Below are 57,371 nucleotides of genomic sequence, written 5' to 3'. Positions count from 1 at the left end.
AGGGCGACTCCGACGATTCCGCCGCCGATGATCCCGGTCGTGCCCATCAGCGCATCCCGACCGTCGTCTTCACATGCTTGCAGAGAGCGTTCACGCGAGCTGGTTGTTCCACATCGACAGCGCCGATCCGATCGCCATGTGCATGTCGAGGTACTGATACGTGCCGAGCCGGCCGCCGAAGAGCACGTCCTTCTCGCCCTTGGCGAGCTCGCGATAGGCGAGCAGCCCATCTCGATCCTGCGGGGTGTTCACGGGGTAATACGGCTCGTCGCCGCGATCGGCGAAGCGCGAGAACTCGCGCATGATGACGGTCTTGTCCGTCGGGTAGCGGTCGGCGCGCTCGGGGTGGAAGTGACGGAACTCGTGGATGCGCGTGTACGGCACGTCTGCGTCGGCGTAGTTCATCACCGACGTCCCCTGGAAGTCGCCGACCGGAAGCACTTCCTGCTCCAGGTCGATCGTGCGCCACGACAGAGCGCCCTCGGCATAGTCGAAGTAGCGGTCGACGGGTCCCGTGTAGACGACCTGGACCTGACCGACGGTCGCCGTCTTGTTGAGCGGCTGGGAGTCGTCGAAGTAGTCGGTGTCGAGCTTGACCTCGATGTTCGGGTGGTCCGCTATCCGCTCGAGCCACGCGGTGTAGCCGTCGGTCGGCAGACCCTCCCACGTGTCGTTGAAGTAGCGGTTGTCGTAGGTGTAGCGCACGGGCAGACGGCTGATGACCTCGGCGGGCAGCTCCTTCGGGTCGGTCTGCCACTGCTTGCCCGTGTAGTCGCGGATGAACGCCTCGTACAGCGGGCGTCCGATGAGGCCGATGCCCTTCTCCTCGAGGTTCGCGGCATCCTTCGCATCGAATTCGCCGGCCTGCTCGTGCACGAGCGCCCGCGCCTGATCGGGCGTGTACGCGGACTGGAAGAACTGGTTGATCGTGCCCAGATTGATCGGCAGCGGGAACACGACGCCCTTGTGGTTCGTGTACACGCGGTGCACGTAGTCCGTGAACGTCGTGAAGCGGTTGACGTACTCCCACACCGTGGGGTTCGACGTGTGGAAGAGGTGCGCTCCGTACTTGTGCACTTCGATGCCGGTTTCGGGCTCGTCTTCGCTGTACGCGTTGCCGCCGATGTGCGGGCGGCGGTCGATGACGGTGACCTTGCGGCCCGAGGCCGCTGCGCGTTCGGCGATGGTGAGACCGAAGAAGCCGGAGCCGACGATGAGAAGATCCATTTGGCTGCTTTCTGGGGACGGACGCCGCGAACACGGCAATGCGGCAGGGAGCGCCCGCCGCTCATGGAATTGTACCGGGGCGCGGTGCCCGGTCCCCTGAGCGCTGAGCGTGGGGCGGTTGCTCAGGGATCGATTCGATACGATTGCTGACTGTTGTCTTGAAGAGAGCAGAACACGATGAGCGGGGCATGGAGCGTCGCGGTGCCACCGTTCCTGGTAGCTGCCGCCGTATTCATCGTCCCCGGACTCGCCGTCATCCTCGCCGGATGGGGCTGGCGCCGGATCGGCCTGCTCTTCGTGGCGCCAGCGGTCTCGACGGCGATCCTCGCGGTGGCCGCGATCGCGGCACCTGTCATCGGGCTCGGCTGGTCGCTCATCCCGGTTCTGGGCCTCACCGCTGTCGCGGCCGCGGTCGCCTATCTGCTGCGCAGATGGGTGGGACGCGAGGGCCTCTCCCGACCGCCGCTTCGCGTGGTGCTCGCGGCGGGCGGCGGGTTCGTCGCAGCCGCGGTGATCATGTGGCTTCAGCTCACGTACGTCTTCGTCTCGCCTGACAGCATCTCCCAGACGTTCGACGCGATCATTCACCTGAACACCGTGCGGTTCGCGGTCGACACGTCGAACGCGTCGGCGTTCCACATCGGCGCGACCTCCGACATCCCGTTCTACCCCAACGCGTGGCACAGCGTCGCGGCGCTGACGGCGCAACTCACGGGGGTCTCGGTCCCGGTCGCGGTCAATGCCGCCAACCTCGCGATCGGTGCGATCGCCTGGCCCGCCTCATGCATAGCGCTCGCGTCCGCCCTGTTCGGCGACCGCGCCACGGCCCTGCTCAGCTCCGCCGCACTGTCGACGGGATTCGGGGCCTTCCCCATCCTGCTGTTCTCGTTCGGCGTCCTGTACCCGAACACGATCGCCTACGCGATCCTGCCCGCCGGGATCGCCGCCCTGTGGTGGCTCTGGCTCGCCCGCGGCGCCGCAGGCAGGACGCGGGCCGCCGTGCTTCTCATCGTGGTCTGCGCGGGCATCGGGCTGGGGCATCCGAACGCCTTCCTCGCCCTGTTCGCGTTCGGTGCGTTCATGCTCCTGTGGGAGCTCGGACGCGACGCGCTGCGCCGGCGCACCCGGCGAGCGTGGGTCGTCAACGGGTCCATCGCGGCAGCGATCCTGATCGCGGGGGCCGTCTTGTGGCGGTTCTCGCGCACGGGCTACGACATGTCCCGCTGGGGCCCGTGGCAGAGCACGGCGCAGTCGGTCGGCGAGGCGCTCCTGCTCTCGCCGCACTCCTACCCGCTCACTCTCGTCGTCTCCGCGCTCGTCGTGGTGGGACTGGTCACCGTGGTGCGGCGTCCGCGGTATGTCATCTTCGCGATCCCCTTCGCGGTCGCGGCGCTCATGTTCGTGCTCGTGTCGGGAACCGGCGTCGGGAACATCCTGCGCGAGATGGTCACCAACCCCTGGTACAACGACTCGTACCGGCTGGCAGCGCTACTCCCGATCGCGGGGATCCCGGTCGCGACGCTCGGCGCGCTCACGATCGTCGACGGTGCGACGGCGATCATCCGACGCCGAGGCATCCCCCGTTCGGTGGTGGTCGCCGCGAGCGCCGTGGCCGTCGTCCTCGTGTTCAGCGTGGGGATCGGCCCGAACGTCACCCGGACCGCTTCAGACGCCCGGGGGGCGTACACCCTCAGCGACGGCTCGGCGCTCCTGACCTCGGACGAGGCGAAGCTGCTCGGGCGCCTCGATGACACGACCCCGCCCGACGCTGTGATCGCGGGCAATCCGTGGACGGGAGCATCGCTGGCGTATGCGATCGCCGGACGCCAGGTCGTCGAGAAGCACGTGTTCGGCGCCCGCGACGACGACGAGGTCTACCTCGACGCCCACTTGAAAGAGATCGACGCCGACCCGCGCGTGTGCGAGGCGGTCCGCCGCATCGGGATCACGCACGTCCTCGACTTCGGCAGCCAGAACGTCTTCAACAGCCCCGGCTCGGGGCTCGACCGGGTGGGCCTCGACGATCTCCCGGCTTCGGACCACCTCATCCTCGTCGACTCCGAGGGCACCGCTCGACTGTTCCGGATCGAGGGATGCTGACCGCGCCGCGGGCGGAGTCGATCGCCGTCGCGTACGACTGCCTGTTCCCGTACACGACCGGCGGCGGCGAGCGCCAGTATCGCGCCTTCGCGGAAGAGCTCGTTAAGAACGGCCGCCGCGTCGACTACCTCACCGCCCGGCAGTGGACGGGCGCAGAGCCCGAGGCCGCTCCCTTCGACATCGTCAGTGTCTCCGGCCCGCTCGACCTCTACGATGCGGCGGGAGTGCGCCGCAGCGCGGCCGCGCTGACCTACGCGTGGGGACTCTTCCGCACGCTCATCCGGCGTCGGCGCAGCTATGACGCGATCATCGTCAGCGGCCTGCCGGTCCTCAACGTCTTCGCCGCTCGCGCGGCGCTGCTCGGCTCGCCGACCCGCGTCGTCGTCGACTACCTCGAGGTCTGGGGACGCGCACAATGGCGCGAGTACGCGGGTGGGCTCATGGGCACCGTCGCGTGGGTGCTCCAGCGTCTGGCGGTGGCCCTCACCCCCGCCGCCACCTGCCACTCGCAGCTGACCGCGGGCCGACTGAGGTCGGAAGGCCTTCGCGGCGAGCTCCTGGTGAGCCCCGGCCTCATCCACTCCGTGACGGATCCCGGTCCCTCCCCCGCGACCAGGCCGCCCTTTGCGCTCTACGCGGGCCGGCACATCCCCGACAAGCGGGTCGAGGTGCTCCCCGCGGCGATCGAGCGCGCCCGCACCGAGATCCCCGACCTCGAGCTCGTCATCCTCGGCGAGGGTCCGAGCACGCCCGCGGTCAAAGCCGCGGCGGACGACAGGGAATGGATCTGGATGCCCGGATTCGTGTCGCAGGCGCAGCTCGACGAGCTGATGGGCGGCGCGGCCTGCCTGGTCAACCCGTCTCGGCGCGAGGGTTACGGGCTCGTGGTGGTGGAGGCATCCGCGCACGGCACTCCCGTCGTGCTCGCAGCCGACGAGGGCAACGCCGCCACGGAGCTGGTGGATCCCGACATCAACGGTTTCATCGCGGACACCGCCGAGCCCGACGTGCTCGGCGAGGCGATCGTCGCCGCCGTGCGCGGCGGCGACGGCCTTCGCGCCCGCACGCGAGCCTGGTACGAAGACGCTGTGCGCACCCGCACAATTGATCAGACGGTGAAGAGGATCCTTGCGTTCCTCGATGGTGAGTCACGCCCGAACGCCGGTCTCGCCCCCGACGACCGAGAGGAACGACACGCGTGAGCAACGCGGCTGACACCGACACGATCGAACTCACGATCCTCATGCCCTGCCTCAACGAGGCCGAGACACTCGCGACGTGCGTCGAGAAGGCCCAGGGCTTCCTCGCGCGCACCGGCATCGACGGCGAGGTGCTCGTCTCCGACAACGGAAGCACCGACGGGTCGCAGGCGATCGCCGAAGGCCTCGGCGCACGCGTCTCGCCGGCGAGCCGCCGCGGATACGGCGCAGCACTCATCAACGGCATCGACACCGCGCGCGGCCGCTACATCATCATGGGCGACGCCGACGACAGCTACGACTTCACGAACCTCGAGCCGTTCGTCGAGCGCCTGCGCGGCGGAGCAGACCTGGTGATGGGCAACCGGTTCAAGGGCGGCATCGCCCCCGGCGCCATGCCGCCACTGCACAAGTACCTGGGCAACCCCGTCCTCTCGGGGATCGGCCAGCTCTTCTTCCGCCCCAACATCGGCGACTTCCACTGCGGGCTCCGCGGATTCAACCGGGCTCGCGTGCAGGAGCTCGACCTGCAGACGACGGGCATGGAGTTCGCCTCCGAGATGGTCGTGAAGTCCTCGCTGGCGCGGTATCGCATCGAAGAGGTGCCCACGACGCTGAAGAAGGACGGCCGGTCGCGCCCGCCGCACCTGCGCAGCTGGCACGACGGATGGCGGCACCTGCGCTTCCTCCTGCTGTTCGCACCGCGGTGGCTGTTCGTCTATCCGGGGCTCGTGGCGTTCTTCCTGGGCGCCATCGCCGTCGCGGTGCTCGCCTTCGGCGGCGGCGTGCAGGTGGCGGGATTCGGCTTCGGCGTGACGACCATGGTGTACGCGAGCGCCCTGTGCGTCCTGGGCTATCAGGCGCTGCTCTTCTTCTGGCTCACGAAGCTGTACGCGACGCAGGAGGGCTTCCTGCCCGCCAGTCCGCGGTACCGATCGATCGTCGCCAGGTGGAGCGCCGAGCGAGGTCTGCTGATCGGTCTCGCACTGTTCGTCCTGGGGGTCATCATCGGGATCGTTCAGGTCGTGCGGTGGGGCAGCCTCGACTTCGGCGCGCAGGACGCCGTCACCGCCGTGCGCATCGCCGTCCCGAGCGCACTGGGCATCATCCTGGGCTTCCAGACGATCATGATGAGCTTCTTCTCGGGCGTGCTGACGACGCCGCGCCGCGAGAGCAGGCCCGAGGCGCTCATCGAGAGCTGACGCGTGACGCAACGCATCCTGGTCGATCTCCTCGGCTACACCGGCACCCGGGGCGGAACCGAGACCTACGCCCGCGAGATCCTGGCGCGCCTGCCCGAGGCGCTGCCGCACGTCGACTTCGTCGGTCTCACCGGCTCCGCTGGCGCCGCGGACGTCGGCGGCTTCTTCCCGGGCGAGCTCAGGGTCATCCCCTGGGTCGGCGACGACAAGTACTCGTGGGCCGCGTCCGAGGTCGCACGGGCCGAGGCCGTCGCCCGACGCTCGGGTGCTGCGGCGATGTGGACGCCGGCCAATTTCGGCCCTATCCGGCGAGGCGTGGCCCGTGCGGTCACGATCCACGACGTCATCTACGACGAGGTGCCGGGCGGCCCGGCCGACCGCGCCGCGCGTGCGGTCACGGCGTGGCTGATGCGGCGTTCGGCGCTCTCCGCGGACGCCGTGATCACGGTCTCGCAGGCCGCGGCCGATGCGATCGCCCGCCACATCGGCATCCCTCGGGACGAGCTCCACGTGATCCCCAACGGAAGCACGCCGCCCCCGTCCGATCGGCCCGACCCGAGCGCCCTCGACGGCCTCGCGATCGATCAGGCGCGCCCGCTCGTGCTCAGCACCGGCAATCGGATGCCGCACAAGAACTTCGAGGGGCTCCTGAGGGCGATCGCCACCCTGCCTCGAGGTTCGCGACCCTTCACCGTGATCACGGGCGGCCGGGACGACGACCCGCTTGCTTCGACGGTCTCCCGCCTCGGGCTGGAGTCCGATGTCCTCCTGACGGGCTGGATCGATGCGCCCGTGCTCGAAGCGCTGTACCAGCGCGCAGCCGTCTACGCGTGCCCGTCGACGGCCGAGGGCTTCGGACTGCCCGTCGTCGACGCGCTGCGGCGCGGCTGCGCCGTCGTCGCGAACGACATCCCGGTTCTCCGCGAAGTGGGCGGCGATGCCGTGCGCTACGCCGACGCGACCGACCCCGCTGCCTTCGGTGCGACGATCGCCGCGATGCTCGCGGATCCGCATCGCTCGGCAGGTGCGGACGAGGGGCGAGCCTGGGCCGAGCGGTTCACGTGGGATGCGACGGCCGGGGGCGTAGCCGACGTGCTCGCCGGACTTCTCGGCAGGACGAGCCGCGCATGAAGGTGCTCCTGACGCGCTTCCTCGGGTTCGGGGCTGTGCCGCTCATCTCGGCGGTGGTGCCGTTCCTCGTGCTGCCCGTGGCCGCCCGCGTGGACGGGCCCGCGGGCTGGGCCGCGATCGGCACGGGCCAGGCGATCGGCAGCTTCGTCGCGATGGTCGGCAGCTACGGATGGAACACCAATGGCGGGGCGCGCGTGAGCGAGGCACCGTCCCCCGAGCACCAGCGCGCCGTCTACGCACAGAGTCTCTGGTGCCGGCTGATCGCCTTCGCCGTCGCGGGGTCGATCGGAGCGGTCCTGTCCGCGCTGCTGGTCGGAGGCGCGTTCGCGCCCGTCGCCGCACTCGCCGCGCTCGCCACCGGTGCGACCGGACTGACGGTCACCTGGTACTCGGTCGGCACAGGCTCGGCACGTCTGGCCCTCTGGTACGAGGCGGTGCCCTTCGCGACCCTGACCCTGCTCAGCATCCTGGTGATGCTCTGGACCGGCTCGGTCGCCGCCTACCCCATCGCGATGCTGCTCGGCGTCTTCATCGGGCTCGTCATGCTCAACGTCCACCTCTACCGCTCGCCGTGGCCGCCGTTCAGCGGCGCGGACGTCCGCGCCGCCTTCCGCGGGAATCTCGCGCTCGCGGCTGCCGACGGCATCGGCGGCAGCTACACGACGGCGCCCGTCCCGGTCGCCCAGGGGCTGCTCGGCACCCAGGCGGCGGCCGAGCTCACGTCGGCCGACAAGGTCTACCGCATCGGCCTCACCGCGATCGTCGTGCTCGGCAACAGCCTGCAGAAGTGGGTGCTCGAGCGGCCGTTCTCCGACGGCCGGATGCGCAGGCACGCCGTCGCGCTCGCTCTTCACGCCCTCGTCGGCGCGATCGGCTTCGCCGTCCTGACGTTCCTCGGCGTCCCGCTGACCGAGTTCCTGCTCGGCGCCGCGGTGACGCCCGCGCAGGAGGTGTTCCCGGCCTACGGGGTGGCGTACTTCCTCATCTCGCTGTCGACGCCCCTCATCAGGAACGTGCTGGTGCCCGCGGGACGGGACCGTGTCGTCCTCGGCGCGATCCTGGCGTCCGCCGCCATCGGCCTTCCCGCGATGATCATCGGCGGTCTGCAAGGCGGCGTGCTCGGGATCGTGATCGGTCTCGCCCTCAGCGAAGTCGTCGTGTTCAGCGTCGTCGGCTTCTTCGCCGTGCGTGTGCTGCGCGCCGAGGCCCGCGCGCTGCGCTGACCCCTCAGCGGCGGCCGCGGCGCCGTGCGATCGGCCGGAGCGAGGACCCGACCAGCTGCACCACGGCGTTGCGTGCGGGAACGCGACGCGACAGCGCCGATCCGCCGAGGTGGCGCGCCATCCTCCACCAGGAGCTCCGCCGGCCGTAGAGCGACGCCAGTCGGCGCGCGGCGGGGTCGTCGGGCAGCCGCTCCGCAAGCGTGTCGGTCATCGTCGCGGCCCAACCGGCACTCGCGTCGAACGCGACGGCCGCGAGGGCGCCGACGGATGCCGAGCCGTAGGAGGATCGGGCGCGGTCACTGATGCGTCGCCAGGAGGCGGCGGGGCGCAGGCGGTCGTCCTCGCTCTCGCCGAGCACGTTGCCACCGTGCTGGACATAGTCCTGGACGATGTCCGGGATGACGATCGCTCCGCCCGCGACCGCCGCGCAGAGCGCCAGCCAATGGTCGTGGACCTGCGCGGGCGAGTCGCTGTGGGGGAAGGGGAGTGCAAGGTCGAGCAGGTCCCGGCGCAGGACCGACATGCCTCCCGTGAACTGGTTGAACGCGGGGAGGTCGTCCGGCGCCACATTCCGCCGGTCCGTGTTCGGATTCAGGACCGTCTCATCGGGGTAGCGCACGACTCGCGCCTGGCCCGCGACCATGGACGCCGCCTCCAGGTGAGGGAGCATCCTCTCGAGCTTGTCCGCATGCCAGAAGTCGTCCTGATCGCTCAGCGCGACCCACGCCGCTTCCGGCGGCACTGCGCGCAGGGCGCGTTCGAAGTTCCGGTAGAAGCCCAGCCGGTCGTCGGCGCCGACCACCGAGAACCGCTGGTCGCCGTCGGTGAGTCGGGCGACGAGCGCGCGCACCTCGCCCTGCCCGCCGTCCGCGCAGATCACGACCCGGAAGTCCTGCACGGTCTGCGACTGGATCGACCGCAGCTGCCGCTCGAAGAGGGCGGGGTCCGGCTTGTAGGCGGCCAGGGCGATCCAGCCGGTCGTGGTCGCGCGTCGGGGTTCGGTGTCGGTTTTCATCGGTGTCTGCCCGGCGGAACAGGAGCGGCCGGCCCGGTCGATCCTACCGGCGGGGCCTGAACCGCCCGTCTGTAGACTCGTCGGGTTGTCCTCACAGCCAGGAGAGATGTGCCAGCATCAGCGAACGAGTCGCCCCGCATCGACATCGTCGTCCCTGTGTACGGCGGCTGGCACGTCGTCGAACAGTGCCTGGCGTCACTCGAGACCCAGACGGTCCCCGTGCGCGTGACGGTCGTCGACGATCTCTCGCCGGATGACACACTGTCGCGCGTCCGCGCGCGATTCGGCGATCTGCAGATCATCGCCAATGAGGTCAACCGCGGCTTCGCGGCATCCTGCAATGTCGGAATCCGCGCGGGGACGGCCGAATACGTCCTCCTCCTGAACAGCGATGTCGTCGCGCGCCCCGAACTGGCGGCGACGATCCTCGAGGCGTTCGACGCGGCGGCGGACCCGCGGACCGGCAGCGCCTCGCCGATCCTGCTCGACGCGGACGGAACGGTCGACTCGTTCGGCATCACGGCCGATGTCACCGCGGCCGGCTTCGTGCGATTCCACGGCACCTCGGTGGAGCGCGTGTCCGGTGGGCCCGACCTGCTCGGCCCCTACGGCGCGGCCGCGGCGTACCGCCGCGCGGCTCTCGACGATGTCGGCCTCCTGGACGAGAACATCTTCATGTACGGCGAGGAGCTCGATCTCGCACTTCGCCTGCGCGGAGCGGGATGGCGCGCCCTCGAGGTGCCGCATGTCGTGGGAACCCACATCGGCGGCGCCTCCACGGGTGTCGAATCGGACCGACAGCGCTATCTCTCCGGCTTCGGGCGAGGGTACGTCATGCGCGTCTACGGAATCCTCCGCGGCCGGCACGCCGTCCGGGCGATCTTCTCCGAGGCGATCGTCAGCGTCGTCCGCCTCGTCGCGCGACGAGACTCCGCTTCCCTCAGGGGCCGGCGGGACGGCTGGCGGAAGGGTCGCGGCGTGCCGCGGCGCGCAGTGCCGCATCCCGGCGTCGACGACTCGATCGGATTCCGGCGGTCGATGGCCATGCGCCAGCCGGGCTACTGGGGCGAGCAGTGACCGCGGGCGGAGTGATCACGTCATGAAAGGATTGCGACTGTGAAGGGAATCATCCTCGCGGGCGGTTCGGGGACCCGGCTGCACCCGATCACGCTCGGCGTCTCGAAGCAGCTCATCCCCGTCTACGACAAGCCGATGGTGTACTACCCGCTGTCGACGCTGATGCTCGCCGGCATCCGTGACATCCTCGTCATCACGACACCGCACGACGCGCCGTTCTTCCAGCGGCTCCTCGGCGACGGATCGCAGTTCGGCATCGAGCTCACCTTCGCCCAGCAGCCGTCGCCCGACGGCCTCGCGCAGGCCTTCACGATCGGCGCGGATTTCATCGGCGACGACAAGGTCGGCCTCGTGCTGGGCGACAACCTGCTCTACGGGCCGGGCCTGGGCACGCAGCTCAAGCGATACCAGAGCGTCGACGGCGGCGCCGTGTTCGCGTACTGGGTCGCGGAGCCCTCGGCCTACGGCGTCGTCGAGTTCGACGCCGAGGGTCACGCGATCTCCCTCGAGGAGAAGCCGCCACAGCCGAAGAGCAACTACGCAGTGCCAGGCCTGTACTTCTACGACAACGACGTCGTGGAGATCGCGCGCGGGCTCGCGCCGTCGGCTCGCGGCGAGTACGAGATCACCGACGTCAACCGGGCCTACCTCGACCGCGGAAAGCTGCAGGTCGAGGTGCTTCCGCGCGGCACGGCATGGCTCGACACCGGGACGTTCGACCAGATGACCGACGCCGCCGACTACGTCCGGACGATGGAGCGCCGAACGGGGCTGCGCATCGGCGTGCCGGAGGAGGTCGGCTGGCGACAGGGCTTCCTCGACGACGAATCGCTTCGGGCCCGGGCGGAGACGCTCGTGAAATCCGGATACGGCACCTACCTGCTCTCGATCCTGGAAAGGGGCCGAGGATGACTCGCCTGCTGGTCACCGGAGGCGCGGGCTTCATCGGATCCAACTTCGTGCACCACGTCGTCGAGAACACCGATCACCACGTCACCGTTCTCGACGCACTCACCTATGCGGGCAACCGCGCGTCCCTCGAAGGCCTGCCCGAGAGCCGGGTGACGTTCGTCAAGGGCGACATCACCGATTCCGCACTCGTCGACCGCCTCTTCGGCGAGACGGACGCCGTGGTCCACTATGCGGCCGAGTCGCACAACGACAACTCGCTTCACGATCCCCGCCCGTTCCTCGACACGAACATCGTCGGCACCTACACGCTGCTCGAAGCCGCCCGGAAGCACGATCGACGCTTCCACCACATCTCGACGGACGAGGTGTACGGAGATCTCGAACTGGACGATCCCGGACGGTTCACCGAGCAGACGCCCTACAACCCGTCGTCGCCCTACTCCTCCACCAAGGCGGGAAGCGACCTCCTGGTGCGGGCCTGGGTCCGATCGTTCGGCGTGCGGGCCACGATCTCCAACTGCTCGAACAACTACGGTCCGTATCAGCACGTCGAGAAGTTCATCCCGAGGCAGATCACGAACGTCATCCGCGGCATCCGGCCCAAGCTGTACGGCAAGGGCGAGAACGTCCGCGACTGGATCCACGCCGACGACCATTCGTCCGCCGTCCTGACGATCCTCGACAAGGGCGAGATCGGCGAGACGTATCTCATCGGTGCCGACGGCGAACGCAACAACAAGGACGTCGTGGAACTGATCCTCCTGCTGATGGGTCAGCCGAGCGACGCGTACGACCATGTGACCGATCGGGCGGGCCACGACCTTCGGTACGCGATCGATTCGACGAAGCTGCGCACCGAGCTCGGGTGGGCCCCGAAGTACGGCGACTTCGAAGCCGGCCTCGCCGCCACCATCCAGTGGTACCGCGACAGCGAATCGTGGTGGGCCGGCGCGAAGGACGGGGTCGAGGCGTTCTACGCGAGCAAGGGACAGTGATGGCAGAGTTCGGCAAACCGCTGTCCGTCCACGAGACGTCGATCCCCGGTCTCCTCCTCTTCGATCTGCCCGTGCACGGCGACAATCGCGGCTGGTTCAAGGAGAACTGGCAGCGCGAGAAGATGACCTCGCTCGGCCTTCCCGACTTCGGTCCCGTCCAGAACAACATCTCGTTCAACGACGCCGCCGGGACGACCCGGGGAATCCACGCCGAGCCCTGGGACAAGTGGGTGTCGGTCGCCACCGGCCGGATCTTCGGCGCATGGGTCGACCTGAGGGAAGGTCCCAGCTTCGGCGCGACCTTCACGACCGAGATCGACGCGTCGCGCGCGATCTTCGTCCCGCGCGGCGTGGGCAATGCCTATCAGACCCTTGAGCCCGACACGGCGTACACCTACCTCGTGAACGACCACTGGTCACCCGACGCGGCGTACACGTTCCTCAATCTGGCCGACGAGAGCGTCGCCATCGACTGGCCCATCCCGCTCGAGGACGCCGAGCTCTCCGGGAAGGATGCCGCGCATCCGCGGCTCGCGGATGTCCAGCCGATCGCCCCGAAGAGGGTCCTCGTCGTCGGCGCAGGGGGACAGCTCGGTCGCGCTCTGCGGCACGAGTACGCGGACGCCGGACGGGTGGAGTTCGCGACCCGCGACGATCTCGACATCACGGCGCCCGGCCTCGAGAAGGCACGCCGGTGGCGCGACTACGACACGATCATCAACGCCTCGGCGTTCACGGCCGTCGACAAGGCCGAGACTCTCGAAGGACGAGCGGACGCCTGGGCGGCGAACGTCACCGGCCTGACCGAGCTCGCGCGCATCGCGGCGAGGAACGGCATCGTCCTGGTCCACGTCTCGAGCGACTACGTCTTCGACGGATCGCTCGCGCGCCCCTACCGCGAGAGCGATCCGCTGTCGCCCCTCGGCGTCTACGGGCAGACGAAGGCGGCGGGCGATGCCGTGGTCGCGACGGTGCAACGCCACTACATCCTGCGGACGTCGTGGGTGATCGGCGACGGCGCCAACTTCGTCCGCACGATGGCTGGGCTCGCAGACCGCGGAGTCGACCCCCGGGTCGTCGACGACCAGTACGGACGTCTGACCTTCACGTCGGACCTCGCTCGCGGCATCCGGCACCTCCTGGACAGGGAGGAGGCGTACGGCACCTACAACCTCACCTCGTCGGGGCACGTGATGTCGTGGGCGGACATCGCACGAGAGGTGTTCGAACTGACCGGCCACGATGCCGATCGAGTCACCCCCGTGACGACGACCGACTACTTCGCCTCGGCCTCGGGACCCGTCGCGCCACGACCCCGCAACAGCGCGCTCGATCTCTCGCGTATCGAGGACACCGGCTTCCGGCCGTCGGACGGCCGAGAGGCTCTCGGGCGGTATCTGCGCGACAGGTGACGCCGTTCCCGGCGACGCGGCGCGGAGGGACCGCTGCCGCGACGTAGGATCTTCCCTCGGATGAGCGATACACGTCGCTCGCCCAGGGATGACCGACCGAGTGTGTCGCCACGGTGTCGTGGCACGCCTCACACCTACGACCTTCGCCGGCTGCCGCGCCGGGTTCGACTCACAAAGGCCACATCATGCTCGAAGCCGCAGGCACGCCGGTTGCGCGGGAAGCCGCCACGGCGAGTTCCGCGCCGGTCCTCGATCTCCCGTCCCCCACCCGCCCGAGAGGGCGGCTCTCGTTCCCGCGCAGACTCCCGTTCCCCACGACGCGCGACGTGGCTCTGCTCGTCGGCGTGGTCGCGGTCATCTCGCTCCTGGTCAAGCTCTCCTGGCCCAGATTCACCTTCTGGGGCGACAACGCGGAGTCGTTCTTCCCCCTCTGGCACATGTACGGCGAGAGCATCCGAGCCGGTTCCCCCGCCCTGTTCCAAGCGGACGGCTGGACGGGCGGGAACGTCATCGGAGAGGCCGCTTACGGGCTCTTCAACCCCGTGGTCATCGTGAACTCGGTGCTCGTCTCCCTCACCGACAGGCTCTCCCTGGCCTCCTTCCTGGTCATGACGGAGTTCCTGTGCCTCTTCGGGATCGGCGTGTACCTCCTCGCCCGCTCGTACGGCGCCCGGCGGGCTGCGGCTTTCGTCGTCGGCGTCATCATGCCGTTCGCCGGCTACACGCTCTACTACGAGGCCGGGAACTGGGCTTCGGGACTGATGTCGGCGGTGTGGGTCACGTGGTTCTGGTGGGGAGCCCATGAACTCGCGGCCGGCCGTCGAGGCCCGCTCGCGGCGATCGTCACGGGTGTGCTCGCCGTCACCGTCGGCAGCCCCTATGCCGTGCTCGGCATCCTCGTCGTCCTCTTCGGGCTCGCCGTCGAATCCGTGGCCAAGCGGCGCTGGGGCGCGCTCGGCTGGCTCGTCGGCATGGGCGCCGCGGTCGGGCTCGCGGTGGTCGCCGTGTACATCCCGCTCCTGGCCGCGCTTCCGGACACGGTGCGAAACGGCGGAGGAGCCTTCGGCAACCAGAACTACCTCACGCCCGGCATGGGAGACCTCCTCGGGATGAGCAGCCCGAGCTTCCTCCCTCGGATGAATGCCTGGTACACGCGCTGGGATGCGGTCCCCTCGACCTATCTCAGCTGGCTGATCCTGCCCATCCTTCCCTGGATCCGATGGAAGTCGGCCCTCGTGGGCAACCAGCTGCTGAGCGTCTTCGTCGGCGGATCCGTCTTCCTGCTGCTGAGCCTGGGACCGCAGAGCGTCTGGCTCTTCCAGTGGCCCATCCGTCTCATCGAGTACACCTACGTGGCGGGACTCGTCGTCTTCGCTGTGCTGATCACCGCCGGGCTCGCTCGCGATCATGTGAGACAGCGATCGATCATCACCGCGACCGTCGTGGCTGCGACGTTCTTCGTCGCGTGGGCGTCGAAGCCCGAGCTGTGGGGCTGGCACCTGCTGTTCACCGCGATCACCGGTGCGGGCGTGGCGTGCGCGGTGATCTTCGCGCGCCGCCACTCGACGCGCGCCATCGCCGCTGTCGTGGTCCTCGGTACGGCGCTCGTGGCGCCGCTCCAGACGCAGCTGTTCGCCTGGGACCGTCAGGAGATCGCCCCGGAGCTCGACCAGCAGATTCCCGCCAACCTCTCGGTGCTGCGTGACAAGGGCGTCGGTTTCGAGGGGACAGTGCTGCAGATCGCCGCACTCGACCGATTGGTCGGGACCTCCGCCGTGCCCGACGGCGACCTCAGTTTCGGCAACAACCGAGCGGCCGCCGGGTTCACCACGGTGAACCGGTACACGGGCATCGGATTCCTCGACTTCGCGCTCGCCACGGGAACGGACTATCGAGGCTCCGCCCCGACGGCGGACCCGATCGAGCGCTTCTTCGCACCCCTCGACGGCTACGACGCGCCGCTCATCCAGGCGATGGGCGTCGACACCCTCGTCGTGAGCACGATCCTGCCCGACTTCGCCGAACTGTCTCGACTGACCGATGGATGGCGGGTCATTGAGGAGTCCCCGCAACGCGTCGTGCTCCGGGCGCCCTGGGCCCTCACGACCCTGACGCCGAGCGCCTCGATCCAGGTGGCCGATCCCGTCGAGGACGGTGCGCGGTTCTCGTTCGACGTCACCGCGGGCAGCGGCTCGGTCCTGCTTCCGAGGCTCGCGTGGCGGGGCTATCACGCGACCGCCGACGGCGACCCCATCGAGGTGCGCAAGGGCCCGGCAGGGCTCCTCGAGGTCGTCGTCCCCGCGGGCGCCTCGCATGTCCAGGTCGACTACGAGATTCCCGGCATCCGAGCCGTCATCGGGCTCGCACTCCTCCTTCTCACTGCAACCGTCCTGCTCCAGCTCATCTGGTGGAGACGACGGAGAGCCCGCAGGGCCGCCGAAACGGGGCCGGAGGAACAGGCTGGTAGGCTCGATCCGGCACTCGCCGACCTCTCCCACGTCCCATCCGGGACGACAGCTGTGCACGAAAGGCCCTGATGGCTCACGCAACACCCCTGCTGAGTCTGATCGTTCCCGCGTACAACGAGGTCGAGTCCGCGGGGGACATCGCAGGCTTCTACCGTGACATCCGCGCCGCGCATCCCGCGATGGGATTCGAGCTCCTCGTCATCGACGACGGCTCCACCGACGGTACGCGGGAAGCTCTGCTCGAAACGCTGAAGGGCGTGGGTCCGGCTCGGATCGTGAGCCTCTCGAGGAACTTCGGCTCCCACGCCGGCATCAGCGCGGGGTTCGCGCACGCCCGCGGGGACGCGGCCCTGACTCTCAGCGCTGATCGCCAGGAGCCGCTCGAGGCGATCGCCGACTTCATCGCCGAGTGGCAGGACGGCGCGGACATCGTCTGGGGCCTCCGCTCCTCGCGCGCCGTCCGGAAGGGCATGGGCGAGACCTTCGCCCGCGTCTTCTCACGGATCTACGGCGCGAACTCCGATGTGCCCGACTACCCCACCGAGGGCCCGTCGCAGATCCTCGTGTCGCGTGCCGTGATCGACGCCCTCGTCGCGATGCCCGAGCTGAACCGCAACGTGCTGGCGATGGCGTCATGGGTGGGCTTCGACCAGAGGAAGATCTTCTTCGAGCAGCTTCCGCGTCCGCACGGCGTGAGCAAGTGGACGACGAAGCGCAAGATGAAGCTCGTCGTGGACTCCTTCGTGGAGTTCTCGCACGCGCCCATCGAGTGGGTCGCGTGGGGCGGGCTCATCCTCGGCGGCCTCGGCGGACTGTCGCTTCTCGCAGCCATCGTCCTCGCCTTCTTCCAGCCCCTCGGCGCGGTCGCCGCCCTCCTCAGCGGAGTGATGCTCGTCGTCGGAGGCATGATCCTCGTCGGCATCGGAGTCCTCGGCGAGTATGTGTGGCGTGCCGGCGACGACGCCCGCCGCCGGCCGGTTTTCATCGTTCGCTCGGTGACCGAGGTCGACGCGGCAGAGCCCGTCGACTCACGATCATCGGTCTCGACCACAGGAGGATCATGACCACGTCCGTCGCCCTCGGCGCACCCACGGTCGGCCAGGAAGAGCTCGACGCGATCCGCGAGGTGTTCGAGTCCGGCTGGCTCTCGGGCGCCGGTCCTTCGTGCCTCGCCTTCGAACGCGAGTTCGCCGCCGTCGTCGGCGTGGACAACGTCCTGTCGACGAGCAACTGCGGCTCGGCCCTGCACCTGGCCCAGCTCGCGCTGGGCGTCAAGCCCGGCGACGAGGTGATCGTCGGCGACTACACCTTCCCCGCGACGGGTCACTCGGTGCTGTGGAGCGGAGCGACCCCCGTGTTCGTGGACGTGCGCCCCGACACCTGGTCGATCGACACGGCCCTCATCGAGGCCGCCATCACACCCCGGACCGTCGGCATCATCGCCGTCGACCCCTTCGGCCAGCCCGCCGATTACGACGAGATCAACGCGATCGCACGGAAGCACGGGCTCTGGGTGATCGAGGATGCCGCCTGCGCGACCGGCGCCACGTACAAGGGACGACCTGTCGGCTCGCTCGCGGACATGACGGCCTACAGCTTCCACGGCCGGAAGGGCATCACCTCCGGCGAGGGCGGCGCTCTGGCCAGCGCCGATGCCGAGCGCATCGCGCACGCCCGCAAGCTGCACACTTACGGAATCGCACCCGCGATCTCCCGCGAGGGCGCCGCCGACCTCCCTGTGCCGTCCTTCGACGAGCTCGGCTACAACTACCGGCTCTCGGATGTGCAGGCGGCGATCATGCGCGTGCAGCTGAAGCGCCTCCCCGACCTGCTGGCGGCGCGCGATCGGATCGCAGCCTCCTACGCCGCCCACCTCGGCGACCTCGAAGAGGTGCAACTGCCGACGGCGTTGGCGGATCGGACGCACCCCTGGCAGTCGTACGTCGTCACGGTCGCGCCGGAGCTCGACCGCGGATCCGTCGCCATGGCGCTGCGCGCCGCCGGTGTCGGATGCAACTTCGGGACGTACGCGAGCCACCTCCAGCCCCTCTACGGGCCGCAGCCGGACCTTCCCGTGTCCGCAGACATCTTCGCGCGTCACATCGCGATCCCCATGCACGCCAACCTCACAGAAGACGACGTCGCGTTCGTCGCTGACCATCTCCGCAAGATCGTCACCGACCCCGCACATCGTCGCTGACCCGCACAAAGGAGATATCCATGGCCCCGAGCCGTACAGCTTTCGTCACCGGCGGCGCCGGATTCATCGGTCTGCACGTCGTCGAGCAGCTGCTCGAGCGTGACTGGAACGTCCGGATCTTCGACAACATGTGGCGAGGAGACCGCGATCGCGCCAACGAGCTGACGAAGACGGGCAAGGTCGAGGTCGTCGACCAGGACATCCGCTCCGGCGCCGCCGTGGCCGCGGCCATGAAGGGCAGCAGCCACGTGATCCACCTGGCTGCCGACTCGATCAACAAGAGCGTGGCGGACACCTACAGCTCGCTCGACGTCAACATGGTGGGATCGCACAACGTCTTCGCCACGGCCGTGGATCAGGGCATCGAGCGCGTCGTCTACGCGTCGAGCGCATCCGTCTACGGCGACCCGAAGAAGCTCCCGATGCACGAGGACGACGAGCTCAGCCCTCTGACGCCGTACTGCATCGGCAAGCGGACGGGCGAGGACCTGCTGCGCTACTACGAGCGCAAGGCCGGGCTCTCCTGGATCGCCCTCCGCTTCTTCAACGTCTACGGCCCCGGCCAGAAGACCACGGCGTACTACACGAGCGTCATCAACCACTTCGTGAACCGCCTCCGCCGCGGTGAGCCGCCCGTGATCGACGGTGCCGGCGAGCAGTCCATGGACTTCATCCACGTCAAGGACATCGCGCGCGCCGTCGTCCTGGCGACGGAGGCCGAGAAGGGTGGCGCCGCCATCAACGTCGGCACGGGCATCGACACCAGCGTCGCCCGCCTGGCGCGCATCCTCATCGATGCGATCGGCGCCGACGTCGAGCCGCAGTTCAACCCGCGCGAGGTGCTCGTGAGCCGGCGGGCCGCCGACACGACGCGCGCCAAGGAGATGATCGGCTTCGAGTACTCGATCCCCGTCGACGAGGGCATGGCGGACCTGATCCGCTACGAGGCCGCACGCGCGGAGGTCTGACATGTCCGGCGGATTGCCGCCCAATCCCTACAACGAGCACGCCTGGATCGTCGGTGAGCCGACGATCGGGACGGGCACGTGGATCGGCGCGTTCACCGTCATCGACGGTTCCGGTGGACTGACGATCGGCGAAGGCTGCGATGTCTCGGCCGGCGCCCAGATCTACACGCATTCGACGGCGAAGCGGTGCGTCTCGGGCCGCTCGTACGCGACGATCGACCGCGCCCCTGTCACGATCGGCGACCGCGTCTTCATCGGCGCGGGAGCCATCGTGAACATGGGTGTGACCATCGGCGACGAAGCCGTCATCGGCGCGGGCGCCGTCGTCACGGATGACGTCGCCCCGCGCACCGTCGTGGCGGGCGTTCCGGCGCGCGTCATCGCGACGGTCTCGCTCGATGGTGCCGTTCCGGAGTTCCTGCCCGCGAAATGAGTGCGGACCGGGGTCGGCTCAGCCGTCCTGCTGACCCCGGCGCTGCAGTGCGTTGTCCACGATGCGATGGGCGGGAAGGATGCTCTCGCGCTCGGCCGCGGAGTCGACGTCACCGTTGATCATGTCGATGAAGTGGTCGAGCTGAGAGGCGAGCGGCTCCCGACCGGTGATCTCGGGAACTTCCATCTCGGTGATCTGCCGGTACCCCGCGCCGCCCGGGCGGTCCTCCTGGATCTCACTGCGCCGGAAGACGGTCACGCCGCGACGGAGCAGATCGATCTCGATCATCTCGTGGAGCGACTGCACGGTCATGGAACGGATCTTGCGCTGACCCACACGGCTCGCCGATGCGGAAGCCACCGTGCCCGACGCGAATCCGAGACTGACCTCGATGACGTCTTCCGCACCGGGAACCGATGAGGGGTGGAACTGACCCACCTCGACGTTCACCGACACCGGGTCCTCGGCGCCGAGGATGAGCGTGATGAGGTCGACGTCGTGGACGAGGAGGTCCCACGCGACCCCGGTCTTGATGCGGGGCGCGTACGGGGAGTGGCGCTCGGCACGGATGTACACCGGATCCTCGATCATGCCGCGGCCGACCATGATCGCCGGGTTGAACCGCTCGAGGAACCCGCACATGAGCGGCACGTCCGCGGCCGCCGAGAGGGCGATGATCTCCTCCGACTGAGCCAACGACGGGCACACCGGCTTCTCCACGAGAAGAGGCTTGCCCTCACGGATGATCTCGGTGGCGAGCGTGTAGTGATGCTCCGTCGAAGCCGCGACGACGACCGCGTCGACATCGCTCAAGCTCCCGAGCTCCGGCCGCCACGCGGCGTCGAATCGATCGGCGAGCTCGCGACCGGCGCCCTCGAAGGGATCGACCACGACCGCGAGGTCGGCGCGCGCGCTCTCGGCGATGACGCGGGCGTGATTGCGGCCCATGGAGCCGGCGCCCACGAGCGCCACCCGAGGCCGACTCATCGCGCTTCCACCGCTTCGCGCACGGCCGAGGCGATCACATCGAGATCCGCTTCCGTCACGCCCGCGTGAACAGGAAGCGAGAGGCACCTCGACGCCACGAGCGCAGCATTGGGGGTCTCCTCGATGACGACACGCGGGTCCTTGCGGTACACGCCGTAGTCGTGGACGAGTCGGGGATAGTAGATTCCCGACCCGACGCCCGCCGCGGTGAGCCGATCGACGAACGCAGCCCTGTCGGTGCCGTCGGGCAGGAGAACCGTGAACTGATGCCAGACGTGCTCCCGGCCGGGCAGCTCCTGCGGGAGCACCAGACCATCGACCTCGCCCAGTCGTTCGATCAGCCCCGCGGCATTGCGACGTCGCGCCGCGAGCTGGTCCGCATACGTGGCGAGCTGCGGAAGGACGACCGCCGCCGCGAGATCGGTCAAGCGGTAGTTGTGGCCCGCCATCACGTACTCGTACCTCGCGCGCATGCCCTGGTTGCGGAGGATGCGGAGCTTGTCCGCCAACTCGCCGTCGTTCGTCGTGATCATGCCGCCCTCACCCGTCGTGAGGTTCTTGGTGGCGTAGAACGAGAAGCCGGCGAGGCCGAATCCACCCACCGGGGCACCGCCGTATGTGGCTCCGTGAGCCTGCGCGGCGTCCTCCACGATGGAGAGTCCACGTGAGGCTGCGATCTGCGCGATCGGAGCCATGTCGGCGGCCTGGCCGTACAGGTGGACCGGCATCACGACGCGGGTGCGGTCCGTCAGCCGGGCCGAGATGGACTCGGGGTCGATGCAGTAGTCGTCGAGCCGGATGTCGGCGAACCGCACCGTCGCCCCCGCCTCGAGGATCGCGTTCAGCGTGGCGGCGAAGGTGAAGGGCGTGGTGACGACCTCGTCGCCCTCCTCCAGGTCGAGCACCTCCAGCGAGGCGACGAGAGCCGTCGTCCCGTTGTTGACCGCGACGGCGTGCTCGACCTGCTGCAGCGTGGCGAACTCTCGCTCGAACTCCGCCACGACCGGGCCCTGGGCGATGATCCCCGACCGGATGACCTCGAGTACGCGTTCGGCGACGTCGTCCCCGAGTCGGACCGTCGAAATGGGAATCAAGATTGCTCCTTCGCCTCGCCAATTCTCTGCACAGCGACTATCGATCCTATCGCTGAGCACGGAACGGCCATCACGCCGCGTGCCCCGCCGACGTCGCGACACGCCTGCGTGGATTAGAGTTGGTGGGGCCTTCGGGCCGGAGACACCTCATGGCAAAGAAATCCGACGCATTGATCCACCCCACCGCCATCATCGGCGACGATGTCGTCGTCGCCCCGGATGTCTCGATCGGCCCGTACGCGGTGGTTCTGGGACCGACTGTGATCGACTCGGGTGCGAGCATCGGCGCGGGGGCCCTCCTCGGCGGACCACCTGAGATCTCGACGCTCCCGCAGCATCGCGGCTGGGCGGGCGAGCAGGGCTACTGCGGACTGCGGATCGGCCGAGGGGTCGTCATCCGCGAGCGCGCCGTCATCCATCAGGGGAGCATCCGGGAGACCGTCGTCGGCGACGGCACGTGGATCCTGAACTCGGCGTATCTCGCCCACGACGTCCAGATCGGCTCCGAGGCGACGATCTCAGCCGGGGTGTCCGTCGGAGGCCACGTCTCGATCGGCGACCGGGTGAACATCGGGATGAACGCGACCATCCACCAGCGGCGCGTCGTGGGAGCCGGAGCCATGATCGGGATGTCGACTCCGCTCACGCGTGACGTCCCTCCGTTCTCGAAGGTCTACGGCGCTCCCCCCAGACTCCACGGGGCGAATCAGGTGAGCATGCGCCGGATGGGCCTGTCGGAAGCAGCGTCGGAGGCGGTCTCCGCGGCGTACCGCAGCAGCCCAGACGCCGTCGCAGAACTTCTCGACGGGCCGTATGGCGCAGAGCTCAGCCCTTACTTCGCGTGGTGGAGCGCCCGCGCGGAGCTCCCCATCGCCTTTCCCGCCAGCATTGCGACGGCTCATGAGCTCGCCTGAGGAGCCGCAGACGCCGCCGCAGGAGAATGCCCGGGCGCGGAGCCGGAAGACGCTCGTCATCAACATCTTCCGCTGGATCCTGATCGCGCTGGTCATCGCCGCGACGGTCTGGCAGCTCGTGGTGAACTGGGACCAGGTGACCCGCACCGTGACGGCGATGCAGCCGCTGCGAGTGCTCGTGGCCTTCGTCGCCGTGCTGGCCGGCCTGTGGACCTCCACGCTCAGCTGGATGGTCCTGGTCGATGAGCTCGGGGTGCCGATCGGCGCCCGTCGCGGCGGCGAGGTGTTCCTCGTGGGTGCGCTCGGCAAGTACCTGCCGGGCTCGATCTGGGCGTACGTCCTCCAGATCGAGCTGGGTCACAGATCGGGACTGGCCCGCGCCCGCGTCTTCACGGCATCCGTGTTCAATCTCGCCGTGATCCTCGTCGCCGCGCTCCTCGCGGCATCGCTGAGCGTGCCGATCCTCGTGGCCGACAATCCCGAACTGTCGTGGCTGCCGTGGCTCTACGTCGTCCTCCCGTTCGCGCTCGTGGCCCTTCATCCCAAGATCCTCACGGCGATCACGAACTTCGGGTTCCGCATCCTGCGACGGCCCCTGCCCGACCACCCCATCCGTCTGCGCACCGTCGCGAAGTCGCTGGGGTTCGCGCTGTTGACCTACATCTTCTACGGTGTCCAGCTCTGGATGCTCGCCGACACCTGGCAGGGACTCACACTCAGCCCGCTCCTCCTGTGCATCGGGACCATGGCGCTCGCGATGGTCGTGGGTCTCGTCGCATTCCTGCTCCCCTCCGGCATCGGCGCGCGGGAATTCATCATCGTCACGGCCCTTGCTCCCGTCGTCGGGGTGGGCGCCGCGACCGCCTATGCCGCTGTGAGCCGCCTGATGTTCATCCTCGGCGACATGGTGGCCGCAGGCACATCCGCGCTCGTCGCCGCCTGGGCTCGGCGGAAGCTCGGCGCGTACCACGGCGACCCCGGCCTCGGTCCCTGAGCCGACGAGCTGACCGTCTGCGCGCGGACGGCGCGCCGACGAGAACCTTGCGGCGGGACAACCGTTCCCCGATAAACTCCGGATCGTCAGTGCTTTCGGCTGAACGGACGGTCACCCATGCACGTCGCTCGATCCCACGCCATGACGGTTCTTGCGATGGTGGCCGTCCTCGCCGCACTGCTCGTCGGGGTGAGCCGCTCCGCGCCCGCTGAGGCCGCATACGCGGGCGACTTCAACCCGGCCTACATCATCTCCGACGAGCGCTTCTTCGATAACGGGTCCATGACCGAGGCGCAGATTCAGGCCTTCCTGTCCGCGCAGGTCCCGCGGTGCTACTCCACCGACCCGACGCTCCCCTGCCTTCCTTCACTCATCACGTCCACGAGCAACCGTGCGCCCGCTGCGAACGGATGCGCCGGATATGCCTCCGAAGCCTGGGAGAGCTCGGCGCACATCCTCTGGAAGATCGCGCAGGCGTGCCGCATCAACGCGCAGGTCCTGATCGTGATGCTCCAGAAGGAGCAATCGCTCGTCACCGCCACGAAGCCCACACTCCGTCAATATCAAGCCGCGATGGGCGCGAACTGTCCCGACACCGCCCCGTGCGCCCCGACGACCCTCGGCTTCTTCAACCAGGTGTACACGGCCGCATGGCAGATGCGTCAGTACACCTACGTCCCGAACTCGTGGCGTCATCGCATCGGTCCGACGAGCGTCTACTACAGCCCGACCGCCTCCTGCGGGTCGTCGATCGTCAACATCAGGAACCAGGCGACCGCCAACCTGTACAACTACACGCCCTACCAGCCGAACGCCGCGGCGCTGGCCAACCTCTACGGAACGGGCGACAGCTGCTCGACGTACGGCAACCGCAACTTCTGGCGCTTCTTCTCCGATTGGTTCGGGTCCCCCATCGCGAGCGGAACGACGCAGATCGACGGCGTGTACAACGCGATGGGCGGCGCGACCGGAGTGCTGGGCAATCCCACGAGCGACTACATCGCGATCTCGACGATCTCGGGCGCGGGCACGGGACGCGCCTACGACGGAGGCTCCGTGTACTGGTCGCCGCGGACCGGCGCCGCGGCGGTCATCGAGCCGTTCCGGGCGTTCTACTTCGGCTACGGCGGTGCGACCGGGCGACTCGGCTGGCCGAACTCGCAGAGCGCCGCGATCCCCGGCCGCCCGGGCGGTGCGGGGCAGTCCTTCCTCTACGGCTCGGTGTACAAGAGCGATACCACCGGCATCCATTCAGTGATCGGCGTGCTTCGAGACCTGTACTTCGGCTTCGGCGGAGCCACGGGATCTCTGGGCTGGCCGACGAGCGAATCGCGGACGGTGACGACGAACGGCTCGGGGGGCACCACCTCCGGCCTGGTCCAGGACTTCGAGGCAGGCCAAGCCCTCTCCGCGACGCGCACGGGCACCTTCGCCGTCCCGGGCGCGATCTTGGCGACGTACACCGCCCAGGGCGGGCCGGCTTCCGACCTCGGCTGGCCGATCAGTCCGGCGAACACGTATCCGGTCAACGGCGGCGGATCCGGGCAGGTCTTCGAGGGGGGCTCGATCTACTCCTCGGCCGCCGGCGCCTACGTCGTGTCGGGCGCGTTCCGGGATGCCTACTTCTCGGTCGGCGGCGCGGCGGGGTGGATCGGGTGGCCCACGACGGCATCCTTCTGCATCTCCGCGGATCAGTGCTGGCAGCACTTCCAGAACGCATCGATCCTCAAGGAGCCGGCCGGCGCACGCATCGCGCTGGCGGCCATCGAAGAGGCGCATGCGGCGGCCGGCGGCGACGCGGGGTCGCAGGGAAGGCGCACCAGCGGCCTCATCCGGATCGCCGAGAACGGCGGGGGACTCGGGCAGGTCTACGCCAACGCGTCGATCTACTTCTCCCGGACCACCGGCGCCTTCGGAGTCGGCGGTCCGATCCGCGACTTCTACTGGGCGAACGGAGGCGCAGCGGGCAAGCTCGGCTTCCCGGTGAGCGCCGAGACCTGCACGGCCGGCGCCTGCCAGCAGTCGTTCAGCGGCGGGACCGTCTTCTGGAACGCCCAGGACGGCGCGTTCGTCAGCTCACCGGCGATCGCCGCGCTGTACACCGCGTCGGGCGGTTCGCGAGGGGTGCTCGGCGCCCCCGTCTCGTGGACGATTCCGATCCCCGAGAACGGCGGCGGAATCGGGCAGGCGTTCAAGGGCGGCTCGGTCTACTCGTCGGCGGCGGGGACATTCGCCGTGACGGAGCCGATCCGCGCAGGGTACTTCGGGTTGAACGGTGCGGCCGGCACGCTCGGCTGGCCGACTGCCGCAGGCGTATGCGATGCGACGTCGTGCCGCCAGTCGTTCACGGGCGGGACGCTCACCTGGCGTCAGGGCGTGGGGTACACCGTCGGGTGACGCTGAGAAGGCCTTCAGAGGGGCTCCCGTAAGATGTTTCGGTGACGATCGTCGAGACAGAAATCCCCGCCGCGACGTCGGAGCCCCTCCGTACTTCCCGCAAGACCATCCCCGACAGCGTGCTCACGCTCGGTGTCGCCGCGTACGTGGTGGTCCTCGGCGTCATCGCCGCCGTCGCCGGTGTGCACTTCTTCTACGTGGGCGATAACCCCGAGTCGTTCATCCCCCTCTGGCACCACTTCGGAACCGAGCTGCGTGCGGGCCACTGGTGGACGATGGAGGCCTCCGCCTGGATGGGCGGCAATTACGCAGGGGAAGCGGCGTATGCGCAGTGGAACCCGTTCCTGCTCCTCGCCTACATCGCTCTCTCGTTCTTCGGCAACCTCGCCATCGGCGCATCGGCTGTCATGATCGCGATGCTCGCGCTGCTCGGCGCGGGCGCCTTCCTCCTCATGCGCAGCTACGGCGCCGCCAAGGCCCCGTCCGTCGCTCTCGCGGGCGCCGTGCCGGTCACCGGATTCACGCTGTTCTACGAGGCGGCCGGGTGGCCGGCCGGACTCGCAGCCTTCGTCGGCGTCACCTTCTTCTGGCTGGCCGTCCGCAAGCAGACGACAGGCAAGTGGCCGCCGATCGTCACCTTCGTCTTCGGCTTCCTGGCCGTCACGACCGGCAACCCGTATGCACTCCTCGGCATCATCATCGTGCTCGGAGGCGCATTCATCGAGCTGCTGCTCGCTCGCCGCTGGCGTCCCGCGATCCACCTCGTCGTCACCGGCATCCTGGTCGGAGCGACGTCCCTCCTCGTCTTCCTCCCGCTCCTCGGCGTTCAGCCCGTGACCGTCCGCCAAGAGCTCGCGGGCATCGTGAACGACACCTTCATGGTTCCGGACCTCGGCGACCTCTCGGGTGCGAGCACGCCGTCCTATCTCCCGACGATCACGAACTGGGGCGGGTCGGTCGTGGAGTCGCTGCCGTCGACCTACCTCGCCTGGTTCGCGCTCCCGCTCCTGCCCTGGATCCGCTGGGGCGCTCTCTGGCGAGTGCTGCGCACGCGGTCCAGCATCCTCATCGTCACCGGCATCTTCGCCGTCACCGTGCTCGGTCCGTCGAACCTCTGGCTCTTCCGCTGGCCCATCCGACTGATCGAGTACTTGTACCTGGGGATCCTGCTGATCCTCGCTCTGGGCATCACGGTCGGCATCGCGCGCACCGCACCGCGCAGGCGGATCGGCGCCTCTGCGGTCATCGTGGCCTTCGGCACATTCCTCGCGATGGCCGCGACGCCCAACGGAGCCAAGATCCACGCCGTGTCGTTCGTGCTCGTGGCCGGCCTGATCATCGCGCTTGCGTTCGTCTGGCGCCGCTGGGGCACGACCGCCGCGATGAGCGTCATCCTCGCCGGCACCGTTCTCGTGACGGGCTTCCAGACCCTCGCCTATCCGCGCGGCACTCCGACGATCATCGTCCCGGACGATCTGTCCCAGATGACCGCACAAGCGTCCTCGTTCGAGGGAACCGTCCTGCAGCTCGCCGAGCAGCGGCTCGCGGGCCCGGAAGCGATCAACACAGGCAAGCTCCTGTTCGGGAACCTGTCGGCCCCTCTCCCGTACGAGAGCATCAACCGCTACTCGGGCATCAGCTTCCGCGCACTCAGCGAGGCCCTGTGCATCGATTACAAGGGTGTGACCTGCCCCGACTCGTACAACCGACTGTGGAAGCCCGTCGCACACACCCAGGGCGATCTCGCGGATGCACTAGGAATCAGCACGCTCGTCATCCACAAGCCGTCGCTGCCCGACGTGGTCGAGGACGGGCCTCCCGCGGGCTGGAAGCAGGTCGAGAGCGACGATGTGCGCGTCGTGTGGGTACGGGATGAGCCGCTCTCGGGCAACGGACGGGTCTCCGGCACGTCCGACGGCGTGACGGCCACCAGCGTCTTCGACACGGAGACCGCCGAAGACGTCGACGTCAACGCCGATCAGTCGGGCTTCGTGACCTTCGCTCGACTCGCGTGGCCCGGATACTCGGTCACCGTCGACGGCGCGAAGGTGGACTACGTCACGAGCAAGGAAGGGCTCCTCCAAGTGCCTGTTCCCCAGGGGACGAGCACTGTGTCGCTCACCTACGCTGCGCCGGGACTCGCGGTCGGCTGGATGGCGACAGGAGCTGCAGCGCTCCTGGCGATCGCGCAGAGCGTGATCTGGTACTTGGGGCGGAGGCGCGCCGGCGCGCTGCCCGCGCTATCCGCGCCGGAAGTGCAGGCCGTCAGTTGATCGCGAGCCAGGACGAACAAAGGACCACCATGACGACGACCGAGAACGCCATCACCGACTCCCCCGCTCGCCCCGAACACGCCGCCGACGTCCGCGTCCAGCGGGTCCTCTTCCAGCCCACCGACGAGATCGCGAGCCAGGACCTCTACGTCCGCGTCCGCAAGGGACGGCTCATCAGCATCGGTCGCGAGTCGCTCACGATCTCGCCGTACTCGACGGCATCCACCCGCACCTACTTCGGACGCTTCCCCGCCGCCTACTACCAGCGGTGGACCGAAGTGCGCGAGGTGATCGTCCGGGCCGAGGTGACCGGACGCGGAAGGATCCGAGTCTTCGGTTCTGACGACGTCGACCGGGAACGGATCGTCGGCGGAGCCGAGATCGTCTCGGAATCCACGGAATCCGTGGAGATCCCCGTTCAGATCGATCGCTTCCTCGACGGCGGCTTCATCTGGGTGGATGTCGAGGCCAAGGACGGACCGCTCACCGTCGCGAATCTCCGTTTCGAGACGCGTGAGGCGACCGCTCCGAAGCAGGTGTCCGTGGTCATCTGCACCTTCAACCGCGCCGCCGACTGCCTCAACACGCTCGAGACCCTCACCGGCGACTCGCAGGCGCTCGACATCGTGAGTCGCGTGATCGTCGTCGATCAGGGCAACGACCTCGTGCGCGAGCGCGCGGGGTTCGGGGCCGTCCAGGAGATCCTCGGGGATCGGCTGCAGTACATCGAACAGAAGAATCTCGGCGGAGCAGGCGGATTCACGCGCGGGATCTACGAAGTGATGGGAGAGGACGAGAACGCGGACGGCGACATCGTCCTGATGGACGATGACATCGTGCTCGAGCCCGAGAGTCTCATCCGCATGGCGTCCTTCTCGGCTCGCACCATCGACCCGGTGATCGTCGGCGCCCAGATGCTGTACCTGTACCACCCGAACGTCCTTCACACCTCTGCCGAAGACGCGGATCTGGACGAGCTGCGCGCGGGCGTGCCTGTCCACACCAAGGAGCAGGGCATCGACCTCACCAAGAAGCTGCCCTACCGCTGGGCCGAAGGCGGCTACAACGCGTGGTGGACGTGCCTCATCCCGACGGAGGTCGTCGACCGGATCGGGTACCCGCTGCCGATGTTCTTCCAGTGGGACGACATCGAGTACGGTCTGCGAGCACGTTCCCGACAGATCCCGACTGTCACCCTCCCGGGTGCGGCGGTCTGGCACGCGGACTTCGCGCTGAAAGACCGTGACGACTGGTCGCGGTTCTTCTCGTACCGCAACTCCCTCGTGGTCACGGCGCTGCACGGCGCGTGGCGCTCGAAGCGGGTCACGCAGATCCTCTTCCATCACCTGTTCGAGATGATCATGGCGCTCCACTACGGCTTGGCCGCGACGACCATCATGGCCATCGACGGCTTCCTCGCCGGGCCTGACTCGATCCGAACGGGCAGCGCCGAGGTCATCAAGGAGGTCGGAGCGGTCAGGGCCCAGTACCCGGACACGGTTCGGCACAAGCCCGAGGAGATGGTCGAGACGGGGCTGTTCGCCCTTCCCGCCATCCACTCCGGCGGCTTCCCGCGCATCCCGTGGCTGGTGAAGGTCAAGCGATCGCTCTGGCAGATCCTCGGCTTCAACAAGCTCGTCGGGAAGATCTCGTCGGCGGACAGCAACTGGTATCACTCCTCCCAGTTCCGCCGGGCGATCGTCACCGACGCCGCACTGGACAGCTTCCGCATCCGCTCCTTCGACCCGCGCACAGCGCTGAAGCTGATCCGCGAATCGGCAGGGGCGCTGTGGCGTCTGCGCCGGCACGGCGCGCGGGCTGCGGAGTCGTGGCGCGCCGCGCAGGCCTCCCTGAGTGACCGAGCATCCTGGTCCGCCATATTCTCGGATGAGCAGCCGTCGGCCCCGAACGGCAAGAGCACGAAGGTCTCCACTTGATCGACCACTCACTCGGTGCCGCCATGGCACCGCCCGCGAAGCGGACAGGACTCGTCGACGTCTTCCGACGGCGCTATCTTCTGAGTCTCCTCGTCCGCAAAGAAGTCCAGCTCCGGTATCGCGGATCCGTGCTCGGCTGGCTCTGGTCGTACGTCAAGCCGCTCGTGCAGTTCGTCGTCTTCTTCGTCGCACTGGGCGTGTTCCTCGGCCTGAACAGCAGCGTCGAGTACTACCCCATCTACCTTCTCTCCGGCATCACGATCGTCACGTTCTTCAACGAGGCATTCGCGAACGGCACGAAGTCGCTCGTCGACAACGCCAGCCTGATCAAGAAGATCTATCTGCCGCGGGAGATGTTCCCGGTCGCGAGCATGCTCGTGGCGGGCGTGAACACGCTCCCGCAGATCCTCGTGATCGTCGTCATCGCCCTGTTCCTGGGGTGGGCCCCGACGTTCCTCAGCGTCGCGGCGATCTTCGTGGCCCTCATCATGGTCGCGCTTCTGGCGACGGGTCTCGGACTGCTGTTCGGCGCGATCAATGTCACGTTCCGCGACGCTCAGAGCTTCGTCGAGATCATCGTGATGTGCGCCGTGTGGGCATCGCCCGTCATGTATCAGTGGGAGATGGTCGCCGAGAAGCTGCCGCATTGGCTCTTCATCGCGTACCGCCTCAACCCGATCACGGCCGCGGTCGAACTGTTCCACTACGGCATCTGGCTGCCACTGGACCCGAACGGCGGTCAGCCGCTTCCGGACCTCTGGTTCTTCAGCGGCGTGGGGCTGGTCACGTCCGTCGGGATCCTCGTGATCGGCCAACTCGTCTTCAGCAGCCTGGAGGGGCGCTTTGCACAGGACCTTTGATCGCGACGTGGCAGTTCCGAGCGTCATCGTCGACGAGGTTCGCAAGGACTTCAAGCTCCGCCACACCCACTCGATGAAGGAGACCTTCCTCGCGATGATGCGACGGAAGGCCCTGACCACGAAGTTCAAGGCGCTCGACGGCGTCTCGTTCACTATCAACGAGGGCGAAGCGGTTGCGTTGCTCGGCTTCAACGGGTCGGGCAAGTCGACGACGCTGAAAATGATCTCCGGCGTCCTGCGCCCGGACAGCGGACAGGTGCTCACGCGAGGACGGGTCGCGGGTCTGATCGAGGTGGGGGCGGGATTCCACCCCGATCTCTCCGGCCGGGAGAACGTCTTCCTGAATGCCGCCATTCTCGGGATGACGAGGAAGGAGACCGAGGACCGGTTCGACGACATCGTCGCCTTCAGCGAGATCGAGCAGTTCATCGACACCGAGGTGAAGCACTACTCGTCGGGAATGTTCCTGCGCCTGGCCTTCTCGGTCGCGATCCATACGGAGGTCGACGTCCTCCTGATCGACGAGATCCTCTCCGTCGGAGACGAGCCGTTCCAGCAGAAGTGCATCGCTCGGATCCGGCAGCTCCACGCCGAAGGAAAGACGCTCGTCGTGGTCTCGCACGATCTCAACATGGTGTCCGACCTCTGCGAGCGCGGAATCCTCCTGCGCGACGGTCGGGTCGAGTTCGACGGCGAGAGCAAGGCCGCAGTGCAGCTCATGCGCGCCTGACGACACGCTTCCCCTGCGCGGACCGAGCGCAGGGCAGGGGATGTCAGAGGTCGGCGTGCAGCGACCAGACCCGGTCGGCGGCGGCCCGCCAGGAGAACACGCGTCCCCGGTCGCCCGCGAGCACCGCGAGCCGGTCGGCGGACGCGGTCGAGCCGAGGGCGTCGGCCAACGCAGAACCCAGCGCCGAGGCGTCGGCCTCGACGAGCAGCCCGCCGTCGACGATCGTCTCGCGATGCACGGGCGACTGGGCGGCGATCACCGGCACCCCGAGCGCGAGCGCCTCGACGACGCGCCACGGGAAGGCCGACAGCACGGAGGGCGCCACGAGTGCGACGGCGGCGCCGAAGACGGCAGCCCGGTCAGCGGAGTCCAGCGGACCCCGCACGTGCAGGTTGCGCTCGGGGAGGCCGGCAGCCGACGCGAGCTCGGCGAGAGCAGGCTCCTCGCCCTCAGGCGCGTCGATGACGAGCACGGGAAGATCGAGGCCGGACCGCACGACGGCGGAGAACGCCAGCGACAGGCCGTCGGAGGCGGCCGAGCCGCCCGAGAGCAGCACGAAGCCCTCCGGCACGTCCAGGATCCTGCGCCGGCCCACCTCGTCCGAGGGGACGGCGAAGCCGGATGGCGCGGCGCCGGCGATCACGCGCACCCGATCCCCCAGGCGAGGGGCGAGATCCTCGAGCGAGGCGGCCATCGAATGCGTCGGCACCACGAGCGCGTCGGCGTGCTTGACGGCGCGCTTGAGCATCGCGCGCTGCCACCCCGCCGCCGTGCGCGACAGCTCGTCGGGCGCCTCCCACGCGCGGAAGTCCCACAGCGTGACCACCGTCTGGTCGTTGTCGTGCACGCGGTCGTGCTTCACAAGGGGTGCGAACAGGGTCGGCGAGTGGATCATGCCGGCGCCGATGCCCGTCGCCACTCCGAGCTGCAGAGCAGCCGACAGCTCCCGCCGCGCGAGGGCGACCTTGTGCAGTCGGGCGAGGCCGGGAAGCTCGCCGGCGAGCTCGTCGACGCGTGCGGCCGGAACGCCGGGGATGATCCCCTCGACCTCGCACCCGGCGGGCGCGCCGACGGCGAGGGCGAGCGCGAGCTCGCGCGAGGCCGTCGCGAGGTCGGGCTCTGTGGGGGCGGCGACCTGGTCGAGCACGACTCGAAGCGTTGCGACCACGTCAGCCTGCCGAGGGGGTGGGTGTCGGCGGGTGCAGCTTCGTCTGGACGAGCTGCTGGACGTAGGCGAAGTCGGGATTCTCGAAGTCGACGCCGCCCTCGGGGGTGAGCTCGATCGTCTGGACGGGCTGCTCCTTGGCCTTCAGCGCGAGATCGGCGAAGTACGGGAGCATCGACTGCGGCAGATCGGTCTTGACGAGGTCGCTGCCCGCGGCCGCGACGGCGTTGAAGTGGGTCAGCACGTTGGCCGGCGTGAACTGGGCCAGGATCGCCTCCTGCAGCTGGCGCTGCCGCTTCATGCGATCCCAGTCGCTCGTGGTGTAACGCGACCTGGCGTACCACTGCGCCGTGTCGCCGTCCATGTGCTGCGCACCCGGCTCGATCCAGCCGATGGCCCAGTCCTCGGCGGGCTGACCCTCGTAGGCCGGGCCGCCGCCTTCGGGCAGTCGCTGGTCGACCGTGATGTCGACGCCGCCGAGCGCGTCGACGAGATCGGCGAAGCCCTTCATGTCGAGGAAGACGTAGTACGGGATCTGGATCCCGAGCACACCCTCCGCGGCGTCCTTCGTGGCCTCGACACCCGGGGTCGAGCCCTTGCTCGCGGCATCCGGATAGATGGATGCCCCGTCCCGGCAGACCTCGAGCTCGGTGTTGAGCTGGTTGATCGCGCTCGTCCAGCCGCACGTCGCGCTCGAGACGCCCTCGTGCCCGTCGGGGTACAGCTTGTGCATGGGGCTGTCGGCCGAGAACGGCACGTGCGGCATGTCACGAGGGATGCCCGTGATGGTGACGGCACCGGTGGAGGCGTTGACGGAGACGACCGAGATGCTGTCGAACCGCATGGAGTCTCGGCCGGCTCCGCTGTCGGCGCCGAGAAGGAGGATGTTGTAGTAGCCGTCCGACGGGGGCACGGAAGGCCCGCTCACCCCGAAGATCGCGCCGAGGGTGTCGCGCGTCGTGCCGGCGACCTGCGAGGCGTACACGGCGCTCCCGCCGGCGACGACGAGCAGCACGATGGAGAGCATCGCGATCCCGAAGCGGGCGATCGGCCCGGTGCGCACGAGCCGCACGAGCCGGAGGGTGTCGATCGCGAGGACCACCCACAGCACGGCGTAGGCGATGAGCACGATCTGGGCGGCGAGCAGGAAGAACCAGTTCGTCGCGAGCGTCACGAGCACCGTGCGCCAGAGGACGGCGCTCAGGATGCCGGCGATGAGGAGGGCCCACATCGTGAGCGTCGAGGCGATGCCGATGCGACCGAGGCGGCGGTTGCCCGCGAGCACCTGCGCCGATCCGGGGAGGACGAAGTTCAGTCCGACGAGCCACCAGCCGCGCTTGGTCATGAGCTCGCGCGACGTGGTGTCGGGGTACCGCAGCGGCCGCTCTTCGACGACTCCGCGCGGCGGAGGCGATGCCGTCCGCGGCAGGCTCATGAGGCTCACAGCGACTCCTTCAGCCGCTGGTTCTTCGCCTCCACCTGGGCTTCGAGCTCACGGGCATAGGCCTCGACGCGGTCGCCGAGCGCGGCATCCGTCGTCCCCAGGATCCGCGCCGCGAGCAGGCCGGCGTTCTTCGCTCCCCCGATCGACACCGTTGCGACCGGGATGCCCGCGGGCATCTGCACGATACTCAGGAGCGAGTCCATGCCGTCGAGGTAGGCCAGGGGCACGGGCACGCCGATGACGGGCAGCGCCGTCACGGACGCGAGCATGCCCGGAAGATGCGCAGCGCCGCCGGCGCCGGCGATGATGACGCGAAGTCCGCGGCTGCGCGCCTCGGTGCCGTAGCGATGGAGCTTCTCCGGCGTGCGATGGGCCGAGACGACCTCGACCTCGTGCGGGATGCCGAAGTCGGTCAGCGCCTGCGAGGCGTCGCTCATGACGCGCCAGTCCGAGTCGGAGCCCATCACGACGCCGACGAGCGGGGCATCCGAGGAGTGGAGTGCGGCTGTCACCCGTCAAGGCTAGGGTGCGAGGCTGGAAGAAGCCCGCAACGGCACGGCGGTCGTCGGGCGCGGTCAGTCCAGGAAATGGGATGCCGCGGCCCGCGCCTCGTACGCGACGTCGTCGAGGTCGTCGCCGACCGTGTTGACGTGTCCGACTTTGCGCCCGGGCCGGGGAGCCTTCCCGTAGGTGTGCACCTTGGCACCCGGGTACGCGGCGAGCGCCGCGGGGAACCGCTCGTCGAGCGTGCCCTCTGCCGGGCCGCCGAGGATGTTGACCATGACCGCCCACGTGGCACGGGGAGACGGGTCTCCGAGCGGGAGGTCGAGCACGGCACGCACGTGCTGCTCGAACTGGCTCGTGACGGCGCCGTCCTGGCTCCAGTGGCCGCTGTTGTGCGGGCGCATCGCGAGCTCGTTGACGAGGAGGCGCTCGTCGGTCGTCTCGAAGAGCTCGACGGCCAGCATCCCGGTCACGCCCAGGCCCTCCGCGATCGCGACGCCGATGCGCTCGGCGACCTCGAGGAGCCGCTCGCTCGCATGCGGCGCCGGGGCGATGACCTCGGCGCAGACACCGCCGCGCTGCACCGTCTCCACGACGGGGTAGGCGCGCACCTGGCCCGAGGGGCGGCGTGCGACCTGCTGTGCGAGCTCGCGCCGGAAGTCGACGAGCTCCTCGACCAGGAGCGCGCCGCCGCGGGCGTCCTCCGCGAGGGTCGCGAACCAGTCCTCCGCCTCCGTGCCGGCCGACACGACCCGCACGCCCTTCCCGTCATAGCCGCCGCGCGGCGTCTTGACGACCGCGCGACCGCCGTGGGCGTCGAGGAACTCCTGCAGCTCGGCGGAGTCGTGCACGGCAGCCCAGTCGGGCTGAGGCATCCCGAGCTCCGTGAGCCTCGTGCGCATGACGAGCTTGTCCTGCGCGATGCGCAGCGCATCGGGACCGGGGCGCACGGCGACGCCGGCGTCGACGAGCGCCGAGAGCACCTCCTGCGGCACGTGCTCGTGGTCGAAGGTCACGACATCGACGCCCTTCGCGAAGGCCAGGACCGTGTCGGCGTCGCGGTAGTCGCCGACCGCCGTCGCCGCGAGGGATGCCGACATCCCGTCCTCTTCGGCCAGCACACGCACCTCGACGCCGAGCTCGACGGCGGGGGCGATCATCATGCGGGCGAGCTGTCCGCCGCCGACGACTCCGACACGCAGGGGCATGGGACTCCTTCTCCTCGAACGTCAATCATCCCACTGCGGCGTGCGCGCGGAGGTCAGGGAGCGGGCGGCGCCGGGGGCGCAGCGGGCGCCTGCGGGAGGGGCAGCTCGCGATGCGCGAGGATCTGGTTCACCTCGACCTGGTCGACGAGGCACTCGTGCACGAGGTCGACGCTCGGCACGTTCACCAGCCGCATCGGCTCGTCGACGCCGTTCGACAGGGTGAGCGTGCCCGCACCCCACATGCGCTGGATCGGTCCCCGATCAAGCCGGATCGCGTATCCGCGCACATGCGTCAGCTCACGCCGGCGGGGCACGATGACGCCCGACCGTTCGATGACCCGGCGGGTCGTGATCGTCCACGTGTGCGCCCACCACGCGAGGAAGGGCCAGAGGGCGAGGAAGAAGAGGACGACGGCGGCCGCCGTCAGCAGCATCCAGTTGTGCAGCGGGGCCGGAAGGTTGCCGTAGAAGTAGCCGACCGCGCCCGCCACGACGACGAGGACGAGCGAAGGCCACACCAGACGCCGGGCGTGGCTGCGGAACCGTGCGACGCGGAGCTCGGGCGTGGGCACGCCGGGCGCCGGAGTGCGAGGACGGCCCCCGAACGTCGCCGGCTGAGTCATGCCTCCATTGTGCGGCGCGCAGGACGCTGCGCGCACCGCCCCGCCGATCCGATGACGGCCCCGGTGTCAGCGCACGTGCACGACATCGCCGGCCGACACCGTCGTCAGCACGTCGCCCGACTCCACGACGAGGCGTCCGTCGGAGTCGAGGCGCTGCGCGCGTCCGACGAGCTTCGAGCCGTCCGGCAGGGATACGACGACATCGCTCCCGAGCGTCGAGCACAGACCCTCGACCTCGGCGCGCACGCCCGCCGCGTCGGCATCGCCACCGGCCGCCGCGAGGGCCCTGAGCAGTTCGTCGAGGGCCGCGAGGTAGTCGGCGAGCAAGCGATCGTCGTCGCTTTCGAGGCCGACCGCCTCGAACGACGTCGCCGTCGCGACGGGCAGATCGGTGCGCGGCATCCGCGTGTTGATCCCCGAGCCGATGACGACGGCGTCCGGGAGCCCGGGGACGACCTCGGCGAGGATGCCGCAGACCTTCCCCGCGTCCAGGAGCACGTCGTTGGGCCACTTGAGCCGGGCCGAGTGACCCGAGCCCAGCAGCTGCGCACCGATCGCGCGGGCCATGGCGGCGCCGGCGATGAGCGGGATCCAGCCGCGCGCGGGAACCGGGAGCGCGTGCATCCGCACGACGACCGAGACCGCGAGCGCCGTCCCGGGGGGAGCCGTCCAGGTGCGGTCGAGGCGTCCGCGTCCGGCGCGCTGATCGGTCGTCAGCAGCAGCGACAGGTGCGGCCACGCCTCCGGATCCTCCGAGACGGCGGCGACGACGTCGGCGTTCGTCGAGTCCGTCGACGGGACGACCTGCACACGCGGGCTGACGGCGGCGGCGAGCGGATATCCGGCTTCAGGGATCGGCATGCCGCCACCCTACGCGGCGCCGTCCCCGCACGTCAGCGCTGGACAGGCGACAGCGGGACCCCCGTGCCCTTGTGCGAACCCTCCAACCGCTCGCGCACCCCCGCCGATAGTGTGGAATGCGTGACCGAGAAGCCCGACCTCTCCACGACCGCCGGCAAGATCGCCGACCTTCGCGCCCGCTACCAGGAGGCCGTCCTCGACGCCGAGGAGTCCGCACGCGGCAAGCAGCATGCGAAGGGCAAGCAGACAGCCCGCGAGCGCATCGAGCAGCTCGTCGACACGGGCTCGTTCGTCGAATTCGACGAGTACGTGCGCCACCGCACGACCGCGTTCGGCATGGACAAGTCGCGCCCTTACGGCGACTCCGTCGTGACAGGCGTCGGCACGATCCACGGCCGCACGGTCGCCGTCTACGCGCAGGACTTCTCGACCTTCGGCGGCTCGCTGGGCGAGGCCGCAGGCGAGAAGATCATCAAGATCATGGAGCTCGCGATGCGCAACGGCATGCCGTGCGTCGGGATGCTCGACTCCGGCGGCGCGCGCATCCAGGAAGGCGTCATCGCCCTCGGCAAGTACGGCGAGATCTTCCGCCTCAACACGGCGGCATCCGGGGTCATCCCGCAGATCTCCATCATCATGGGACCCGCCGCCGGCGGAGCCGTGTACTCCCCGGCCCTCACCGACTTCGTCGTCATGGTCGACAAGACGAGCCAGATGTTCGTCACGGGCCCCGACGTCATCAAGACCGTGACCGGCGAGGACGTCGGCATGGAGGAGCTGGGCGGCGCATACACGCACAACACCCGCTCGGGCGTCGCCCATTACCTCGCCGAGGACGAGGAGGACGCCCTCGACTACGTGCGCACGCTCCTCGGATTCCTCCCCGACAACAACATGGCGGAGCTTCCCGTCTACGAGACCGGGTTCGAGTGGGAGACGACCGACGCCGACCGCACGCTGAACGCGATCATCCCCGACTCGCCGAACCAGCCGTACGACATCCACACGGTCATCTCGCACATCGTCGACGCCGGCGACTTCCTCGAGGTGCAGCCGCTGTTCGCTCCCAACATCGTGATCGGATTCGGCCGCATCGAGGGCCGCACGGTGGGCATCATCGCCAACCAGCCGTCGCAGATGGCGGGCACCCTCAACATCGAGGCCGGCGAGAAGGCGAGCCGCTTCGTGCGGTTCTGCGACGCGTTCTCGATCCCGATCGTGACGCTCGTCGACGTGCCCGGGTATCTCCCCGGCACCGACCAGGAGTGGACGGGCGTCATCCGCCGCGGCGCGAAGCTCCTCTACGCGTACGCCGAGGCCACTGTGCCGCTCGTGACCGTCATCCTGCGCAAGGCCTACGGCGGCGCCTACATCGTCATGGGATCCAAGCAGCTGGGCGCCGACGTCAATCTCGCGTGGCCGACCGCCGAGATCGCCGTCATGGGCGGCCAGGGCGCCGTCAACATCCTCTACCGCGGCGAGATCAAGCGCGCCGAGGAGGCCGGCGAAGACGTCGCGGCCGTGCGCACGCGCCTCGCGAACGAATACACGTACAACGTCGCATCGCCGTTCCTCGCGGCCGAGCGCGGCGAGCTCGACGGGATCATCGAGCCGGCGCAGACGCGCGTCTCGATCGCGAAGGCGCTGCGCGCACTCCGCGGCAAGCGCGCGAGCCAGCCGCCCAAGAAGCACGGGAACATCCCGCTGTGACCGGCGACACCGCCGCCGACGACGGCATCACGATCGACGTCCTGCGCGGAGCCCCGACCGACGTCGAGCTCGCGGCGCTCATGGCCGTCGTCAGCGAGGCGTACGTCGAGGAGGCCTCCGATGCCGTCGCCGACGAGTCGCGCCGATCGGCGTGGGAGCTGTCGCAGCGATCCTTCCGCACGCCCCTGGCGCGCGACCTCGGATGGGGTCGTTTCGGGGGATAGGTCTGCCCCGTGGGGGACGTGAAATGTCCCCCGAAATACCTACAGACGGAATTCGGGCACCCCTGGATACTTGAAGTGCTGGAACGCTCTGCGTTCGGCTGACCTGACTGTCCCAAGCAGCCCCAGGTTCGGCCACGCGGACGGTTTTCGGGTAACCGTCCGCCAGGCGGGGGGCAGGCCATCTGCCGCCCCCCGCCTCTTCCGATTCCGCTCCCCGCCCCGGTTCCCCTCCCCCACCGGGACGGGGAGCGAGATGCTTCTCGCGCTCGGATCCCGCGGAATCACTGGGATCGCGGACCGTGACCGATCGCGGGTTCACACATCGGTGCGCGCCCGGGGGATGCCGCGGCTCCGCGCGGCTGCGACAGCCGCCTCAGCTCCGCGGCGGGACCGCACGCCGGCGCTACGGGTGCGGGATCTCGCGCCAGAGCTCGACGGCGTCCTCGTCGGACAGACCCGGGCCCGCGGCCGAGCGCCCCACGACGGTCACCGCGACGCGCTCGTCGGGCGACGTGCGGATGTACAGCCGGTCCGATCGCGACGCCTTGAGCGTCTCGGCCAGCTGCGCGCGGATGAGCGAGAGGGAGCCGTCGTCGATCCCGTCGAGGCCGCCTTCATCGAGGACCGTGACGGTCGCGCCGCGCCGCCTCGCGGCATCCAGCTCCGTGCGGACGTCGTCGTCGAGCAGTCGCGGCCCGCGCATCTCGTCGCGGAGGGCGCCTTCCGCGACCCGCGCCTCGAGCCGCTCGGGCTCGTCGAGCACGCCGCCGGTCGCGACCGTGCGGGTGAGGATCGGCCCCGCCACGGCGAGCGCGCGCTGCACCTGCACGCGGCGCTCACGCTGACGCCCCGCCTGCGATGCCTGCCACGCCGAGGCGGCGCGCTGCAGCTGCGCGAGGCGCGAGGTGTCGCGGGCGGCGCGGTCCATCGACATGAGGAGGAGCTGCGCGACCGCGACCCACACGATGGAGCCGACCAGTCCCAGTCCGAGGGCCGCGAGCGGACCCAGCCACGCCATCGACGCGATGCCGAGCGCGACGATCCCCGACCAGGCGACCCAGGCGCGCCGCCGCACCATGACGATCGTCATGAGCGCGCCGATGCCGCCGAGGTACCACGTCGCGAAGCCGGCGTCCCGGGAGCCGGCTCCGACCCCGATCGAGATGCTGCTGGGCACGAGAACGGCCGACGTGAGCGCCAGCACGCACGCCCAGACGGGAAGCTTGCGCGGGCCGTGCACGCCGATGGCGGGAGCGAGTTCCTCCGAGGGCGGGACGGGCGGGGCGGTGCGCGGCTCCCAGAAGATGCAGAGCCACGTCGTGACGAGGTAGAGGCTCAGGGCCAGGACGACGACGAGCGGGTAGGGGACGGGAGCCGTCCACCACAGACCGCGGGCTGCGAGGTAGGCGGTGAACGCGACGCCGAGCGTGACCAGGACCGTCCGGACGCTGATCATGCCTCCGCCTCCCGCCACTCCAGCCGCACCGTGGTGCCGCGATCACCCGACGTGATGGCGGCGGTGCCGCCCACGGCGGCCACGCGCGCGATGATCGATGCGCGGATGCCGAGCCGGTCGTCGGGGACGTCCTCGAGGGCGAACCCGCCCCCCGTGTCGTGCACGTCGATGCGCATGCGCACAGGGTCGGGCACGGCGCGCACGGCGACGGCGAGGCCCTCGCCGTCCGCGTGCTCGACGGCGTTCGTGATCGCCTGCATCGCGGCGAGGATCAGCGCACGCGCGACGCGGCCCGGCACGGCCGGATGCTCGCCGAGGATGACGCGTTCGGCGCGGATCTCGACGCCCAGCTCCCCGGCGGAGCGCTCGATCTCGTCGGCGATGGAGGCGGCATCCCGCGGCTCGTCGCTGCCCTCTTCCGGATCCTGCTCCGTGTTCGCGAGCCGCGTCAGCGCCTCGCGTGCCATGGCGGCCGCGAGGGTGCTCTCACGGGGCGTCTGCGCACGCTCCCCCGCGATGAGGGCGGCCAGCACGCTGTCGTGCATGAGCGCCGCGACGGCGATGCGCTCCTCCTCGGCGGCGTCGGCGGCCGCTGCCGACGCGTACGACTCGACGGCGCGGACGCGGGTCTCGTCGACGTTCGCGGCGACCGAGCGGAACACCCACGCGAGAGTGAGGAGGATGAAGCCGAGGATGAGGGCGAACGAGACGTCGAGCGAGACCGGGATCCAGAAGTCGCTCGCGAAGCCGCCCTGGGTCAGGCGGACGATGCCGAAGACGAGCGGGACGAGCGCCGTCCACGCGATCTGCAGCACGAACGGGAAGGCGAGCACGCCGGCGACCGTCGCGACGTTGACGAGATACCAGATCCAGGGCTCGGTCTGCGGGTCGGTCTCGGCTCCGTACGTCGCTATCGGCCACACGATGAGTGCTGCGAGGTAGGCGACGGCGAAGAGTCCCGCGAACGCGCGCACTCCGCGGCCGACGCCGCACGCGATGATCATGAGCGCCAGCGGGCCGAACGTCGCGACCATGAGGATCTCGTGCCACTGGAGGGACTCGCCGGCGGGGACGAACGAGACGATGAACGCCTGCGCGCCCAGGATGAGGCATCCGAGCCCCGCGGCCAGGCCGATGGCCCGCTCGATGCGCCGGCGCGTGAACGACCCGAGTCCTGCGGTCGTCTCACGCGTCTGCGGGATGTGCCCCCAGGCGTCTTCGAGAACCGCTCCCGTGGAGTCAGTCGTCACCCGCGCTGCCTCCCGATGTCTCGGACAGGATGCCGTCCTCCATCGCACGACGGAGGAGGTCGACCTTGGTGGGGGCGGGCCGGCCCACCTCGACGTACTTGACGCGCACGCGCGTGATGTTCTCCTTCGCGGTCGAGTACGCGACCCCCAGCCGGTCGGCGACGACCTTGAGCGGGAGGCCCGCGGCATACAGGCGCAGCACCTCGCGCTCGCGCGTCGACAGCTGCGCGTCGGCGAACTCGCGGTCGCCCTCGACGGCGCTCGCCCACTCGACGTTGTTGAGCGGCTCGCCTCGGGCGACGGTGCGGATCGCCGCCATGACGTCGCCGATCGGCGACGACTTGCTCACGACACCGGCCGCACCGGCGGCGAGCGCCTCGCGCACGGCCGCGGGCCGGTCGGCGACGCTGTGGATGATGACGCTCGATCCGTCGGAGGTCAGTCGCCGGACGTTCTCGGTCACCGTCGTGCCGTCGCCGAGCGTGAGGTCGAGCACGACGACGTCGGCCGGAGGCGCGGCGCTGAAGGAGCGCCAATCGAGGTACTCCGTGACGTTGCTGCCGGAGAAGACGACGGCTTCGCTGCCGCCGCGGGCGAATGCGGCTTCCAGGCCGAGTCGCACAGACTCGTGGTCGTCGATGAGGGCCACGCGGGTCATGGGCCCAAGGCTAGCGCGGCTCGCCCACGCGGGTGAGGGTGGTCACCGCCTCGACATGGTGCGAGTTGGGGAACAGGTCGAAAGCGGTGACGCCGCCGGCCTCGTATCCGAGGGCCCGGAAGGTCGCGAGGTCGCGCGCGAGCGCGACGGGATCGCATGCGACGTACACGATCGTCGCCGGACCGAGGGCCGCAACGCCCTCGACCACGTCCCGGCCCGCGCCGGATCGGGGCGGGTCGAGGACGACGACGCCGCGGGACAGCCGCTCGCGCTGGGCGAGGGATGCCTCGTCCCGCAGCCGCGCGAGCCAGCGGTCGACGCGCGCCGTCTCGGCGCGTGCGCCGACCCATTCGACGAGGTTCTGCCCGGCGTGCTCCGTCGCTCGCGGATCGGACTCGACCGTCGTGACGCGCGTGCCGGGCCCGCCGAGGTCTCCCAGCGTCGCCGCGAACAGGCCGACGCCGCCGTAGAGGTCGAGGTGCCACGCGTCGGGGTCCACGGCGCCCTGCAGCCGGGAGGCGACCGCCGACGCGAGCGAGTCGGCGGCGAGCCGGTGCACCTGCCAGAAGCCGCCCGCATCGACGCGGAAGTCGCGGCCGGAGGCGCGCTCGGTGACCGTCTCCCGGGCCGGGTCGTTCTTCACGGGGACCGTCGGCTTCGCCGGCCGCGCGCCGCCGCGGCGCGGTCCGGATCGCCGGGGGCGCTCGGCCTCGGGACGGGGGATGACGCGCACGCGGCCGTCCGCGGGCTGCACGAGGTCGATGCGGCCCGGCTTCCCCGCCGCGAGCTGCAGGGCTGCCCGGGCGACGGCCGGCGTCGCGAGGGGATGGTCCTCCACGGGGATGACGCGGTGACTGCGCGCCGCGTAGGGCCCGACGCGGCCGTCGGCGTCGACGTGAAGGCTCACCCGCGTGCGCCACCCGGTGCCGTCGGGGGTCTCCGCCGGGGCTTCGCCGTCGCCGGACGCGGGCTCGATCGCGATCGGGAGGTCGAGCCGCCCGATGCGCTCGAGGGCGTCCCGTGCGACCTGCAGCTTGAGCGCCCGCTGGTGGGCGAGCTCGATATGGCCGAAGTCCGCCCCGCCGGGGCGGTCCTCGGGCGGCGTGTCGACGTCGGCATGACGCCAGACGTGCGGGCGACGGTGGGGCGAGGCATCCAGGATCTCGAGGACCTCGCCGCGCCAGAACGAGCCCTTGCCGGTGTCGGTGAGGCGCACCCGCACGCGCTCGCCGGGGATCGCGTCGGGGACGAACACGACGCGCCCCTCATGGCGTCCGACGAAGACGCCGCCGTGCGCGACGCCTGTGACGTCGAGGTCGATGAGCCGCTCGTCCATCCCCCGAGCCTCGCACAACACGCGGCGAGGCGTCCCGGATCTCGGCTGGGTGTGACGTGGCGCCCGGACGAGCCGCGGGAATCCGCTCCTCGCCCGACGTCGGAGTCACAGCCAGCCGAGGTGCGGGACGGGCGGCTAGCGTGGAGCCATGCGCGTGCTCCTGGCCTCGACGTCGCCCGCCCGGCTCATGCTGCTGCGGCAGGCGGGAGTCGAGCCGCAGACGGCCTCCCCCGACGTCGACGAGGAGGCCGTGGTCGCCGCCGTCGAAGCCGCCGAGGGCCGCACCCTCGCGCCCGACGAGCACGTGCTGCTCCTGGCGCGGCGCAAGGCCGCCGACGTCGCCGCCCGAGCCTCGGAGGACGACCCCGACTTCGACGGGGTCGTCATCGGCGGCGACTCGATGTTCGAGCTCGACGGAGAGGTGCTCGGCAAGCCGTACACGGCCGACGCGGCGACGGCCCGCTGGATGACGATGCGCGGACGGACCGGAGTGCTGCACTCGGGTCATGCCGTCTACCGGCTGCGCCCGGGAGCCGAGCCGGTCGAGGCGCACGCCGTCGCCCAGGCATCCGTCTCGTTCGCGGCGGACGTGACGGATGCCGAGATCGCGGCGTACGTCGCCTCGGGCGAGCCGCTGCACGTCGCGGGCGCGTTCACGATCGACAGCCTCGGCGGTCCGTTCATCGAGCGCGTCGAGGGAGACCCGTCGACGGTCGTCGGGATGTCGCTCTCGACCCTCCGCCGGCTCGTGCGCGAGCTCGGAGTGGACTGGCCGACGCTGTGGAGCCGCTCGTAGACTCCCGCACACGCCGTCCGGCGTTTCTTGTGCGAGGCACCCAAAAACGCGAGGGACCCCATCGGTAGGCTGACAACCATGCCCAAGATCGCCAAGGTGCTCGTTGCCAACCGCGGGGAGATCGCAGTACGTGTCATCCGGGCGGCGCGCGACTCGGGCAAAGCCTCGGTCGCCGTGTACGCCGATCAGGACCGCGACGCCCTGCACGCCCGCCTCGCCGACGAGGCCTATGCCCTCGGGGGCTCCACGAGCGCCGAGACGTACCTCTCGATCGACAAGATCCTGTCGATCGCGCGCCGGTCCGGCGCCGACGCTGTGCACCCCGGCTACGGCTTCCTCGCCGAGAACGCCGACTTCGCCCGCGCGGTCATCGCCGCGGGTCTGGTCTGGATCGGCCCCTCGCCCGAGGCGATCGAAGCGCTCGGCGACAAGGTCACCGCCCGCCACGTCGCCGAGAAGGTCGGCGCACCCCTCGCCCCCGGCACACCCGGTCCGGTCAGCGGCGCCGACGAGGTCGTCGACTTCGCCGAGCGCGTGGGCCTGCCCATCGCGATCAAGGCGGCCTACGGCGGCGGCGGACGCGGCCTCAAGGTCGCGCGCACGATCGACGAGGTTCCCGAGCTCTTCGAGTCGGCGACCCGCGAGGCCATCACGGCCTTCGGCCGCGGCGAGTGCTTCGTCGAGAAGTACCTCGACAAGCCGCGCCACGTCGAGACGCAGTGCCTCGCGGATGCCGAGGGCAACGTCGTGGTCATCTCGACCCGCGACTGCTCGCTGCAGCGCCGTCACCAGAAGCTCGTCGAGGAGGCGCCGGCGCCGTTCTTGACCGACGAGCAGAACGAGACCCTGTACTCGGCGTCGAAGGCGATCCTCAAAGAGGTCGGCTACGTCGGCGCGGGCACGTGCGAGTTCCTCATCGGCGCCGACGGCACGATCTCGTTCCTCGAGGTCAACACGCGCCTCCAGGTCGAGCACCCCGTCTCCGAGGAGGTGACGGGCATCGACCTCGTCCGCGAGCAGTTCCGTCTCGCCGAGGGCGAGGCGATCGGCTACGACGACCCCGCCCCCGACGGGCACTCGATCGAGTTCCGCATCAACGGGGAAGACCCCGGTCGGGGCTTCCTGCCCCAGCCCGGACCGATCAAGGTCTTCAAGACGTTCGGCGGTCCCGGCATCCGCCTCGACTCCGGCGTCACGGCCGGCGACAGCGTGAGCGGCGCCTTCGACTCGCTGCTCGGCAAGATCATCGTCACGGGACGCGACCGCGAAGAGGCGCTCGAGCGCTCGCGCCGCGCGCTCGACGAGTTCGAGGTGGGCGGCCTGCCGACCGTCCTGCCGTTCCACCGCAAGGTCGTGCGCGACCCCGCCTTCACGGCGGAGGACGGCGGCTTCGGCGTGTACACGCGCTGGATCGAGACCGAGTTCGTCAACGACATCCCGCCGTGGGACGGCGAGCTGGGCGACGCCGTACCCGACGCCAACCGCCACACGGTCGTCGTCGAGGTCGCAGGCAAGCGCCTCGAGGTGAGCCTCCCCGACCGCATCGTCGCGGCGCCCGTCGCGGCCGGCCGGCCTGCGGCCGTGCCCCCGTCGCGCCGGTCGCACGCGCAGACGGTCGTGGCCGGGGCATCCGGGGACGCCGTCAAGGCCCCCATGCAGGCGACGATCGTCAAGGTCGCCGTCGAGGAGGGCCAGCAGGTCGTCAAGGGCGACCTCGTCGTCGTGCTCGAGGCCATGAAGATGGAGCAGCCGATCCAGGCTCACAAGGACGGCACGATCGGCGCGATCAACGCCGACCCCGGTGCGACGGTCTCGGCCGGACACCAGCTCCTCACCATCTCCTGACGCCGGCGACCCCACCCGCTCGTCGTCGGTTCGCGGCGACGGGCTCGGACGTCCTGGGTGTCCTTAGCCCGTGCTCTCGCCGAAAGCCCCCGCTCCGCGCGCCGCGAAACACGGGCGCTCGGCGAGAGCACGGGCTATCGACGCGCAGACGGGCGCGGGAGGGCTCCGGGATGCCGCGCCCCGCGGCATCCCGGATCGAGCAGCTCAGGCGCCGTAGATCGTGTGATCCACGACGTGCATGGCGCGCGCCGAGTCGGTGATCGTGCCCGACAGCGACGGGTAGACCGCGAAGACCCGCGACAGCTGGTCGACGGTGAGGCGGCGCTCGATCGCGATCGCGATGGGGTAGATGAGCTCCGACGCGCGCGGCCCCACGATGACGCCGCCGATGACGCTGCCCGAGCCCTGCCGGGCGATCAGCTTCACGAAGCCGTCCTTGATGCCCATCATCTTGGCGCGGGGGTTCGCGGCGAGCGGGAGCTTGTGCACGACGCCCTGGATGAGGCCGTCGGCGATGTCCTTCTCCTGCCAGCCGACTGTCGCGATCTCGGGCGCCGTGAAGATGTTCGACGCGATGCGGCGGCGCTCCAGCGGGATCACGACGTCGCCGAGGGCGTGGAAGACGGCCGTGCGGCCCTGCATCGCCGCGACGGAGGCGAGCGGGATGAAGGTCGTGCAATCGCCGGCGGCGTAGATGTTCGGCACCGACGTGCGCGCGACGCGGTTGACCTGGATGTGGCCCGAGTCGGTCATCTGGATGCCGGCCTCCTCCAGCCCGATGCCCTTGGTGTTGGGGATCGATCCGACCGCCATGAGGCAGTGACTTCCCTCGACCGTGCGGCCGTCCGACAGCGTCACGACGACGCCGTCGCCGACGCGCTCGACCTTCTCGGCGCGCGACTTCGACAGGAGGGTCATGCCGCCGCGCTTGAACACCTTCTCGAGCACGGCCGCGGCATCCGCGTCCTCACCCGGGAGCACCTGGTCGCGGCTCGAGACGAGCGTCACCTTCGCGCCGAGGTTCATGTACGCGCCCGCGAACTCGGCGCCCGTGACGCCCGACCCGACGACGATGAGGTGCTCGGGCAGGGAGGGCATGTCGTAGAGCTGCGTCCACGTGAGGATGCGCTCGCCGTCGGGCTTGGCGCTGGCGAGCTCGCGCGGTGAGGCGCCCACCGAGACGACGAGGGTGTCGGCCTCGATGCGGTCGAAGTCGGTGCCGCCGGGGCCCGTCGACACGATGACCGCGCTGTCGCCCTCCAGCCGCCCGTGACCCGAGATGATGCGCACGCCCGCCTCGACGAGCGACGCGCGCATGTCGTCGGACTGCTGCCGCGCAAGCGTGAGCAGCCGCTTGTTGACGGCGGTGAGGTTGATGGCGATCTCGGGCTTGAGCGGCTTGCCGTCCTTGCCCTTCGCGAACAGCTGCACACCGAGGTCGCTCGCCCCGGCGATCGCGACGGCCGCGTCGGCGGTCGCGATGAGCGACTTCGAGGGCACGACGTCGGTGATGACGGCCGAGCCGCCGACTCCGGCGCGCTCGACGAGTGTCACCTCGGCTCCGAGCTGGGCAGCGGCGAGCGCCGCCTCGTAGCCGCCGGGTCCGCCGCCGATGATCGCGACGCTCTGGGTGACTTCGAAGCTCACAGACATGACGCCCATTCTCCCAGTGCGCGAGAGGGTTCCGCGGCACGCGCCACCCTGGGAGGCGAGGGATGCCGCATCCCGCCGCTCTTCGGATGTCTGGCCCCCGGGAACGGCCGCTCCCTAGAGTGGGGTCCATGTCCGACATGACCAACCCGTTCGACGACCCCGCCGCCGACCCGTTCGCGATCGCCGCCCAGGCCGCCGACGACATCGCACGCATCACTGGCGTCGAGCATCACGACATCGCCCTCACCCTCGGCAGCGGGTGGGCAGGAGCAGCCGAGCTCATCGGAGAGCCGACCGCGACCTTCCCCGCCACCGACGTCACCGGCTTCGGCAAGCCCGCCCTCGAGGGGCACGTGGGCACGCTCCGCAGCATCCTGACCCCCCGCGGCAAGCGCGTGCTCGTGATCGGCGCGCGCACGCACTTCTACGAGGGCCACGGCGTGCGCCGCGTCGTGCACAGCGTGCGCACCGCGGCGGCGACGGGCGCCCGCACGATGGTGCTGACCAACGGCGCGGGCGGGATCAAGCGCACCTGGAAGCCGGGCATCCCCGTGCTCATCAGCGATCACATCAACCTGACGGCGGCGACCCCGCTCGAGGGTGCCACGTTCATCGACCTGACCGACCTCTACTCGCTGCGCTTGCGCGATCTCGCCCGGTCGATCGATCCGAGCCTCGACGAGGGCGTCTACTGCCAGTTCACGGGGCCCCAGTACGAGACGCCGGCCGAGGTGCAGATGGCCAAGACCATCGGCGGCCACATGGTCGGCATGTCGACCGCGCTGGAGGCGATCGCCGCACGGCAGTCGAAGATGGAGATCCTCGGCTTCACGCTCGTGACCAACATGGCGGCGGGCATCCAGACCACCCCGCTCAGCCACGAGGAGGTCATGGAGGCCGGACGTCAGGCCGGTCCCGTCATCTCGTCGCTGCTCGCCCGCGTGATCGGCGCCCTGTGAGCGCCGCCGACAGCGCCCGCGCGTGGCTCGCGCAGGATCCCGATCCCCAAACGCGCGAAGAGCTCGAGGACCTGCTCGCCCGTGCGGAGGAGGGGGATGCCGCGGCCGCCGAAGACCTGGAGGACAGGTTCGCGGCGCGGCTGGCGTTCGGCACGGCGGGACTCCGCGGCGAGCTGGGCGCCGGAAGCAACCGGATGAACCGCGTGCTCGTCGCGCAGGCCGCGGCGGGCCTTGCCGCGTACCTGCTCGAGAAGGCCGGCGACTCCGCCGAGCTCGGCGAGCGGCCGCTCGTGGTGATCGGCTACGACGGGCGGCGCAACTCCCGCGTCTTCGCGAAGGACTCCGCCGAGCTGTTCGCCGGCGCGGGTCTGCGCGCGATCCTCCTGCCGCGCCTGCTGCCCACGCCCGTCCTCGCGTTCGCCGTGCGGCACCTCGGCGCCGACGCGGGCGTCATGGTGACGGCGAGCCACAATCCCCCGAACGACAACGGGTACAAGGTCTACCTCGGCGGCTCCGACGACGGGGCGCAGATCGTCTCGCCCGCCGACGCCGAGATCGCGGCGCACATCCAGCGCGTCGCCGATGCGGGCGACGCCGCGGCCCTCCCCCGCTCGCTCGGGTACGAGACCGCCCCCGAGACGCTCGTCGACGCCTACGTGACGGAGACGGCAGCCGTCGCGCCCGCGCCCGCAGGCGCCGAAGGGCTGCGCTGGGTCTACACGGCGATGCACGGTGTGGGGTGGGAGACGCTGTCGCGCATCCTCGACGAGGCGGGCTATCCGGCCCCGACGCTCGTCGAGGAGCAGATCGAGCCCGATGGCGCGTTCCCGACGGTGTCGTTCCCCAACCCGGAGGAGCCGGGCGCGATGGACCTCGCGTTCCAGACGGCCCGCGAGGCCGGGGCGGAGCTCGTCATCGCCAACGACCCCGACGCCGACCGGCTCGCCGTCGCGCTTCCCGACGACGCCGTCGAGGGCGGGTGGCGCCGGCTCACCGGCAACCAGATCGGCCTGCTGCTGGGCTGGCGCGCGGCACGTCTGGCATCGACCCTTCGACAGGCTCAGGGACAGGATGCCGCACCCGGGGCATCCCTCGCCTGCTCGCTCGTGTCGTCGCCCGGCCTGCAGACCGTCGCCGAGCACTACGGGCTCGACTTCCACGCGACGCTCACCGGCTTCAAGTGGATCTCGCGGGCACCCGGGATGGTGTTCGGTTTCGAGGAGGCGCTCGGCTACCTCGTGAACCCCGACACGGTGCGCGACAAGGACGGCATCTCGGCCGCCGTCGCGATGCTCGGCATGATCGCCGAGGCCCGCGGCCGGGGCGCCTCGCTCGCCGACCTCCTCCACGAGTTCGATGAGACGTTCGGGTACTTCGCGAGCGACCAGATCTCGGTGCGCGTCGACGACCTCTCCGTCATCGGCCGGATCATGGCGGCGCTGCGCGAGCAGCCTCCGACGAGCATCGGCGACGTCGGCGTCGAGCGCATCGACGACCTCCTCGAGGGCTTCGACGACCTGCCGCCCGGCGACGTGCTGCGGATGTGGCTCCAGGGCGGATCGCGCGTCGTCGTGCGGCCGAGCGGCACCGAGCCCAAGCTCAAGCTCTACCTCGACGTGCGCGGCGACTCGGCCGACGACGCGCGCCATCGGATCGAGAAGCTCGCGGCGGGCGCACGGGAGCTGCTCGCCGCGCAATAGGCTCGACGGCGTGCTGCTGACCGAACCGATCACGCTCGAGAACGACTGGGTGCGGCTCGAGCCGCTCTCCGCCGACCACGCCGAGGACCTCGGCGACGCCACGGAGGGGCTCGAGTACGCCTGGTACACGACGGCGCCGACGCGCGACGAGATCCCCGGCGAGATCGCCCGGCGCTTGAGGTGGCAGGCCGAGGGCCACATGAACGCGTGGGTCGTGCGGCGCCTGGCGACCGGCCGTGCAGTCGGCATGACGACGTTCTGCAACATCGACCAGGCCAACCGCCACGTCGAGATCGGTCACACGTGGCTCTCGCCGACGGCGCAGCGCACCGAGGTCAACACGGCGGCGAAGCTCCTGCTCCTCGCCCACGCGTTCGACGCGTGCGCCGCGATCGCCGTGGAGCTGCGCACGCACTGGCACAACCGCCAATCGCGCGCCGCGATCGCCCGCCTCGGGGCCAAGCAGGACGGCGTGCTGCGCAACCACCGGCTCGGCCCCGACGGCACGCTCCGCGACACCGTCGTGTTCTCGATCCTCCCGCAGGAGTGGCCCGCCGTGCGCCTCGGCCTGCGCGAGCGCCTCGCCCGCGGATAGGCCCGCACCCCGGCATCCCTCCCCTGCGGCGTACTCCCCGCGGTTCGGGGCACCATCCGTCCCCGGCGTATTTCCGGGTTTGGGGCGCCGATCGTCGGCGCCACGCCGTCAGCCCCGGCGTGTCGGCTCCGGGACGCGCCCCAAACCCGCTGCGCCGCACCGCGGCACACGGGTCAGCGCTGGTTGGGGGCACTTCCCGTCCTCCTCGGCCCGCCGCCCGTGCCTGCCCCGGGTTTGGGGCGCCATCCGTCTCCGCCACACCGTCGGCCCCGGCGTGTCGACTCCGGGACGCGCCCCAAACCCGCTGCGCCGCACCGCGCACACGGGTCAGCGCTGGTTGGGGGCACTTCCCGTCCTCCTCGGCCCGCCGCCCGTGCCTGCCCCGGGTTTGGGGCGCCATCCGTCTCCGCCACACCGTCGGCCCCGGCGTGTCGACTCCGGGACGCGCCCCAAACCCGCTGCGCCGCACCGCGCACACGGGTCAGCGCTGGTTGGGGGCACTTCCCGTCCTCCTCGGCCCGCCGCCCGTGCCTGCCCCGGGTTTGGGGCGCCATCCGTCTCCGCCACACCGTCGGCCCCGGCGTGTCGACTCCGGGACGCGCCCCAAACCCGCTGCGCCGCACCGCGCACACGGGTCAGCGCTGGTTGGGGGCACTTCCCGTCCTCCTCGGCCCGCCGCCCGTGCCTGCCCCGGGTTTGGGGCGCCATCCGTCTCCGCCACACCGTCGGCCCCGGCGTGTCGACTCCGGGACGCGCCCCAAACCCGCTGCGCCGCACCGCGCACACGGGTCAGCGCTGGTTGGGGGCACTTCCCGTCCTCCTCGGCCCGCCGCCCGTGCCTGCCCCGGGTTTGGGGCGCCATCCGTCTCCGCCACACCGTCGGCCCCGGCGTGTCGACTCCGGGACGCGCCCCAAACCCGCTGCGCCGCACCGCGCACACGGGTCAGCGCTGGTTGGGGGCACTTCCCGTCCTCCTCGGCCCGCCGCCCGTGCCTGCCCCGGGTTTGGGGCGCCATCCGTCTCCGCCACACCGTCGGCCCCGGCGTGTCGGCTCTGAGTTGCGCCCCGAACCCGCTCGCACTGCTCCTCCCCAGTTAGCACCGGCACGGCGGCATCCACATGAAACGCCCCGCGCAGGATGCCCGACGGCGCAGTGGCGCACCGTGGGGATATGGATCAGCTGCCGCTGTACACCCGCACCGAACTCGTGGCCTCGGGACTGGCATCCGCCGAAATTCTCGCGTGCACGGAGAGCGGGCTCCTGAAACGGCTGCGACCCGGGATCTTCACGCTCGCAGAGTCGTGGTCGAACGCGACTCCCGAGGAGCGGGTGGTAACCCGTGCTCGTGCGCTCGCCGCGGTCTCAGCGACTCCGCCGCTGTTCGCGCACGAGACGGCGGCGGCGATCCAGGAGGCGCCGCTCTTCGCGCCCGATCCCCACCGAGTGCACGTGATCCTCGACATCAGCCGGCCGGGAGCGGCCGCCGGTGTCGTCCGGCACCGCGGCGAAGTTGCGTCCGACGAGATCCTGGTCATCGACGGCCTTCAGTGCACGGCGCTGACCCGTACGGTGGCCGACATGGCACGAACCGCGAGTTTCGAGCAGGCGGTGACGGTCGCGGATGCCCTCCTCCGGCGGGCGTGCGTCAACGATCGGGCCGAATATGACGCCGATCGTGCTGCTCAACTCGCCGACGACATGCTCACGATCGTGCGGCGGAGCGCCCACGGACAGTCGCGCGCCAAGCGTGTGCTCGGCTTCGCCGATGGACGCGCCGAGCGCCCGGGCGAGTCGGTGAGCAGGATACGACTGGTCGAGCTCGGCTTCCGCCGGTTGCGCCTGCAAGTTCCCGTCGCTGCGCCGCGCGGGACCGATTATCGGGTCGACCTGGGAATCGAGGACGTGCCAGCGTGGGGAGAGTTCGACGGTCGGATCAAGTATGAGGACGGTCGCATCCTGGTGGACAGAACTCCCGACGAAGTGTTCGACCGCGAGAAGCAGCGTGAGGACTGGATCCGCGGCACGACGGGTCTGCCGCTCGTCAGGTGGGGATGGTCCGACATCAAGACGGCGGCGACTCTCGGCGAACGGCTCGCTGCGTTCGGCATCCGTCCTCCGCAGTGACCTGAGCGCTCGGGGCGCGAATCGTTGACGACACGCCCGCGCGTGCGGCGCGTCGCGCACCCCGCGCGCCCCGAACGGAATCAGTCCCCGTCACGGCCCCCACGCCTCCTCGGGTCCGGCGTGAGTGCAATCCCGGGTGTTCGGGGCGCGAATCGTTGACGACACGCCGAGCACACAGCCTGTCGTCACTCGAATGCGCCCCAAACCCGAAGAACAAGGGCCGACTCGAGACCAAGCCGCGCTGCGACGGGCCAAGTCGCGCTGCGGCGGGCTCAGCCGTCACGACGGCGGCGGGCTCAGCCGTCGACGACGGCGACGAGCTCGTCGAGGAACGCCGCGAAGTCGGTGCCGCGGCGTACGATGCGCTGCACGCTCTCGCGCTCGGAGAAGACCTCGACGAGCTGCTCGAACACCGTCTGGAAGGCCTCGCGGTCGGTCTCCGAGAACGCGACGAGCGCGACGACCTGCACGCGGCCCTCGCCCCACGGGATCGACGGGTCGGCGATGCCGACGGCGATGGCCGTGCGCGTCGCGGTCATCCCGAGCGCGTGCGGCACGGCGAGCGCGTCGGTGAATGCCGTCGACGACAGGTGCTCGCGCTGGATGGCGCGCTCGACGTAGTCGTCGTCGATCACGCCGCGCTCGACGAGCATCGAGCCGAGACGCCGGATGATGTCGTCCTCGCCCGAGGCATCCAGCCCCCGCACGAAGGCGGAGGGCTCGAAGTACCGCTCGAGCTCGGCGCGCAGGCGGGCGAGGCGTCGCCCGCGGCGGATGCGTCCGGCCGCCGCCTGCACGCGCTCGATGTCGCCGTCGGTCAGGAAGGGCTGGATGCGCACGATCCGGTCGCCCGGCACGGCTGCTCCCGGGTCGATCGTCGTGAGCACGAGGTCGGTGTCGATCGAGGACCAGTCGGGGTCGACGCGCGTCTCGACGCCCGTGACCTCGATCGCCTGCCCCAGTGACCGGTCGACGGACGAGCGCAGCAGCTCGTGCAGCTCGTAGTAGCCGGGGCACACGATCGTCGCGGTCAGCAGCTGGTCGGCGCGGCGGCTGCGCTCGAGGCGCCCGCCGACGTGCATCGCGATGTACGCGATCTCATCGTCCAGGAGCGGGATGCCGAGCCGCTCGTGCAGCCCGTTCGCGATGAAGACGGCGACCTCGAAGATCATCGGATACGTCGACTTGAGCGACCGCGTGAGCGGGTTGCGCGACCACGCCTGCTCGCGGGCGCGCAGGCGCAGGTTCTGGACGTGCAGGGCGAGTCGCAGGATGAAGTCGTCGTGCACGATGTCGACGAGGAATTCGGATGCCGCCTCCGCGACGATGTCGCGGACGGCTCCCTCGACCTCGGGGTCGAGGCGCTCGCGCACGTGCATCTTGGGCGCGGTGGCGCCGGGCGCGACGACGCGGGTCAGCACGAGCGACGCGAGGTGCTGCAGCTCGGCCGATCCGAGCTCGACGCCGAGGTCGCGCCCGACGAGCCTCCTCAGGATCGCGGCCACTTCGGCGTTCGCGGGCGAGGCCTCGCCCGCGTCGGCGTCGAGGGCGCGGTGCTGCGCGACGCGGTCCGCCGCGATCGCGATGTGCATGACGACGTCGGCGATGCCGTACTCGTTGACGAAGTAGCCGAGAGCACCGAGCTCGGCGGCGAGCTCGGTCTTGAACGGCCCGAAGGCGCGCGCGCCGACCGACGCATCTCCGAGCGTGCGGCGCAGCGCCTCGAGGTCGAACGAGCCCGCGTCCATCTCGTCGTGCGCGAGCCTGCTCAGCAGGCGCCGCTGCGCCATCTCGGTGCCGCGCAGCCGCGCGCGCGAGGCCGAGCGCTCGAGCGTGAGCTCCGTGCCGCCCAGGAGCCCCCGCACGCGCGCGAGGTCGGCGTCGAGCGTCGCCGACGAGACATGCAGCGAGTCGGCCGTCTCGAAGACGTCGACGCCGTCGGGCGAGTCGAGCAGGGCGCGCACGAGCAGGTGCAGCCGATCGCGCGGGGTCGAGGCATCCATCGACCCGTTCGACCGCAGCGCCGCGGAGGCGTCGGGCCCCGCTCGATAGCCCTGCGGCCCCGACTCGATCGCGATTCCCGTCGCGACCCGCGCGTTGACGGCGGTCACGTACGAGCGGATGCTGCGGGGCGTCACGCCCAGAGCGTCGGCGAGGGTCGCCGCCGTGGCCCAGTCTCCGTCGCGCGCGAGCAGACCGAGCAGGCGGTCCTGTCTCGCTCTCGTCACCGGATCCTCCGCGTCGCGCGCCGCCGTCCGACGCGCGAATCCAGTCTTCCACGCAGGCGCCCCCTGTCGGCCCGACACCCGGGCGCCTTCCGCAGGGGCGGAAACGAACGTGGTTGTCGGCTCCCAGGGTTTTCACAAGAATGGCCAACACAGAGAGGCGGGTCGATGAGGATCCTCGTGGTCTGCGGTGCAGGTGCGTCCAGCACGTTCGTCGCGCAGCGTGTGCGTCACGCCGCGCACGAGAACGGCCTCGCCTACTCCGCCTTCGCCGGCACCGAGCAGTCGCTGCCCATCGACCTCGATGCCGCCGACGTCGTCCTGGTGGGTCCGCATCTCGCACACGCGCTCGAGCGCATCGAGCGGGATGCCGCGATCCGGGGGACGACGGTGGTGCTGCTCCCGTCCGACATCTTCAACGATCTGGACGGGACGCGGACGCTTCAACTCGTCCGCGACGCGGTCGGAGGCTCCGGGGAGATCCCCGAGGCCCCGGGCGGCACCACTTCGTGATACGCCCCACTGGCTCGTACGACACAACACGCTGGACCGACTGAGAGGAAACGACATGGCCCCCATCTCCCGCACGGTGCGGATCGGATCATCGCACGGCCTGCACGCTCGTCCCGCGAAGCTCTTCGCGCAGGCGGCGAAGGATGCCGGCATCCCGATCACCATCGCGAAGGACTCGGGCTCGCCGGTGAACGCGGCGAGCATCCTCGGCGTCATCGCGCTCGGCGTCGAGCAGGGCGACTACGTCACGCTGACGGCCGACGGCGACGGGGCGGAAGCCGCCCTCGACACGCTGGCCGAGCTTCTCTCGACCGATCACGACGCGGAGTAGGCCATGGCGGAATTGCGTGGTGTGGGCATCGGACTGGGCGTCGCCCAGGGTCCCGTCGCCCGGATGTCAGAGCCGCTGCCGACGCCCGGCGACGGGCCGAGCACGCTGAGCATCGGCGAGGAGACGGCGCGCGTGCGCGAGGCCGTCGGCGCCGTCGCGCGCGAGCTGGAACAGCGGGGCGCGCAGGCCGGGGGCGCGGCCCAGGATGTGCTCGAAGCCCAGGCGATGATGGCCGAGGATCCCACCCTGGAGCAGGAGGTCGACGACCGCATCGCCCAGGGCAAGTCGGCGGAGTTCGCCGTGTTCGACGCGTTCGCGTCGTTCCGCGACCAGCTCGTCGCCCTCGGCGGCTACCTCGGCGAGCGCGCCGCCGACCTCGACGACGTCGCACAGCGCGTCATCGCGCGGCTGCGCGGCGTGGCGGCGCCCGGCGTGCCGGACC

At 70.0% G+C, this 57,371-nt stretch carries 49 protein-coding genes (2 of these 49 running past the window's edge); 32 read left to right on the top strand and 17 right to left on the bottom strand.

The genetic code is table 11. The features are described 5' to 3' along the window. Together lhgO and glf are read right to left on the bottom strand one after the other, a co-directional pair. On the bottom strand, window positions 1-47 hold the 5' end (the start) of the coding sequence (gene lhgO / locus ACH3VR_RS10355; RefSeq protein ID WP_396640708.1) for an L-2-hydroxyglutarate oxidase. 1,156 nt of this gene lie to the left of the window's left edge; only the first 47 of its 1,203 coding nucleotides appear in the window; it begins with the start codon at window positions 45-47; the stop codon falls past the left edge of the window. A gap of 43 nt (window positions 48-90) precedes the next feature. After that, the gene (gene glf, locus ACH3VR_RS10350) at window positions 91-1,227 is read right to left on the bottom strand and encodes a UDP-galactopyranose mutase (RefSeq protein WP_396640707.1); all 1,137 of its coding nucleotides are present in this window, start codon (window positions 1,225-1,227) and stop codon (window positions 91-93) included. A 177-nt stretch (window positions 1,228-1,404) separates the two neighbouring features. On the opposite strand from glf, the gene ACH3VR_RS10345 reads away from it, so the two are divergent. From ACH3VR_RS10345 to ACH3VR_RS10325, 5 genes are read left to right on the top strand one after another with little or no spacing between them, the layout of a single operon-like run. Then, a complete protein-coding gene (locus tag ACH3VR_RS10345) occupies window positions 1,405-3,327 on the top strand; it encodes a DUF6541 family protein (protein WP_396640706.1) in 1,923 nt (640 codons plus the stop codon). Beyond that, window positions 3,321-4,529 carry a glycosyltransferase family 4 protein gene (locus ACH3VR_RS10340; protein WP_396640705.1) on the top strand — a complete coding sequence of 403 codons (1,209 nt, stop codon included), beginning with the start codon at window positions 3,321-3,323 and terminating at the stop codon, window positions 4,527-4,529. The genes ACH3VR_RS10345 and ACH3VR_RS10340 overlap by 7 nt, the downstream gene beginning before the upstream one ends. Next, window positions 4,526-5,728 (top strand): glycosyltransferase family 2 protein, encoded by a 1,203-nt coding sequence (locus ACH3VR_RS10335; RefSeq protein ID WP_396640704.1) that lies wholly within the window; start codon window positions 4,526-4,528, stop codon window positions 5,726-5,728. Before ACH3VR_RS10340 ends, ACH3VR_RS10335 begins: the two co-directional genes overlap by 4 nt. A 3-nt stretch (window positions 5,729-5,731) precedes the next feature. Then, window positions 5,732-6,859 carry a glycosyltransferase family 4 protein gene (locus ACH3VR_RS10330; RefSeq protein WP_396640703.1) on the top strand — a complete coding sequence of 376 codons (1,128 nt, stop codon included), beginning with the start codon at window positions 5,732-5,734 and terminating at the stop codon, window positions 6,857-6,859. Then, window positions 6,856-8,082, top strand: a complete 1,227-nt coding sequence (locus ACH3VR_RS10325; RefSeq protein ID WP_396640702.1) for a lipopolysaccharide biosynthesis protein — start codon at window positions 6,856-6,858, stop codon at window positions 8,080-8,082. The genes ACH3VR_RS10330 and ACH3VR_RS10325 overlap by 4 nt, the downstream gene beginning before the upstream one ends. Window positions 8,083-8,086: 4 nt before the next feature. Here the strand turns inward: ACH3VR_RS10325 and ACH3VR_RS10320 are convergent, their stop codons facing one another. Then, window positions 8,087-9,097 (bottom strand): glycosyltransferase, encoded by a 1,011-nt coding sequence (locus ACH3VR_RS10320; RefSeq protein WP_396640701.1) that lies wholly within the window; start codon window positions 9,095-9,097, stop codon window positions 8,087-8,089. A gap of 108 nt (window positions 9,098-9,205) precedes the next feature. Between ACH3VR_RS10320 and ACH3VR_RS10315 the strand changes: the two genes are divergently transcribed. The 9 genes from ACH3VR_RS10315 to ACH3VR_RS10275 all read left to right on the top strand — a co-directional run bounded on the left by ACH3VR_RS10315 (window position 9,206) and on the right by ACH3VR_RS10275 (window position 19,562). Further along, window positions 9,206-10,174 carry a glycosyltransferase family 2 protein gene (locus tag ACH3VR_RS10315; protein ID WP_396640700.1) on the top strand — a complete coding sequence of 323 codons (969 nt, stop codon included), beginning with the start codon at window positions 9,206-9,208 and terminating at the stop codon, window positions 10,172-10,174. Between the two features lie 39 nt (window positions 10,175-10,213). Continuing rightward, window positions 10,214-11,086, top strand: coding sequence for a glucose-1-phosphate thymidylyltransferase RfbA (gene rfbA, locus ACH3VR_RS10310; RefSeq protein ID WP_396640699.1), 873 nt, complete (start codon window positions 10,214-10,216; stop codon window positions 11,084-11,086). Next, entirely contained in the window at window positions 11,083-12,081 is a 999-nt protein-coding gene (gene rfbB, locus ACH3VR_RS10305) for a dTDP-glucose 4,6-dehydratase (protein ID WP_396640698.1), read from the top strand. The genes rfbA and rfbB overlap by 4 nt, the downstream gene beginning before the upstream one ends. Further along, on the top strand, window positions 12,081-13,493 hold the full coding sequence (rfbD, locus tag ACH3VR_RS10300; protein WP_396640697.1) for a dTDP-4-dehydrorhamnose reductase: 1,413 nt from the start codon (window positions 12,081-12,083) through the stop codon (window positions 13,491-13,493). Before rfbB ends, rfbD begins: the two co-directional genes overlap by 1 nt. A gap of 185 nt (window positions 13,494-13,678) precedes the next feature. After that, complete coding sequence (locus ACH3VR_RS10295) at window positions 13,679-16,030, top strand: glycosyltransferase family protein (protein WP_396640696.1); 2,352 nt, start codon at window positions 13,679-13,681, stop codon at window positions 16,028-16,030. After that, complete coding sequence (locus ACH3VR_RS10290; protein WP_396640695.1) at window positions 16,030-17,025, top strand: glycosyltransferase family 2 protein; 996 nt, start codon at window positions 16,030-16,032, stop codon at window positions 17,023-17,025. The genes ACH3VR_RS10295 and ACH3VR_RS10290 overlap by 1 nt, the downstream gene beginning before the upstream one ends. After that, on the top strand, window positions 17,022-18,161 hold the full coding sequence (locus ACH3VR_RS10285) for a DegT/DnrJ/EryC1/StrS family aminotransferase (protein WP_396640694.1): 1,140 nt from the start codon (window positions 17,022-17,024) through the stop codon (window positions 18,159-18,161). The genes ACH3VR_RS10290 and ACH3VR_RS10285 overlap by 4 nt, the downstream gene beginning before the upstream one ends. Window positions 18,162-18,181: 20 nt before the next feature. After that, complete coding sequence (locus ACH3VR_RS10280; protein WP_396640693.1) at window positions 18,182-19,129, top strand: NAD-dependent epimerase/dehydratase family protein; 948 nt, start codon at window positions 18,182-18,184, stop codon at window positions 19,127-19,129. 1 nt (window position 19,130) lies between these two features. Then, entirely contained in the window at window positions 19,131-19,562 is a 432-nt protein-coding gene (locus ACH3VR_RS10275; protein WP_396640692.1) for an acyltransferase, read from the top strand. An 18-nt stretch (window positions 19,563-19,580) separates the two neighbouring features. On the opposite strand, the gene ACH3VR_RS10270 is transcribed toward ACH3VR_RS10275, so the two are convergent. Together ACH3VR_RS10270 and ACH3VR_RS10265 are read right to left on the bottom strand one after the other, a co-directional pair. Next, window positions 19,581-20,549 (bottom strand): Gfo/Idh/MocA family protein, encoded by a 969-nt coding sequence (locus ACH3VR_RS10270; RefSeq protein WP_396640691.1) that lies wholly within the window; start codon window positions 20,547-20,549, stop codon window positions 19,581-19,583. Continuing rightward, window positions 20,546-21,643, bottom strand: coding sequence for a DegT/DnrJ/EryC1/StrS family aminotransferase (locus tag ACH3VR_RS10265; RefSeq protein ID WP_396640690.1), 1,098 nt, complete (start codon window positions 21,641-21,643; stop codon window positions 20,546-20,548). Before ACH3VR_RS10265 ends, ACH3VR_RS10270 begins: the two co-directional genes overlap by 4 nt. Window positions 21,644-21,792: 149 nt before the next feature. Here ACH3VR_RS10265 and ACH3VR_RS10260 point away from each other — a divergent pair, with 149 nt between their 5' ends. The 7 genes from ACH3VR_RS10260 (at window position 21,793) to ACH3VR_RS10230 (ending at window position 31,748) form a co-directional block, all read left to right on the top strand. Beyond that, window positions 21,793-22,557, top strand: coding sequence for an acyl-ACP--UDP-N- acetylglucosamine O-acyltransferase (locus tag ACH3VR_RS10260; protein WP_396640689.1), 765 nt, complete (start codon window positions 21,793-21,795; stop codon window positions 22,555-22,557). After that, window positions 22,544-23,551: a lysylphosphatidylglycerol synthase domain-containing protein gene (locus ACH3VR_RS10255; protein WP_396640688.1), complete on the top strand. Its 1,008-nt coding sequence runs from the start codon at window positions 22,544-22,546 to the stop codon at window positions 23,549-23,551. Before ACH3VR_RS10260 ends, ACH3VR_RS10255 begins: the two co-directional genes overlap by 14 nt. A gap of 141 nt (window positions 23,552-23,692) precedes the next feature. Beyond that, the gene (locus ACH3VR_RS10250) at window positions 23,693-25,948 is read left to right on the top strand and encodes an LGFP repeat-containing protein (RefSeq protein ID WP_396640687.1); all 2,256 of its coding nucleotides are present in this window, start codon (window positions 23,693-23,695) and stop codon (window positions 25,946-25,948) included. A 41-nt stretch (window positions 25,949-25,989) separates the two neighbouring features. Continuing rightward, window positions 25,990-28,221 (top strand): hypothetical protein, encoded by a 2,232-nt coding sequence (locus tag ACH3VR_RS10245; RefSeq protein ID WP_396640686.1) that lies wholly within the window; start codon window positions 25,990-25,992, stop codon window positions 28,219-28,221. 29 nt (window positions 28,222-28,250) lie between these two features. After that, window positions 28,251-30,158 carry a glycosyltransferase gene (locus ACH3VR_RS10240; protein ID WP_396640685.1) on the top strand — a complete coding sequence of 636 codons (1,908 nt, stop codon included), beginning with the start codon at window positions 28,251-28,253 and terminating at the stop codon, window positions 30,156-30,158. A 23-nt stretch (window positions 30,159-30,181) separates the two neighbouring features. After that, a complete protein-coding gene (locus ACH3VR_RS10235; RefSeq protein ID WP_397556502.1) occupies window positions 30,182-31,018 on the top strand; it encodes an ABC transporter permease in 837 nt (278 codons plus the stop codon). A 73-nt stretch (window positions 31,019-31,091) separates the two neighbouring features. Then, complete coding sequence (locus tag ACH3VR_RS10230; protein WP_397556501.1) at window positions 31,092-31,748, top strand: ABC transporter ATP-binding protein; 657 nt, start codon at window positions 31,092-31,094, stop codon at window positions 31,746-31,748. 43 nt (window positions 31,749-31,791) lie between these two features. Here the strand turns inward: ACH3VR_RS10230 and ACH3VR_RS10225 are convergent, their stop codons facing one another. From ACH3VR_RS10225 to ACH3VR_RS10200, 6 genes are all read right to left on the bottom strand, one after another. Then, complete coding sequence (locus ACH3VR_RS10225; RefSeq protein ID WP_396640684.1) at window positions 31,792-32,916, bottom strand: glycosyltransferase; 1,125 nt, start codon at window positions 32,914-32,916, stop codon at window positions 31,792-31,794. A gap of 1 nt (window position 32,917) precedes the next feature. After that, window positions 32,918-34,357: an LCP family protein gene (locus ACH3VR_RS10220; RefSeq protein ID WP_396640683.1), complete on the bottom strand. Its 1,440-nt coding sequence runs from the start codon at window positions 34,355-34,357 to the stop codon at window positions 32,918-32,920. Then, on the bottom strand, window positions 34,354-34,821 hold the full coding sequence (gene purE / locus ACH3VR_RS10215) for a 5-(carboxyamino)imidazole ribonucleotide mutase (RefSeq protein ID WP_397556500.1): 468 nt from the start codon (window positions 34,819-34,821) through the stop codon (window positions 34,354-34,356). The genes ACH3VR_RS10220 and purE overlap by 4 nt, the downstream gene beginning before the upstream one ends. A gap of 111 nt (window positions 34,822-34,932) precedes the next feature. Continuing rightward, window positions 34,933-36,069: a 5-(carboxyamino)imidazole ribonucleotide synthase gene (locus tag ACH3VR_RS10210; RefSeq protein WP_396640682.1), complete on the bottom strand. Its 1,137-nt coding sequence runs from the start codon at window positions 36,067-36,069 to the stop codon at window positions 34,933-34,935. A gap of 53 nt (window positions 36,070-36,122) precedes the next feature. Next, window positions 36,123-36,692: a PH domain-containing protein gene (locus ACH3VR_RS10205; protein WP_396640681.1), complete on the bottom strand. Its 570-nt coding sequence runs from the start codon at window positions 36,690-36,692 to the stop codon at window positions 36,123-36,125. 66 nt (window positions 36,693-36,758) lie between these two features. Further along, window positions 36,759-37,553 carry a biotin--[acetyl-CoA-carboxylase] ligase gene (locus ACH3VR_RS10200; protein WP_396640680.1) on the bottom strand — a complete coding sequence of 265 codons (795 nt, stop codon included), beginning with the start codon at window positions 37,551-37,553 and terminating at the stop codon, window positions 36,759-36,761. A 120-nt stretch (window positions 37,554-37,673) separates the two neighbouring features. Between ACH3VR_RS10200 and ACH3VR_RS10195 the strand changes: the two genes are divergently transcribed. Continuing rightward, window positions 37,674-39,263, top strand: coding sequence for an acyl-CoA carboxylase subunit beta (locus ACH3VR_RS10195; RefSeq protein ID WP_396640679.1), 1,590 nt, complete (start codon window positions 37,674-37,676; stop codon window positions 39,261-39,263). Further along, complete coding sequence (locus ACH3VR_RS10190; RefSeq protein ID WP_396640678.1) at window positions 39,260-39,487, top strand: acyl-CoA carboxylase subunit epsilon; 228 nt, start codon at window positions 39,260-39,262, stop codon at window positions 39,485-39,487. The genes ACH3VR_RS10195 and ACH3VR_RS10190 overlap by 4 nt, the downstream gene beginning before the upstream one ends. A 403-nt stretch (window positions 39,488-39,890) precedes the next feature. On the opposite strand, the gene ACH3VR_RS10185 is transcribed toward ACH3VR_RS10190, so the two are convergent. Genes ACH3VR_RS10185 through ACH3VR_RS10170 form a run of 4 tightly spaced genes read right to left on the bottom strand, consistent with a single transcriptional unit; the run spans window position 39,891 to window position 44,187 of the window. Continuing rightward, entirely contained in the window at window positions 39,891-40,943 is a 1,053-nt protein-coding gene (locus ACH3VR_RS10185; RefSeq protein WP_396640677.1) for a hypothetical protein, read from the bottom strand. Beyond that, on the bottom strand, window positions 40,940-42,193 hold the full coding sequence (locus ACH3VR_RS10180; protein ID WP_396640676.1) for a sensor histidine kinase: 1,254 nt from the start codon (window positions 42,191-42,193) through the stop codon (window positions 40,940-40,942). Before ACH3VR_RS10180 ends, ACH3VR_RS10185 begins: the two co-directional genes overlap by 4 nt. After that, window positions 42,183-42,851 (bottom strand): response regulator transcription factor, encoded by a 669-nt coding sequence (locus ACH3VR_RS10175; RefSeq protein ID WP_396640675.1) that lies wholly within the window; start codon window positions 42,849-42,851, stop codon window positions 42,183-42,185. The genes ACH3VR_RS10180 and ACH3VR_RS10175 overlap by 11 nt, the downstream gene beginning before the upstream one ends. A 10-nt stretch (window positions 42,852-42,861) precedes the next feature. Beyond that, on the bottom strand, window positions 42,862-44,187 hold the full coding sequence (locus ACH3VR_RS10170; protein ID WP_396640674.1) for a class I SAM-dependent RNA methyltransferase: 1,326 nt from the start codon (window positions 44,185-44,187) through the stop codon (window positions 42,862-42,864). Window positions 44,188-44,335: 148 nt separating this feature from the next. Here ACH3VR_RS10170 and ACH3VR_RS10165 point away from each other — a divergent pair, with 148 nt between their 5' ends. Together ACH3VR_RS10165 and ACH3VR_RS10160 are read left to right on the top strand one after the other, a co-directional pair. Beyond that, window positions 44,336-44,983, top strand: coding sequence for a Maf family protein (locus ACH3VR_RS10165; protein WP_396640673.1), 648 nt, complete (start codon window positions 44,336-44,338; stop codon window positions 44,981-44,983). A 78-nt stretch (window positions 44,984-45,061) separates the two neighbouring features. Then, the gene (locus ACH3VR_RS10160; protein WP_396640672.1) at window positions 45,062-46,828 is read left to right on the top strand and encodes an acetyl/propionyl/methylcrotonyl-CoA carboxylase subunit alpha; all 1,767 of its coding nucleotides are present in this window, start codon (window positions 45,062-45,064) and stop codon (window positions 46,826-46,828) included. Between the two features lie 204 nt (window positions 46,829-47,032). Here the strand turns inward: ACH3VR_RS10160 and ACH3VR_RS10155 are convergent, their stop codons facing one another. Next, a complete protein-coding gene (locus ACH3VR_RS10155; RefSeq protein ID WP_396640671.1) occupies window positions 47,033-48,481 on the bottom strand; it encodes an NAD(P)H-quinone dehydrogenase in 1,449 nt (482 codons plus the stop codon). 128 nt (window positions 48,482-48,609) lie between these two features. On the opposite strand from ACH3VR_RS10155, the gene ACH3VR_RS10150 reads away from it, so the two are divergent. The 4 genes from ACH3VR_RS10150 (at window position 48,610) to ACH3VR_RS10135 (ending at window position 53,860) form a co-directional block, all read left to right on the top strand. Continuing rightward, window positions 48,610-49,440 (top strand): purine-nucleoside phosphorylase, encoded by an 831-nt coding sequence (locus tag ACH3VR_RS10150; protein ID WP_396640670.1) that lies wholly within the window; start codon window positions 48,610-48,612, stop codon window positions 49,438-49,440. Further along, a complete protein-coding gene (locus ACH3VR_RS10145; RefSeq protein WP_396640669.1) occupies window positions 49,437-51,140 on the top strand; it encodes a phospho-sugar mutase in 1,704 nt (567 codons plus the stop codon). The genes ACH3VR_RS10150 and ACH3VR_RS10145 overlap by 4 nt, the downstream gene beginning before the upstream one ends. A gap of 10 nt (window positions 51,141-51,150) precedes the next feature. Next, the gene (locus ACH3VR_RS10140) at window positions 51,151-51,735 is read left to right on the top strand and encodes a GNAT family N-acetyltransferase (RefSeq protein ID WP_396640668.1); all 585 of its coding nucleotides are present in this window, start codon (window positions 51,151-51,153) and stop codon (window positions 51,733-51,735) included. A gap of 1,171 nt (window positions 51,736-52,906) precedes the next feature. Continuing rightward, window positions 52,907-53,860 (top strand): hypothetical protein, encoded by a 954-nt coding sequence (locus ACH3VR_RS10135; protein WP_396640667.1) that lies wholly within the window; start codon window positions 52,907-52,909, stop codon window positions 53,858-53,860. 296 nt (window positions 53,861-54,156) lie between these two features. On the opposite strand, the gene ACH3VR_RS10130 is transcribed toward ACH3VR_RS10135, so the two are convergent. Further along, on the bottom strand, window positions 54,157-56,088 hold the full coding sequence (locus tag ACH3VR_RS10130; protein ID WP_396640666.1) for a BglG family transcription antiterminator: 1,932 nt from the start codon (window positions 56,086-56,088) through the stop codon (window positions 54,157-54,159). Between the two features lie 165 nt (window positions 56,089-56,253). Here ACH3VR_RS10130 and ACH3VR_RS10125 point away from each other — a divergent pair, with 165 nt between their 5' ends. The 3 genes in view from ACH3VR_RS10125 to ptsP are tightly spaced (at most 55 nt apart) and all read left to right on the top strand, a layout consistent with a single transcriptional unit that may run on beyond the window. Next, window positions 56,254-56,598: a PTS sugar transporter subunit IIB gene (locus ACH3VR_RS10125; protein ID WP_396640665.1), complete on the top strand. Its 345-nt coding sequence runs from the start codon at window positions 56,254-56,256 to the stop codon at window positions 56,596-56,598. A 55-nt stretch (window positions 56,599-56,653) separates the two neighbouring features. After that, window positions 56,654-56,929, top strand: coding sequence for an HPr family phosphocarrier protein (locus ACH3VR_RS10120; protein ID WP_396640664.1), 276 nt, complete (start codon window positions 56,654-56,656; stop codon window positions 56,927-56,929). A 3-nt stretch (window positions 56,930-56,932) separates the two neighbouring features. Continuing rightward, on the top strand, window positions 56,933-57,371 hold the beginning of the coding sequence (gene ptsP / locus ACH3VR_RS10115) for a phosphoenolpyruvate--protein phosphotransferase (RefSeq protein ID WP_396640663.1). 1,235 nt of this gene lie beyond the right edge of the window; 439 of the gene's 1,674 nt are visible here — the first part of the coding sequence; its start codon is at window positions 56,933-56,935; the stop codon falls past the right edge of the window.

Origin of the sequence: Microbacterium alkaliflavum (genome assembly GCF_044325405.1) — a bacterium.
Lineage (GTDB): Bacteria > Actinomycetota > Actinomycetes > Actinomycetales > Microbacteriaceae > Microbacterium > Microbacterium alkaliflavum.
Note: the sequence above shows the minus strand (reverse complement) of the source record. Positions and strands in the feature narration are given on the sequence as shown.

Bases quoted from the DNA above. Each gene is read 5' to 3' on its own strand.
- glf (WP_396640707.1), bottom strand. From the start codon at position 1,227: ATGGATCTTCTCATCGTCGGCTCCGGCTTCTTCGGTCTCACCATCGCC.
- ACH3VR_RS10345 (WP_396640706.1), top strand. From the start codon at position 1,405: ATGAGCGGGGCATGGAGCGTCGCGGTGCCACCGTTCCTGGTAGCTGCC.
- ACH3VR_RS10340 (WP_396640705.1), top strand. From the start codon at position 3,321: ATGCTGACCGCGCCGCGGGCGGAGTCGATCGCCGTCGCGTACGACTGC.
- ACH3VR_RS10325 (WP_396640702.1), top strand. From the start codon at position 6,856: ATGAAGGTGCTCCTGACGCGCTTCCTCGGGTTCGGGGCTGTGCCGCTC.
- ACH3VR_RS10320 (WP_396640701.1), bottom strand. From the start codon at position 9,097: ATGAAAACCGACACCGAACCCCGACGCGCGACCACGACCGGCTGGATC.
- rfbB (WP_396640698.1), top strand. From the start codon at position 11,083: ATGACTCGCCTGCTGGTCACCGGAGGCGCGGGCTTCATCGGATCCAAC.
- rfbD (WP_396640697.1), top strand. From the start codon at position 12,081: ATGGCAGAGTTCGGCAAACCGCTGTCCGTCCACGAGACGTCGATCCCC.
- ACH3VR_RS10295 (WP_396640696.1), top strand. From the start codon at position 13,679: ATGCTCGAAGCCGCAGGCACGCCGGTTGCGCGGGAAGCCGCCACGGCG.
- ACH3VR_RS10290 (WP_396640695.1), top strand. From the start codon at position 16,030: ATGGCTCACGCAACACCCCTGCTGAGTCTGATCGTTCCCGCGTACAAC.
- ACH3VR_RS10285 (WP_396640694.1), top strand. From the start codon at position 17,022: ATGACCACGTCCGTCGCCCTCGGCGCACCCACGGTCGGCCAGGAAGAG.
- ACH3VR_RS10280 (WP_396640693.1), top strand. From the start codon at position 18,182: ATGGCCCCGAGCCGTACAGCTTTCGTCACCGGCGGCGCCGGATTCATC.
- ACH3VR_RS10275 (WP_396640692.1), top strand. From the start codon at position 19,131: ATGTCCGGCGGATTGCCGCCCAATCCCTACAACGAGCACGCCTGGATC.
- ACH3VR_RS10270 (WP_396640691.1), bottom strand. From the start codon at position 20,549: ATGAGTCGGCCTCGGGTGGCGCTCGTGGGCGCCGGCTCCATGGGCCGC.
- ACH3VR_RS10260 (WP_396640689.1), top strand. From the start codon at position 21,793: ATGGCAAAGAAATCCGACGCATTGATCCACCCCACCGCCATCATCGGC.
- ACH3VR_RS10255 (WP_396640688.1), top strand. From the start codon at position 22,544: ATGAGCTCGCCTGAGGAGCCGCAGACGCCGCCGCAGGAGAATGCCCGG.
- ACH3VR_RS10250 (WP_396640687.1), top strand. From the start codon at position 23,693: ATGACGGTTCTTGCGATGGTGGCCGTCCTCGCCGCACTGCTCGTCGGG.
- ACH3VR_RS10240 (WP_396640685.1), top strand. From the start codon at position 28,251: ATGACGACGACCGAGAACGCCATCACCGACTCCCCCGCTCGCCCCGAA.
- ACH3VR_RS10235 (WP_397556502.1), top strand. From the start codon at position 30,182: ATGGCACCGCCCGCGAAGCGGACAGGACTCGTCGACGTCTTCCGACGG.
- ACH3VR_RS10230 (WP_397556501.1), top strand. From the start codon at position 31,092: ATGAAGGAGACCTTCCTCGCGATGATGCGACGGAAGGCCCTGACCACG.
- purE (WP_397556500.1), bottom strand. From the start codon at position 34,821: ATGGGCTCCGACTCGGACTGGCGCGTCATGAGCGACGCCTCGCAGGCG.
- ACH3VR_RS10210 (WP_396640682.1), bottom strand. From the start codon at position 36,069: ATGCCCCTGCGTGTCGGAGTCGTCGGCGGCGGACAGCTCGCCCGCATG.
- ACH3VR_RS10205 (WP_396640681.1), bottom strand. From the start codon at position 36,692: ATGACTCAGCCGGCGACGTTCGGGGGCCGTCCTCGCACTCCGGCGCCC.
- ACH3VR_RS10200 (WP_396640680.1), bottom strand. From the start codon at position 37,553: ATGCCGATCCCTGAAGCCGGATATCCGCTCGCCGCCGCCGTCAGCCCG.
- ACH3VR_RS10185 (WP_396640677.1), bottom strand. From the start codon at position 40,943: ATGATCAGCGTCCGGACGGTCCTGGTCACGCTCGGCGTCGCGTTCACC.
- ACH3VR_RS10175 (WP_396640675.1), bottom strand. From the start codon at position 42,851: ATGACCCGCGTGGCCCTCATCGACGACCACGAGTCTGTGCGACTCGGC.
- ACH3VR_RS10170 (WP_396640674.1), bottom strand. From the start codon at position 44,187: ATGGACGAGCGGCTCATCGACCTCGACGTCACAGGCGTCGCGCACGGC.
- ACH3VR_RS10165 (WP_396640673.1), top strand. From the start codon at position 44,336: ATGCGCGTGCTCCTGGCCTCGACGTCGCCCGCCCGGCTCATGCTGCTG.
- ACH3VR_RS10160 (WP_396640672.1), top strand. From the start codon at position 45,062: ATGCCCAAGATCGCCAAGGTGCTCGTTGCCAACCGCGGGGAGATCGCA.
- ACH3VR_RS10155 (WP_396640671.1), bottom strand. From the start codon at position 48,481: ATGTCTGTGAGCTTCGAAGTCACCCAGAGCGTCGCGATCATCGGCGGC.
- ACH3VR_RS10150 (WP_396640670.1), top strand. From the start codon at position 48,610: ATGTCCGACATGACCAACCCGTTCGACGACCCCGCCGCCGACCCGTTC.
- ACH3VR_RS10135 (WP_396640667.1), top strand. From the start codon at position 52,907: ATGGATCAGCTGCCGCTGTACACCCGCACCGAACTCGTGGCCTCGGGA.
- ACH3VR_RS10125 (WP_396640665.1), top strand. From the start codon at position 56,254: ATGAGGATCCTCGTGGTCTGCGGTGCAGGTGCGTCCAGCACGTTCGTC.
- ACH3VR_RS10120 (WP_396640664.1), top strand. From the start codon at position 56,654: ATGGCCCCCATCTCCCGCACGGTGCGGATCGGATCATCGCACGGCCTG.